The sequence below is a fragment of the Rhodopseudomonas sp. genome, assembly GCF_013377015.1.
Lineage (GTDB): Bacteria > Pseudomonadota > Alphaproteobacteria > Rhizobiales > Xanthobacteraceae > JARJEH01.
Genome location: NZ_JACABA010000003.1, coordinates 1 through 56,015, shown reverse-complemented (window position 1 = coordinate 56,015; position 56,015 = coordinate 1). Strand labels below are relative to the sequence as shown.

Annotated in this window: 54 protein-coding genes and 2 tRNA genes (1 of these 56 running past the window's edge); 38 read left to right on the top strand and 18 right to left on the bottom strand. The window is 65.1% G+C overall.

Annotation, left to right across the window (positions count from 1 at the left end):
- Positions 1-232, top strand: the final stretch of a protein-coding gene (locus HXX15_RS15395; protein WP_296517063.1) for a Do family serine endopeptidase. 1,265 nt of this gene lie to the left of the window's left edge; only the last 232 of its 1,497 coding nucleotides appear in the window; its start codon lies off the left edge, out of view; its stop codon occupies positions 230-232.
- Between the two features lie 5 nt (positions 233-237).
- Positions 238-897 (top strand): class I SAM-dependent methyltransferase, encoded by a 660-nt coding sequence (locus HXX15_RS15390; protein ID WP_296517061.1) that lies wholly within the window; start codon positions 238-240, stop codon positions 895-897.
- Here the strand turns inward: HXX15_RS15390 and HXX15_RS15385 are convergent.
- Together HXX15_RS15385 and HXX15_RS15380 are read right to left on the bottom strand one after the other, a co-directional pair.
- Positions 887-1,354, bottom strand: coding sequence for a GNAT family N-acetyltransferase (locus HXX15_RS15385; RefSeq protein WP_296517058.1), 468 nt, complete (start codon positions 1,352-1,354; stop codon positions 887-889). The genes HXX15_RS15390 and HXX15_RS15385 overlap by 11 nt on opposite strands.
- Before the next feature lie 78 nt (positions 1,355-1,432).
- Entirely contained in the window at positions 1,433-2,593 is a 1,161-nt protein-coding gene (locus HXX15_RS15380; protein ID WP_296517057.1) for a bis-aminopropyl spermidine synthase family protein, read from the bottom strand.
- 110 nt (positions 2,594-2,703) lie between these two features.
- Here HXX15_RS15380 and HXX15_RS15375 point away from each other — a divergent pair, with 110 nt between their 5' ends.
- Complete coding sequence (locus HXX15_RS15375; RefSeq protein WP_296517056.1) at positions 2,704-3,054, top strand: S-adenosylmethionine decarboxylase; 351 nt, start codon at positions 2,704-2,706, stop codon at positions 3,052-3,054.
- Between the two features lie 268 nt (positions 3,055-3,322).
- Here the strand turns inward: HXX15_RS15375 and HXX15_RS15370 are convergent.
- Positions 3,323-3,396 (bottom strand) — tRNA-Gln (locus HXX15_RS15370).
- Between the two features lie 468 nt (positions 3,397-3,864).
- Here HXX15_RS15370 and HXX15_RS15365 point away from each other — a divergent pair.
- The 6 genes from HXX15_RS15365 to HXX15_RS15340 all read left to right on the top strand — a co-directional run bounded on the left by HXX15_RS15365 (position 3,865) and on the right by HXX15_RS15340 (position 9,846).
- Entirely contained in the window at positions 3,865-4,104 is a 240-nt protein-coding gene (locus HXX15_RS15365; RefSeq protein ID WP_296517054.1) for a hypothetical protein, read from the top strand.
- A 239-nt stretch (positions 4,105-4,343) separates the two neighbouring features.
- Positions 4,344-6,869, top strand: a complete 2,526-nt coding sequence (locus tag HXX15_RS15360) for a TonB-dependent receptor (protein WP_296517053.1) — start codon at positions 4,344-4,346, stop codon at positions 6,867-6,869.
- A gap of 14 nt (positions 6,870-6,883) precedes the next feature.
- Complete coding sequence (locus HXX15_RS15355) at positions 6,884-7,573, top strand: Fe2+-dependent dioxygenase (RefSeq protein WP_296517052.1); 690 nt, start codon at positions 6,884-6,886, stop codon at positions 7,571-7,573.
- A complete protein-coding gene (gene exbB, locus HXX15_RS15350; protein ID WP_296517051.1) occupies positions 7,570-8,454 on the top strand; it encodes a tonB-system energizer ExbB in 885 nt (294 codons plus the stop codon). Before HXX15_RS15355 ends, exbB begins: the two co-directional genes overlap by 4 nt.
- Before the next feature lie 3 nt (positions 8,455-8,457).
- Positions 8,458-8,916: a TonB system transport protein ExbD gene (gene exbD, locus HXX15_RS15345; protein WP_296517050.1), complete on the top strand. Its 459-nt coding sequence runs from the start codon at positions 8,458-8,460 to the stop codon at positions 8,914-8,916.
- 135 nt (positions 8,917-9,051) lie between these two features.
- Complete coding sequence (locus HXX15_RS15340; protein WP_296517594.1) at positions 9,052-9,846, top strand: energy transducer TonB; 795 nt, start codon at positions 9,052-9,054, stop codon at positions 9,844-9,846.
- Between the two features lie 13 nt (positions 9,847-9,859).
- On the opposite strand, the gene HXX15_RS15335 is transcribed toward HXX15_RS15340, so the two are convergent.
- From HXX15_RS15335 to HXX15_RS15320, 4 genes are all read right to left on the bottom strand, one after another.
- Entirely contained in the window at positions 9,860-10,606 is a 747-nt protein-coding gene (locus HXX15_RS15335; RefSeq protein WP_296517048.1) for an SDR family NAD(P)-dependent oxidoreductase, read from the bottom strand.
- A 163-nt stretch (positions 10,607-10,769) separates the two neighbouring features.
- Complete coding sequence (locus HXX15_RS15330) at positions 10,770-11,504, bottom strand: SDR family oxidoreductase (protein ID WP_296517046.1); 735 nt, start codon at positions 11,502-11,504, stop codon at positions 10,770-10,772.
- Positions 11,505-11,648: 144 nt separating this feature from the next.
- Positions 11,649-13,472, bottom strand: a complete 1,824-nt coding sequence (locus HXX15_RS15325) for an IlvD/Edd family dehydratase (protein ID WP_296517045.1) — start codon at positions 13,470-13,472, stop codon at positions 11,649-11,651.
- A 197-nt stretch (positions 13,473-13,669) separates the two neighbouring features.
- Positions 13,670-14,701, bottom strand: coding sequence for a LacI family DNA-binding transcriptional regulator (locus tag HXX15_RS15320; RefSeq protein WP_296517044.1), 1,032 nt, complete (start codon positions 14,699-14,701; stop codon positions 13,670-13,672).
- A gap of 184 nt (positions 14,702-14,885) precedes the next feature.
- Here HXX15_RS15320 and ugpC point away from each other — a divergent pair, with 184 nt between their 5' ends.
- From ugpC to HXX15_RS15270, 10 genes are all read left to right on the top strand, one after another.
- On the top strand, positions 14,886-15,950 hold the full coding sequence (gene ugpC, locus HXX15_RS15315) for a sn-glycerol-3-phosphate ABC transporter ATP-binding protein UgpC (protein ID WP_296517043.1): 1,065 nt from the start codon (positions 14,886-14,888) through the stop codon (positions 15,948-15,950).
- A 60-nt stretch (positions 15,951-16,010) separates the two neighbouring features.
- The gene (locus HXX15_RS15310) at positions 16,011-17,336 is read left to right on the top strand and encodes an ABC transporter substrate-binding protein (RefSeq protein ID WP_296517042.1); all 1,326 of its coding nucleotides are present in this window, start codon (positions 16,011-16,013) and stop codon (positions 17,334-17,336) included.
- Between the two features lie 244 nt (positions 17,337-17,580).
- The gene (locus HXX15_RS15305) at positions 17,581-18,537 is read left to right on the top strand and encodes a sugar ABC transporter permease (RefSeq protein ID WP_296517041.1); all 957 of its coding nucleotides are present in this window, start codon (positions 17,581-17,583) and stop codon (positions 18,535-18,537) included.
- A complete protein-coding gene (locus HXX15_RS15300) occupies positions 18,530-19,441 on the top strand; it encodes a carbohydrate ABC transporter permease (protein WP_296517038.1) in 912 nt (303 codons plus the stop codon). Before HXX15_RS15305 ends, HXX15_RS15300 begins: the two co-directional genes overlap by 8 nt.
- A gap of 148 nt (positions 19,442-19,589) precedes the next feature.
- On the top strand, positions 19,590-20,576 hold the full coding sequence (denD, locus tag HXX15_RS15295; protein ID WP_296517037.1) for a D-erythronate dehydrogenase: 987 nt from the start codon (positions 19,590-19,592) through the stop codon (positions 20,574-20,576).
- 142 nt (positions 20,577-20,718) lie between these two features.
- Positions 20,719-21,888, top strand: a complete 1,170-nt coding sequence (locus HXX15_RS15290) for an acetyl-CoA acetyltransferase (RefSeq protein ID WP_296517035.1) — start codon at positions 20,719-20,721, stop codon at positions 21,886-21,888.
- Between the two features lie 27 nt (positions 21,889-21,915).
- Entirely contained in the window at positions 21,916-23,442 is a 1,527-nt protein-coding gene (locus HXX15_RS15285) for an AMP-binding protein (protein WP_296517033.1), read from the top strand.
- A gap of 241 nt (positions 23,443-23,683) precedes the next feature.
- Positions 23,684-24,820 carry a thiolase family protein gene (locus tag HXX15_RS15280; RefSeq protein ID WP_296517032.1) on the top strand — a complete coding sequence of 379 codons (1,137 nt, stop codon included), beginning with the start codon at positions 23,684-23,686 and terminating at the stop codon, positions 24,818-24,820.
- Positions 24,817-25,185 carry an OB-fold domain-containing protein gene (locus HXX15_RS15275; RefSeq protein ID WP_296517031.1) on the top strand — a complete coding sequence of 123 codons (369 nt, stop codon included), beginning with the start codon at positions 24,817-24,819 and terminating at the stop codon, positions 25,183-25,185. Before HXX15_RS15280 ends, HXX15_RS15275 begins: the two co-directional genes overlap by 4 nt.
- Positions 25,182-27,287: an acetate--CoA ligase family protein gene (locus HXX15_RS15270; protein ID WP_296517029.1), complete on the top strand. Its 2,106-nt coding sequence runs from the start codon at positions 25,182-25,184 to the stop codon at positions 27,285-27,287. Before HXX15_RS15275 ends, HXX15_RS15270 begins: the two co-directional genes overlap by 4 nt.
- Before the next feature lie 108 nt (positions 27,288-27,395).
- On the opposite strand, the gene HXX15_RS15265 is transcribed toward HXX15_RS15270, so the two are convergent.
- Positions 27,396-27,617, bottom strand: a complete 222-nt coding sequence (locus HXX15_RS15265; RefSeq protein ID WP_296517027.1) for an acetyl-CoA carboxylase biotin carboxyl carrier protein subunit — start codon at positions 27,615-27,617, stop codon at positions 27,396-27,398.
- Positions 27,618-27,869: 252 nt separating this feature from the next.
- On the opposite strand from HXX15_RS15265, the gene HXX15_RS15260 reads away from it, so the two are divergent.
- Both HXX15_RS15260 and HXX15_RS15255 read left to right on the top strand, forming a co-directional pair.
- Entirely contained in the window at positions 27,870-28,862 is a 993-nt protein-coding gene (locus HXX15_RS15260; protein ID WP_296517026.1) for a helix-turn-helix domain-containing protein, read from the top strand.
- Positions 28,771-30,327, top strand: a complete 1,557-nt coding sequence (locus tag HXX15_RS15255) for a carboxyl transferase domain-containing protein (RefSeq protein WP_296517024.1) — start codon at positions 28,771-28,773, stop codon at positions 30,325-30,327. Before HXX15_RS15260 ends, HXX15_RS15255 begins: the two co-directional genes overlap by 92 nt.
- Before the next feature lie 73 nt (positions 30,328-30,400).
- Here HXX15_RS15255 and HXX15_RS15250 read toward each other — a convergent pair whose 3' ends face one another.
- Together HXX15_RS15250 and HXX15_RS15245 are read right to left on the bottom strand one after the other, a co-directional pair.
- Positions 30,401-31,684 carry an MFS transporter gene (locus HXX15_RS15250; protein ID WP_296517022.1) on the bottom strand — a complete coding sequence of 428 codons (1,284 nt, stop codon included), beginning with the start codon at positions 31,682-31,684 and terminating at the stop codon, positions 30,401-30,403.
- A 137-nt stretch (positions 31,685-31,821) separates the two neighbouring features.
- A complete protein-coding gene (locus HXX15_RS15245) occupies positions 31,822-32,592 on the bottom strand; it encodes an enoyl-CoA hydratase (RefSeq protein WP_296517020.1) in 771 nt (256 codons plus the stop codon).
- 212 nt (positions 32,593-32,804) lie between these two features.
- Here HXX15_RS15245 and HXX15_RS15240 point away from each other — a divergent pair, with 212 nt between their 5' ends.
- The 8 genes from HXX15_RS15240 (at position 32,805) to HXX15_RS15205 (ending at position 40,813) form a co-directional block, all read left to right on the top strand.
- Positions 32,805-33,452 (top strand): TetR/AcrR family transcriptional regulator, encoded by a 648-nt coding sequence (locus HXX15_RS15240; RefSeq protein WP_296517017.1) that lies wholly within the window; start codon positions 32,805-32,807, stop codon positions 33,450-33,452.
- A gap of 153 nt (positions 33,453-33,605) precedes the next feature.
- Positions 33,606-35,102: a CoA-acylating methylmalonate-semialdehyde dehydrogenase gene (locus tag HXX15_RS15235; protein ID WP_296517015.1), complete on the top strand. Its 1,497-nt coding sequence runs from the start codon at positions 33,606-33,608 to the stop codon at positions 35,100-35,102.
- Positions 35,103-35,135: 33 nt separating this feature from the next.
- Positions 35,136-35,363 carry a hypothetical protein gene (locus HXX15_RS15230; protein ID WP_296517013.1) on the top strand — a complete coding sequence of 76 codons (228 nt, stop codon included), beginning with the start codon at positions 35,136-35,138 and terminating at the stop codon, positions 35,361-35,363.
- The gene (locus HXX15_RS15225; protein WP_296517010.1) at positions 35,360-35,788 is read left to right on the top strand and encodes a type II toxin-antitoxin system VapC family toxin; all 429 of its coding nucleotides are present in this window, start codon (positions 35,360-35,362) and stop codon (positions 35,786-35,788) included. The genes HXX15_RS15230 and HXX15_RS15225 overlap by 4 nt, the downstream gene beginning before the upstream one ends.
- Complete coding sequence (locus HXX15_RS15220) at positions 35,785-36,933, top strand: isobutyryl-CoA dehydrogenase (protein WP_296517008.1); 1,149 nt, start codon at positions 35,785-35,787, stop codon at positions 36,931-36,933. The genes HXX15_RS15225 and HXX15_RS15220 overlap by 4 nt, the downstream gene beginning before the upstream one ends.
- Positions 36,930-38,003 (top strand): enoyl-CoA hydratase/isomerase family protein, encoded by a 1,074-nt coding sequence (locus HXX15_RS15215; protein ID WP_296517007.1) that lies wholly within the window; start codon positions 36,930-36,932, stop codon positions 38,001-38,003. Before HXX15_RS15220 ends, HXX15_RS15215 begins: the two co-directional genes overlap by 4 nt.
- A 32-nt stretch (positions 38,004-38,035) precedes the next feature.
- The gene (mmsB, locus tag HXX15_RS15210) at positions 38,036-38,929 is read left to right on the top strand and encodes a 3-hydroxyisobutyrate dehydrogenase (protein WP_296517006.1); all 894 of its coding nucleotides are present in this window, start codon (positions 38,036-38,038) and stop codon (positions 38,927-38,929) included.
- Between the two features lie 150 nt (positions 38,930-39,079).
- Positions 39,080-40,813, top strand: coding sequence for an AMP-binding protein (locus HXX15_RS15205; RefSeq protein ID WP_296517004.1), 1,734 nt, complete (start codon positions 39,080-39,082; stop codon positions 40,811-40,813).
- 237 nt (positions 40,814-41,050) lie between these two features.
- On the opposite strand, the gene HXX15_RS15200 is transcribed toward HXX15_RS15205, so the two are convergent.
- The 3 genes from HXX15_RS15200 to HXX15_RS15190 form a co-directional block, all read right to left on the bottom strand.
- Complete coding sequence (locus tag HXX15_RS15200) at positions 41,051-41,941, bottom strand: crotonase/enoyl-CoA hydratase family protein (protein ID WP_296517003.1); 891 nt, start codon at positions 41,939-41,941, stop codon at positions 41,051-41,053.
- Between the two features lie 156 nt (positions 41,942-42,097).
- Positions 42,098-43,513, bottom strand: a complete 1,416-nt coding sequence (locus tag HXX15_RS15195; RefSeq protein ID WP_296517001.1) for an amidase — start codon at positions 43,511-43,513, stop codon at positions 42,098-42,100.
- Complete coding sequence (locus tag HXX15_RS15190; protein WP_296516999.1) at positions 43,506-44,678, bottom strand: M20 aminoacylase family protein; 1,173 nt, start codon at positions 44,676-44,678, stop codon at positions 43,506-43,508. Before HXX15_RS15190 ends, HXX15_RS15195 begins: the two co-directional genes overlap by 8 nt.
- A 242-nt stretch (positions 44,679-44,920) precedes the next feature.
- Between HXX15_RS15190 and HXX15_RS15185 the strand changes: the two genes are divergently transcribed.
- Positions 44,921-45,007, top strand: a tRNA-Leu gene (locus HXX15_RS15185).
- Between the two features lie 197 nt (positions 45,008-45,204).
- Here the strand turns inward: HXX15_RS15185 and HXX15_RS15180 are convergent.
- Positions 45,205-45,648: a BLUF domain-containing protein gene (locus tag HXX15_RS15180; protein WP_296516998.1), complete on the bottom strand. Its 444-nt coding sequence runs from the start codon at positions 45,646-45,648 to the stop codon at positions 45,205-45,207.
- A gap of 663 nt (positions 45,649-46,311) precedes the next feature.
- Here HXX15_RS15180 and HXX15_RS15175 point away from each other — a divergent pair.
- Positions 46,312-48,069 carry an EAL domain-containing protein gene (locus HXX15_RS15175; protein ID WP_296516997.1) on the top strand — a complete coding sequence of 586 codons (1,758 nt, stop codon included), beginning with the start codon at positions 46,312-46,314 and terminating at the stop codon, positions 48,067-48,069.
- A gap of 160 nt (positions 48,070-48,229) precedes the next feature.
- Positions 48,230-48,658 (top strand): twin-arginine translocation pathway signal, encoded by a 429-nt coding sequence (locus HXX15_RS15170; protein WP_296516996.1) that lies wholly within the window; start codon positions 48,230-48,232, stop codon positions 48,656-48,658.
- A 31-nt stretch (positions 48,659-48,689) separates the two neighbouring features.
- Here HXX15_RS15170 and HXX15_RS15165 read toward each other — a convergent pair whose 3' ends face one another.
- Entirely contained in the window at positions 48,690-49,904 is a 1,215-nt protein-coding gene (locus tag HXX15_RS15165; RefSeq protein ID WP_296516995.1) for an FAD-dependent monooxygenase, read from the bottom strand.
- 7 nt (positions 49,905-49,911) lie between these two features.
- On the bottom strand, positions 49,912-50,157 hold the full coding sequence (locus HXX15_RS15160) for a zinc-finger domain-containing protein (RefSeq protein WP_296516994.1): 246 nt from the start codon (positions 50,155-50,157) through the stop codon (positions 49,912-49,914).
- A gap of 214 nt (positions 50,158-50,371) precedes the next feature.
- Between HXX15_RS15160 and HXX15_RS15155 the strand changes: the two genes are divergently transcribed.
- From HXX15_RS15155 to HXX15_RS15140, 4 genes are all read left to right on the top strand, one after another.
- A complete protein-coding gene (locus tag HXX15_RS15155; protein WP_296516992.1) occupies positions 50,372-51,538 on the top strand; it encodes a hypothetical protein in 1,167 nt (388 codons plus the stop codon).
- A 48-nt stretch (positions 51,539-51,586) separates the two neighbouring features.
- Positions 51,587-52,342 carry an alpha/beta fold hydrolase gene (locus HXX15_RS15150; protein WP_296516990.1) on the top strand — a complete coding sequence of 252 codons (756 nt, stop codon included), beginning with the start codon at positions 51,587-51,589 and terminating at the stop codon, positions 52,340-52,342.
- A 233-nt stretch (positions 52,343-52,575) separates the two neighbouring features.
- A complete protein-coding gene (gene cysE, locus HXX15_RS15145; RefSeq protein ID WP_296516989.1) occupies positions 52,576-53,403 on the top strand; it encodes a serine O-acetyltransferase in 828 nt (275 codons plus the stop codon).
- A gap of 157 nt (positions 53,404-53,560) precedes the next feature.
- Positions 53,561-53,779, top strand: a complete 219-nt coding sequence (locus HXX15_RS15140) for a DUF3126 family protein (protein ID WP_296516987.1) — start codon at positions 53,561-53,563, stop codon at positions 53,777-53,779.
- 109 nt (positions 53,780-53,888) lie between these two features.
- Here the strand turns inward: HXX15_RS15140 and HXX15_RS15135 are convergent, their stop codons facing one another.
- Both HXX15_RS15135 and HXX15_RS15130 read right to left on the bottom strand, forming a co-directional pair.
- Entirely contained in the window at positions 53,889-54,596 is a 708-nt protein-coding gene (locus HXX15_RS15135; RefSeq protein WP_296516986.1) for a hypothetical protein, read from the bottom strand.
- Between the two features lie 28 nt (positions 54,597-54,624).
- Positions 54,625-54,807 carry a hypothetical protein gene (locus tag HXX15_RS15130; protein WP_296516985.1) on the bottom strand — a complete coding sequence of 61 codons (183 nt, stop codon included), beginning with the start codon at positions 54,805-54,807 and terminating at the stop codon, positions 54,625-54,627.
- A gap of 2 nt (positions 54,808-54,809) precedes the next feature.
- On the opposite strand from HXX15_RS15130, the gene HXX15_RS15125 reads away from it, so the two are divergent.
- Positions 54,810-55,139, top strand: coding sequence for a hypothetical protein (locus HXX15_RS15125; RefSeq protein WP_296516983.1), 330 nt, complete (start codon positions 54,810-54,812; stop codon positions 55,137-55,139).
- 58 nt (positions 55,140-55,197) lie between these two features.
- Positions 55,198-55,728, top strand: coding sequence for a gamma carbonic anhydrase family protein (locus tag HXX15_RS15120; protein ID WP_296516982.1), 531 nt, complete (start codon positions 55,198-55,200; stop codon positions 55,726-55,728).
- The last annotated feature ends 287 nt before the right edge of the window (positions 55,729-56,015 follow it).

Genomic DNA, 56,015 nt, shown 5'->3' with positions numbered 1-56,015 from the left:
GGACAGCGTCAAGGGCGTGATCGTCACCGGCGTCGACGACGGCTCCGACGCCGCCGAGAAGCGGCTCAGCGCCGGCGACGTGATCGTCGAGGTGGCGCAGGAGGCGGTCGGCAGCGCCGCTGACGTCAAGAAGCGCGTCGATCAGATGAAGAAGGACGGCAAGAAATCCGTGCTGTTGCTGGTCTCCAACGGCGACGGCGAATTGCGCTTCGTGGCGCTCAGCGTGCAATAGGCGGCATGGACAAGGCCGAGCGAACCGAACTGGCCGTCGATTTCGTCGGCGGTCGGGTCGGCTATCGGCTTCGGTCCAATGACGCGCGCAGTCACGCGCTGCTGAAGGCGACCGGCGTCTCCGGCGGTCGCGCGCTGCGCGTGGTCGACGCCACCGCGGGGCTCGGCCGCGATTCCTTCCTGCTGGCGTCGATGGGCGCCACGGTGACGATGATCGAACGCTCGCCCGCTGTGTACGCGCTGCTCGCCGAAGGTCTGCAGACCGCACGCGCCACCAGCGCCGAACTCGCAGCCATCGTTTCCCGCATGACGCTGATTCACGGCGACGCACGAGCGCTGCTGCCCGGCATCGCCGCCGACGTGGTGTTGGTCGATCCGATGCATCCGGAGCGGAAGAAGACCGCGCTGGTGAAGCAGGAAATGCGGCTGCTGCGGCAATTGGTCGGCGCCGATCCGGACGTCGCCGAGCTGATGCAGGCCGCGCTGGCGTCACACTGCAAGCGCGTGGTGCTGAAATGGCCGCTGCGCGCCGACCCAATGCCTGGATTGCGCAAGCCGTCTTGGCAGTTCGCCGGCAAGACGGTGCGCTACGACGTGTTCGCAATTGCGCCCGCGGGCGGCGAACCCGTCGAGCCTGCCGCGAACGATGCGGCGATCAGTCCTTGAGATTCTTCTCCAGATAGATCTGCGTCGGCACGAAGCCGACCCGCGCCAGCACGCCCTTCATCGGCTCGTTGGTGGCGCGGGTGCGGAACACGACGTGGTCGAGCTTCTGCGCCCGGCACCAGTCGAACACCGCGTTCATCAGCCGGTTGGAGAGCCCCGATCCGCGCTGCGACGGATCGATATAGATGCTGTGATAGTCGCCATAGGCCTGCTTGGTGATGAAGTTGCGGCGGATGCTGACATAGGACCAGCCGACGATTTCGCCGTCTAAGTCGGCGACGAAGGTGGCGGCGTTGTCGTCGCCGATCAGCTTCTCCAGCTTCTTCATGTAGAAGCCGAGGTCGGTGATCGGATCGTCGGGAAACGACACCTTGGCGATCTCGCTTTCCATGAATGCGATTCGTTCGAGGTCGGCGCGCTGCAGCGGGCGCAGCCGGGCTTGGGGCTTCTCACTCATCGATCGACTCCAAAATATGACCTGTCGGGTTCATCAGTTTCGATGACCGCGGGCAATGCGGCCTTGGATGTAAGCGGCTCACGGCCTGGTGGCCTGGCGGCGGAACACCCGCCCGCCGCAGGCCCCGCAGCCCTGCGCCTTCAGCGCTTCGACGGTGTCCGGCGCGCCATTGCGACCGAGCACGATCTCGGCGCCGCATTCGGCGCAAACATAGGCGCGCAGGCGCGGATTGACCTCGGCCGTATAGAGCGGACCGTCCCAGGCCGGCAAGTCGGCGCCGGCCGGGTTGACGGCGATCAGTTCGATCAGCTGCCCGACATTGCCGAGCACGGTGGCGCCGGCATAGTGATTGAAGCCCGGACGCACCGTATGCACCGCGAGTCCGAGCTGCAGGAACACCTGCTGCAATTGCAGCATCTGCTGCGCCGGCCATTGCGCGAACGAAAAGAAGCAATGCCCGCTGGCGCCGGAGGCCAGCGCCTCGCAGCCGCGAGTGAGAAACAGCCGCGCACCATCCAGCGTATAGGGCGGGTCGGTCTCGATCACGTCGAAGCTGCGTCGCAGCGCCTCTGGTAGCGGCTGGCGCAGATCGTGACGGATGGTTTGCAGCGCGATCTGTTCCCGTTCGGCGACGTGCCGCAGAAACGCCAGCCGGCGCTCGTCGGCGTCGATCACCACGACGCCGCGGGTGAGATCCTTGCTGCCTTGCGCCTGGCCGAGCAGGCCGATGGCGATCGACACCGAATCGTCGTCGCCGAGCAGCAGCACCCGGCGGCCTTCCAGCGCGCCGTTCTGCAACATCAGCAGCGCGCGCAGCATCGCGGTTTCCGGCGTGCATGGCGCCTGATCGAGGGTGACGTCGACCGCCGGCGCCTGCGCGACGATCGCCGCCAGACGTTCGACCAGCGCGTGGAATTTTTCCGGAATCACGATGCCGTGGCCGGCGCAGCTCGGGCAAATGAGGTCGATCTTGCTGCCGAGGCCGAGTTCCCGCTCGACGAAGTCGCGGCCTTCGGGGCTCAGCGCCAGGCCCTGCTTGCGCTCCAGTAGCCCGGCCTTTTCGAGTTCGCGCCGGATTGCGCTCGCCACTGGCATCGGCAGGCGCGCCTCGCGCGCGGCGTCCTGCAGCCGCAGCGAGCCGGCGCGATAGACGGCGCGCAGGATCGCTGCTACGCCCTCCGGGCCTTCGCGAAGCCGCGTCGCCTCGGCGACTGCCTGCAGGATCGAGGGCTCAGTCATCGGCGTGCGTTCTCCCGGCGGTTCGGGACGGCACCAGTTGGCCGGTGGCAGCATCCGTGCCAAACAGCCTGAAATCCGAATTTCGCGCCACCATTGAGGGATCTGTGCCGATGTTGATGACCCATGCCCTCGCGGAAATGTACGATTGCCTGCCGGTCATCGAGGACGAAGCGGCCTTAGTAGCGGCGGCGCGCGCGGCGGTCCAGTCGGTGGGGGCAACGATCATCGGCGAATACGAGGTGCGCTATGTTCCGCATGGCCTGACCATCGCGCTGTTTCTCGCCGAGTCGCACATCGTGCTGACCACCTGGCCGGAATACCGGCTGTTGCTGCTCGACGTGCTGTTGTGCAACCCGCAGATGGATTTCCACCGTGTCGTCGCCGAGATCAGGCAACGGGTCTGCCCGGACGGCGAGATCGCCGTGCATGAGGTCGGCCGCAAGATCGCCGCTCAGCTCTGAGCCTCCGACCTTGCACCCGGCCGCAGCCTCCAGCGATCGGTGTTGCATGTCGGCCGGGAGAAAAACGAGCAGGTGCAGATGGTTGCACCGGCAAATTGCGCTTTGATCGGAGACCCGCAGTTGCGGTTGCGTGGGGACGTGCAGCGCGTCGGGCTCGATCTCTTAGCCGGCATGTCTGAGCAGATTTAAGTCCTGCCCAGCGAGCGCCTCGGGGGCGTTCGGTCCGTCGCGAGGGTGAGACGGCTGCAAGAATCACAAAGGAAAGCGCTGGCTGGGGAACTAGGATTCGAACCTAGACAAACAGAGTCAGAGTCTGTTGTGCTACCGTTACACCATTCCCCACCAAATACCCCAACCCGAACAAATGGTTAGGTCGGTGTTCGCGCGCGACGCCGGGCACCCGCCGGGTGCGCGTTGCAGGCGTGCGGACTTCTAACGGTCCGGACCGGTCCTCGCAAGGGCTTCCTGCCTGGGCCGCGCGGAGGTCGACGCTGCCATGAGCCGACTTCCATCGCGATCATCGATGCCGCCGCAACGGTGCTGTCGTTCTCGATCATGTCGTCGCAGGATGATGCCGACCCGCGCGATCAGGCTGAAATCGGCTGCAAACAGCAGCAGCGTCGCCAGTGAGCCGACGCCGGCCGAGGGCAAAGTCGAGAGAGCGGCGCCGCGCATCGCGACGAGCCATCCGCGGCGGGGCGGTCAACGCAGTTGAGAAGTGTTCCAATTGTCACCGTCGCCAACGTCGTCCATAGCACGCAGCCGCCGGCCGCATCCTCGCGGTCGCGGCCACCACCGACCGGAGTGCGCATGGACGAGTTGAACGGACGGATGATCGCCTGCCAGATCCTGATCGCCGGGCTTATCGCGCGCGTCGCCAACACCTCGCCGGATCCGCTGCGATTCCTCAGCGAGTTTCGCGACGAGATCCGCGCCGTGGTGGGCGGCGTGAACATCGCCGGCATGGACGACACCAACCGTATCCGGCAGACCGCGATGCTAACCGTCGACGAACTGTTTGCGCTGATGAAGCCGCCGAGCGTTGATTGAGGAAATGCGGCGGTTGCATCGACGCGGTTAGGCAACGCGGCGGGTGTCAGTTTAGAACCGCTGCAAACTGCGTTTAGAACGATTGCAAACTAACAGATTAGAACGGTTTTGATCTTGAGCTATTCCAGCACGCGCGCGCTTCGATTCAGCCAAATCGCGTTGACCTGAAATTTCACGCTCGTTACCAAAACCACATGCGGTTGATTAGCGACAGCGTGTGGAATGGGGCGGGTGACATGATGAGTGGGGCAAAGGCACCGAGGTCGTTGCGTTTGGAAGCGGCGTTCAGTTCCTGCAACGACAGGTTCGACGGCTACTCCGGTCGCAAAGTCTCGGCGGTCGCCGGCATGATCGCGGTGGCGTCGTTCTCCAGTGCCGAGGCGCAGCAATCAGCGCTGCCGCCGGTGACGGTCGATGCGCCGGTGGCGCGGCCGCGTCCCGCCGCCGCAAAACCGTCGCCCGATGCGCTTCGTGCGCGCACCGCGCTCCGCCGCGCCGCGCGGCGCACCCAGCCGGCGCAGGTCGCAGCGGTGCCGTTTCCGAATGCCGGCGGGCTGTCGCCGGATCGCGATCCTTATGCCGATCCGAGCGCGCCCTACAAGGGCGACCGGCTGCAGGCCTCGAGCAAGTTTCCGGAACGCCTCGCCAATACCCCGCGCAGCGTCACCGTGCTGACCAAGGACGTGCTGGCGGACAAGAACGCCACCACGCTGAAGGACGCGGCGCGCACCACGGCCGGCGTCACGCTGGGTACCGGCGAGGGCGGCAACGCCTTCGGCGATCGCTTCTTTATCCGCGGCTTCGATGCCCGCAACGACATCTTCATCGACGGCGTACGCGACCCGGGCGTCAGCATTCGCGAAAACTTCTTCACCGAGCAGGTCGAGATTCTGCGCGGCCCGGCGTCGTCGTTCGCCGGCCGCGGCACCGCCGGCGGCGCCATCAACATCGTCACCAAGCAGGCAAATACCGAGCGCAGCTTCTACAATGCGGATACCACGTTCGCCACCGACCGCACCAAGCGCGTCACACTCGACGTCAACCAGGTGATCAGCCCTACGTTGGCGATCCGTGCCGGCGGGCTGTTTCAGGACGCCGCGGTCGCCGGCCGCAACTACGTCACCGACAACCGCGACGGCGCCTTTGCGGCGATCAACTGGAAGCCGATCGACGCCGTCAAGATGACCGCGAACTACATCCACACCAACCTCGAAGGACTGCCGGATTTCGGCGTGCCGTACTATCGACCGAGCACGGCCTCGACCGCCGGTGGGCCGTTCACCGAATACGGCGCCAACCGCAACAATTATTACGGCTTCGTCAATCGCGACTACCAGAAGGCGAAGCAGGATATCGGCACGCTGAACACCGAAATTTTCGGCACCGCGGACCTCACCGTCACCAACAAGTTCCGCGTGCAGCGTTCGGTGCTCGACTACATCGGCACGCTGCCCGAAGGCCCGGTGATCGCCAATCCGAATCCGCTGCTATGGACCGTGAGCGCCAATCCGCAGAGCCGCTATCAGGTCACCGACGTGATCGCCAACCAGACCGAGGTGGCCTACAAGTTCAATCTCGCCGGCTGGCGCAACACCGCGCTCGGCGGCGTCGAACTGTCCAAGGAAAGCGTCAGCTTCGACCGCTATGCCGGTCTGAGCTCCGAAGCGTTGCCCGGCGGCTTCTCCGGCTCCGGATCGCTCACCGGCGTCAACATCTTCGGACCGCAATTTACCTTGCTGCCGTTCGGCGGATCGCCGGCGCTGACCGGACTGCCGACCAAGCTCAACGTCGGCACCAACAGCTATTACGTGCTCGACACCGCCAACTACAACGATCTCGTCATCCTCAACGGCGGCGTCCGCTATGACGACTACAACATCAACGTCAACGGCTACGGCACCGTGAACGGTGTCTCCAATGTGTTCGGCGCGCAATCGCAGCAATACGGCATGACCAACTACAATGGCGGCATCGTGGTGAAGCCGCTGCCGATCGCCAGCCTCTACGCCGCCTACGCGACCTCGTCGAATCCGGTCGGCGCCGAATTCGACGGCACCAGCGTTCAATATGGTGGCCTGGCCCCGGTCCTGAATGGCAATGCACCGCAATTGTTTGGGCCGGAACAGAACCGCGCTGCCGAAGTCGGTACCAAGTGGGAGTTGTTCGACCGCCATCTGCTGGTGACCGGCGCGCTGTTCCAGACCGAGAAGGACAACGCCCGGGAGTCGCGCAACACCACGGTGCCCGGCGTGGTCGGCAGCGTGCCGGTGATCACCGCCGGCGCCGCCTACCGCATTCAGGGCATCGATCTCGGTGTCGGCGGCAAGATCACCGACAAATGGAGCATGTTCGGCGGGCTGGTGCTGATGCGCTCGGAGGTCACCAAGTCGCTGGTGCCGCCGGCTAACACCACCCTGTACGGCAGCAATGTCGGGCTGCAGCTCGCCAACATCGCGCACCAGTCCTTCAACATCCTGACCAAATACCAGATCACCGAGGTGTGGGAGATCGGCGGGCAGGCGACCTATCGCTCGAAGATCTATGGCGGCACCTTGCTTGCCGCCAACCAGGGCACCTCGTTGCCGGACTACTGGCGATTCGATGCCTTCATCGAGGCCAAGGTCGGCAAGAACTGGCAGGCCAAGCTGGCGGTCAACAACCTCACCAACAAGCTATACTACGACGCGCTGTACCAGAGCGCGACGCCGTTCGTGCTGGTGGCGCCGGGGCGCTCGGCGTCGATGATCCTCTCGGCCAGATTCTAGGAAGCCGCAACGTCATGCTGATTTGTGTGCCCGAAGTGCTGAGCAAGAGCGACGTCGCGGAGTTCCGCGGCGTCATGGATGCCACCGACTGGGAGGATGGAAGGTCGACCGCGGGTGCGCAGTCGGCGCTGGTCAAGAAGAACGAGCAACTGCCGCCGAACGGTGAGGTGGCTCGCGCGCTCGGCCGCCGCATCGTCTCGGCGCTGACCTCCAATCCGAAGTTCGTGTCGGCGGCGGTGCCGCTGCAGATCTTCCCGCCGCTGTTCAACCGCTACGCGGCCGCGAACGGCCACTATTTCGGCATTCACGTCGACAACGCGGTGCGCGGCGACCATCTCACCGGACTGCGGATCCGCACCGATCTGTCGGTGACGCTGTTTCTGTCCGAGCCCGACGAATATGACGGCGGCGAGCTGGTGATCGAGGACAATTTCGGCTCGCACGAGGTCAAGCTCGGCGCCGGCGACTGCGTGCTGTATCCGTCGTCCAGCCTGCATATGGTGACGCCGGTAACGCGGGGCGCGCGGGTGGCGTCGTTCTTCTGGCTGCAGAGCATGATTAGGGATGCCCATGCGCGTAGCATGATCTATGATCTCGACACCGCCATCCAGGCGCTGGTCGAACGGCTGGGCCGCGACGACCCTGAAACGGTCAAATTGACGGGGATCTATCACAACCTCATTCGCTATTGGGCCGAAGTATGACCATGACTGCAACACGCACCATTCGTTCCGTCGTTTTCGCGCTGGCGCTAGTGTTGTCCGCCAAGCCCGTGCTGGCGCAGCAAAATCCAGTTGCGGTGCAGCAGGTGATCGCGCAGCCGCAACAGGCCGCAGGCGAGGGCGCCGCGACAGCGACCGCGGGCAGCCCGGCGCTGAAAGCGATCACGCCGGCGCTACGCGAATTGTCGCCATGGTCGATGTTCCTGTCCGCCGATATCGTCGTGAAGGCGGTGATGGTGGGACTGGCGCTGGCCTCGCTGCTGACCTGGACCATCTTCCTGGCCAAGAAGGTCGAACTGGCCCGCGACCGCGGCCGGTTGCGGGCGGCGCTGGCGCGGATCGCGGAAGCGCGGTCGCTGGCGGAAGCGCAGATTGCGCTCGGTCCCAACGACAGCGCGCTGTCGGCGCTGCTTGGGGCTGCGATGCGCGAGGCGCGGATGTCGGCGGGGATTTCCAGCGACGCCGGCATCAAGGAGCGCGCCGCCTCGAGCTTCGCCGAAATCGTCCGCGCCGAGGCGCGGCAGATGCGGCACGGCATGGGCGCGCTCGCCACTATCGGCGCGACCTCGCCGTTCATTGGCCTGTTCGGCACGGTGTGGGGCATCATGAACAGCTTCATCGGCATTTCGAAATCGCAGACCACCAATCTGGCGGTGGTGGCGCCCGGAATCGCCGAGGCGCTGCTGGCGACCGCCTGCGGCCTGGTCGCCGCGATCCCTGCGGTGATCATCTACAATCACTTCGCGCGGGTGACCAAGAGTTACCTCGAACTGGTCAGCCGCTCCTCGGGGGCGGCCGCGCGGCTGTTGTCGCGCGATCTCGACCGAACCCATGGTAGCGCGCATGCGCGCGCGGCGGAGTAAGCGATGGGCAGCTCATTAGCGGAATCGGATGTCGACGACGACGACGAGTTCGGCGAAACCCATGAGATCAACGTCACGCCGTTCATTGACGTGATCCTGGTGCTGCTGATCATCTTCATGGTGGCGGCGCCGCTCTCGACCGTCGACCTGCCGATCGATCTGCCGTCGTCGACCGCCACGCCGCAGAAAAAGCCGGAAAAGCCGACCTATGTCAGCATTAAGCCGGATCTGGCGGTGGCGATCGGCGAGACCCCGGTGAAGCGCGTCGATCTAGTGCGGACGCTGGACGCCGCGGCCGGCGCCAGCAAGGATCGCTTCATCTTCCTGCGCGCCGATCGCGCGGTGCCCTATGGCGAAATGATGGACGTACTGGAGTTGCTGCGCGCCGGCGGCTATTCCAAGATCAAGCTGGTGGCGCTGGAAGGTGTGGCGGACGGCGCGGCGCCGGCGGGGAAGCCGTAGACTCGTCATTCCGGGGCGCGAGCACTTGCGAGCGAACCCGGAATCTTACCACGGGGCCCGAACTGCAAGAATCCGGGTTCGCACGCAGCCAAGGCTGCTCGCGCCCCCGGAACGACGGAGGTGAAGTTGGTAGTAATGCTCGACCTCGACTCCTCACGCGCTCCGTCGCGACGGCTCTGGCTCATGGCGGCGCTCGGCGCCGTCGCGATGCATGCCGCCGGCGCAGCGCTGGCAGTGGCGCATCTGCAGAACGACGATCTCGACGAGTCGCTCGGCGCGCCGGCGATCGAGATCGGTCTAGAGATGATGTCGCCGCGGCTGGAGCCGAGCGACCTGCCACCCGGCCCGGACACCGAGGCCTCGACCGCGTCGCCGGCGGTGGCCGAGCAGAAGGCGGAGGTCAAGGAGACCGATCTGCCGAAGGACGTGCCGACCGAGAGCGAGACACCGGATCGGGTGGTGACCACCGACGACTCCAACAAGCCCAAGGAAGAACAGCAGGAGAAGGCGGCGGTGCAGCGCTCGGCCTCGACCGAGTCGGTCGCCGCGGAGGCCACTGCGATGCCGAGCTCCGAGGCGGCCAAGCAGGGCGAGCGCTCGGTGGCGCCGGCGCAGGGCAGCGGGGACAGCGCGCGGCGGATCCGCGCGACCTGGCAGAAGCAACTGGTGGCCCATCTCGACAAGCACAAGCGCTACCCGGCGGGCGGCGCGCAGAAGAGCACCGAGATCGTGGTGAGCTTCACGCTCGACCGGCTCGGCCATGTGGTGTCGGTCAATCTCGTCAAGGGCTCCGGCGACGCGGCGTTCGACCAGGCCGCGCTCGATATGGTGCGGCGCTCCGACCCGGTGCCGCCACCGCCGCCGGTGCTCGCCGATGAAGGCCTGAGCTTCAGCTTGCCGGTGATCTTTCGGGTAAAGGGCAGGGGCTGACGCGGCGTTGCGCTCAATACGTCGCGCGACCGCCGGAAATGTCGAACACCGCGCCGGTCGAGAAGGCGCAGTCCTCCGACGCCAGCCACGCCACCATCGCGGCCAGTTCCTCGACCAGCACGAAGCGACCCTTCGGGATCTTCGACAGCATGAAATCGATGTGCTGTTGCGTCATCTGGTCGAAGATCGCGGTGCGCGCCGCGGCGGGGGTCACCGCGTTGACGGCGATGTCGTAGGCGGCGAGTTCCTTGCCGAGCGATTTGGTCAGCGCGATCACCCCGGCCTTCGAGGCAGAGTAGTGCGCCGCGTTGGGGTTGCCTTCCTTGCCGGCGATCGAGGCGATATTGATGATGCGACCATATTTGTGCGCGATCATCGAAGGCACGATCGCCTTGCAGCAGATGAACGGCCCGTCAAGATTGATCCGCAGCACCTTGCGCCACTCGTCGAGATCGGTGTCCCACACCGTCTTGTTGATGCCGGCGATGCCGGCATTGTTGACCAGGATGTCGATCTTGCCGAACGCGACCAGCGTGGCGTCGCGCGTCTTCTCAACCGCGGCGAGGTCGGAGACGTCGACCGCGAAGGCGGTGACGGCCGGGCCGATTTCCTTGGCGGTCTTCTCGGCGTAGGCCAGGTCGTGATCCCAGATAGCGACTTTCGCACCCGACGCGACGAAACGCTCGGTGATCGCCTTGCCAAACCCCTGGGCGCCGCCGGTGACCACCGCGATGCGGTCGTTCAGATCGATGTTGTTCATTTGTGTGTCCCTTTGCCAAATCCTCTGCGCCTCATGGTGAGGAGCCCGCCCGTTGGCGGGCGTCTCGAACCATGAGGACGATCGGTCTCATCCTTCGAGACGCGCGCTAGAGCGCGCTCCTCAGGATGAGGGAAGGTGGTTGTATGTGGGTAGATGCGAAGAGTCACAGCGTCCAGCCGCCGTCGATGATGTGAGCGACGCCGGTGGTGAACGAGCTTTCGTCGCTGGCGAGATAGACGGCGAGCGCGGCGATCTCGTCCGCGGTGCCGAGCCGTCCCATCGGCTGGCGAGACACGAACATCTCGCGACCCTGCGGTCCCGCGGCGGCGGCGCGATCCAGCATCGACGGCGTTTCGATGGTGCCGGGGCAGATGCAGTTGCAGCGGATGCCGCGGGTTATGAAATCGGCGGCGACCGCGCGGGTCAATGCTGCGACCGCGGCCTTCGTGGCGCCGTAGACGTAGCGGTTCGGCGCCGCCTTGAACACGCCTGCGGCGGAGGCGATGTTGACGATCGAGCCGTGGCCGGCCGCCAGCATGCCGGGCAAGAAGGCGCGGATGGTGCGGTGCATCGACTTGACGTTGAGGTCGAAGGAGAAATCCCAGTCGGCGTCGGAGCAGTCCAGCACGGTGCCGTGATGCACGAAGCCGGCGGCGTTGAACAGAATGTCGACGGTGCCGACCTGCTTAGCCATCGCGTCGACCGCGGCGGTGTCGCGGGCGTCCAGCTTCGCCACTTCGGCGACGCCGTCCGCTTTCAGCGCCGCAAGGTCCTTGTTGTTGATGTCGGTCGCGATCACATGCGCGCCCTCGCGGGCGAACGCGATCGCGGTGGCGCGGCCGATCCCCGCCGCCGCCGCGGTGACGAAGGCGCGCTTGCCTTTCAGCCGGTCAGTCATTCAGTCCTCCCCATGGTTTCTGAATGTCATTGCCGAGCTTGACCCGGCAATCCATCTGATTCGAAGAATGATGGATGCGCGGGTCTAGCCCGCGCATGACGTTGGTGATGGGCGTGCGGTAGCGGACCTCACGGTCGCGACCGCTTAGTGATTGTGCCGTGCCGTGCCCACGGTGCCGGCGATGTCGTGGTAGCGGGTCGCCAGTTCCAGGCAGGCGCCGGTGGCCTGCTGGCCGACGGTGGAGCGATACAGCTCCTGCCACGGCGTCTGGTTCGCCGGATATTTGAAGCCGCCGGCGGCTTTCAGTTCGGCTCGACGCCGCGTCAGCTCGTCATCCGAAATCAGGATATTGGCGCTGCCCTTGTTGAGATCGATGCGGACCTTGTCGCCGGTCTTCAGGATCGCTAGCCCGCCGTCGGCGGCGGCTTCCGGCGTTGCGTTCAGGATCGACGGCGAGCCCGAGGTGCCGGATTGCCGTCCGTCGCCGATGCAGGGCAAAGACAGGATGCCGCGTTTGATCAGCGCCGCCGGCGGCTGCATGTTCACCACCTCGGCGCCGCCCGGATAGCCGATCGGCCCGGTGCCGCGCACGAACAGGATGCAGTGCTCGTCGATGTTCAGCGCTTCATCGTCGATCCGGTCGTGATAATCCTCCGGCCCCTCGAACACGATGGCGCGGCCCTCGAAGGCGTTGAGATCGCCCGCCGTCGCCAGATAGCGATCGTGGAATTCCTTGGAAATTACGCTGGTCTTCATGATCGCCGAATCGAACAGATTCCCGCGCAGCACCAGGAAGCCGGCGTCCGGTACCAGCGGCTTGTCGTAGCTCCGGATCACGTCGTTGTCGGGCCTTTGCGCATCGGCGCAGTTCTGGCCCATGGTGCGGCCGTTCACCGTCATTGCGCCTTCGTGGATCTTGCCGTGCGACATCAATTCGCGCACCACCGCGGGCACGCCGCCGGCGCGGTGATACTCCTCGCCGAGATAGAAGCCGGCGGGCTGCATGTTGACCAGGAGCGGAATTCTGTGGCCGACGCTCTGCCAGTCGTCGATCGTGAGTTCCACGCCGATATGGCGCGCCAGCGCGTTGAGATGGATCGGCGCGTTGGTCGACCCGCCGATCGCCGAATTGACCACGATGGCGTTTTCGAACGCCTCGCGGGTCAGAATGTCGGACGGCTTCAGATCCTCCCACACCATCTCGACCGCGCGCAGGCCGGTCTCGTAAGCGATCTGGCCGCGCTCGCGATAGGGCGCCGGGATCGCGGCGCAGCCGGGGAGCGACATGCCGAGCGCCTCGGCCAGCGAATTCATCGTCGAGGCGGTGCCCATGGTGTTGCAATGGCCGACCGACGGCGCCGAGGAAGCCACGATGGTCATGAACTCCTCATAGTCGATCTCGCCGGCGGCGAGCCGCTCGCGCGATTTCCACACCACGGTGCCGGAGCCGGAACGCTCGCCATTGTGCCAGCCGTTCAGCATCGGCCCCCCGGACAGCACGATCGCCGGGATGTTGACGGTCGCCGCCGCCATCAGGCAGGCCGGCGTGGTCTTGTCGCAGCCGGTGGTCAGCACCACGCCGTCGAGCGGATAGCTGAACAAGAGTTCGACCAGGCCGAGATAAGCGAGGTTGCGGTCGAGCGCCGCGGTCGGCCGCTTGCCGGTTTCCTGGATCGGGTGCACCGGAAATTCCATCGCGATGCCGCCGGCCTCGCGGATGCCCTCGCGGACGCGATGCGCCAGTTCCAGATGATGCCGGTTGCACGGCGACAGGTCGTTGCCGGTCTGGGCGATGCCGATGATCGGCTTGCCGGATTGCAGCTCGTGCCGGGTCAGCCCGTAATTCAGATAGCGCTCCAGATACAGCGCGGTCATCGCCGGGTTATGCGGATCGTTGAACCACTCGCTGGAACGGAGCTTGCGCTGTTTGCCGTTGTTGCCGGCACCATTCGTGGTGTTGTTTTTCATTGTTTCCTCCCGCACTGCACACTCGTTAGGTGCTTCACCGCGATGGCAGTCGCCAGCAGGCACAGAATTGCTGCCGTCGCCGACCCGGTTACCTGATCAAGTTAGCACCAGATAGCATCGATTCTAGTTCCATCCGAAAGATAGCGCTACCATTTTCTGCGGCAACGGCGTTGTGAGCGACCGCGGGGCAGCGGGGGTCACGCGCTGCGTGCCGTCGAGCTTTGCCGGATCATCAATTCAAAACCGAGATCGACCACCGGTTCCGCCGGGCGATGCCCCTCGAGCGCGGTCGTCACCATGGTGATGGCGTTGCGGCCCATTTCGTAACGATTGGTCCGCACGCTGCTCAGGGGCGGAACCGCCGAGGCCATGAACTCCATGTCGTTGAAACCGACGATCGCCATGGCGTCGGGCACCGTGATCTGCCGACGCTGGCATTCGAACAACACGCCCAGAGCGAGGTCGTCGTTGACGCAAAACACCGCGTCGAGGTCCGGCACCTGCGACAATAGGTCGGCGAACAGCGCGCCGCCCAGCGTCATCGAGGTCGGCGTCGGCGTCGTCACGATCAGGCGCGGGTCGAACAGCGAGGCCGCCTTCATGGCGTCGCGATAGCCGTCGAGCCGCCGCTGCACCCGCGGGTCCATCCGCGCGCCGAGAATGCCGATGCGCTGGAAGCCCTGTGCGATCAGGTGGGAAATGGCTGCAAATGCAGCTTCATAATGCGAAAATCCGACCATCATGTCGACCGGGTCGGGGCCGATTTCCATGATCTGCACGGTCGGACACTTCATCGACTCCATGATCCGGCGGGATTCCGGCGTCTGATTGATTCCGGTCACGATCAATCCGGCTGGCTTCTGCGCCTGAAACAGTCGCAACAGCTTTTCCTCCTGCAGGATGCTGTAGCGGGTGTTGGCGAACTGGATGCTATAGCGGCTGCCCTCGGAGCCGTCGTAGATGCCGCGCAGCACGTCGGAGAACACGTTGTTGGTCAGTGACGGGATCAACACGCCGATCACTTCGGTGCGGTGCGAAGCCAGCGCGCGCGCCGCGAGATTCGGGACGTAATCGAGCTCCTTGACCGCGCTTTCCACCCGTTGCCGCTTGCTGGCGGACAGCGCTTCGGGATTTCGGAAGAATCGGGATGCGGTGATCGGGCTGACGCCCGCGAGCTTGGCGACTTCGGTCAGCCGGATTCTGCCAGACTTGGTTGGTTTGCGCGCCATCTTGCGCTCATACCAGAACCGGTCCGGCAATTAAACAAATATTGACAGCGCTACCAACGGATTGCTAAATCAGCCGAAGTGCGGAGAATGCCGTCACAACCGACTTCCACACAGAGAAGTCGAGCATAGAGCTGCGACGGTTTGCGCCGGACGACGCCGAAGAAGAATAACAGGGAGCGAATTCATGGCGTCGGTGCAGATTCACGACGTGCGCAAGTCATTTGGCGGATTTGAAGTGCTGCACGGCGTCTCGGTCCCGATCGAGGACGGCGCCTTTGTCGTGCTGGTTGGTCCCTCGGGCTGCGGCAAATCGACCTTGCTGCGGATGCTGGCGGGGCTGGAGAAGATCACCTCGGGCACAATCTCGATCGGCGACCGCGTCGTCAACGACGTGCAGCCGAAAGAGCGCGACATCGCCATGGTGTTCCAGAACTACGCGCTGTATCCGCATATGACGGTGGCGCAGAACATGGGCTTCTCGCTGAAGCTGCGCGGCGCCGATGCCGCCGAGATCACCGCGAAGGTCAACCGCGCCGCCGACATTCTCGACCTGCGCAAGCTGCTCGACCGCTTTCCGCGGCAATTGTCCGGTGGCCAGCGCCAGCGCGTCGCGATGGGTCGCGCCATCGTCCGCGATCCGCAGGTGTTCCTGTTCGACGAGCCGCTGTCCAATCTCGACGCCAAGCTGCGGGTGGCGATGCGCACCGAAATCAAGGAACTGCATCAGCGGCTGAAGACCACCACGGTCTATGTCACCCACGACCAGATCGAGGCCATGACCATGGCCGACAAGATCGTGGTGATGCAGGACGGCATTGTCGAGCAGATGGGCGCGCCGCTCGACCTCTACGATCGTCCGGACAACAAGTTCGTCGCCGGTTTCATCGGCTCGCCGGCGATGAATTTTCTTGAGGGCAACATCAAGGTCAATGGCGGCCAACCGTGGGTCGAAACCGCCAATGGCAGCAAGTTGCCGATCACCGCGGTGCCGGCCGGGTCCGACGGCCGGCCGGTCACCTACGGCATTCGTCCGGAGCATCTCGAATTCGCCGACACCGGCATCGAGGCCGAGGTGGTGGTGATCGAACCGACCGGCTCGGAAACCCAGCTGGTGGCGCGGGTCGGCACCCAGGAAATCATCGCGATCTTCCGCGATCGCCGCAGCGTCAAGCCGGGCGACATCATTCATCTGCAGCCGCGGCCGAGCGCGGCACATCTGTTCGACAGGGACACCGGCAAGCGCCTGTGACCCTCGCGACATAATCGATTGGTCGATCAACGAGCCAATACAAAAGGGAGAAGACCGAACATGAGTGATTTCACACCCGATCGGCGCACTCTGCTCAAGGGCAGCGCGCTGACGCTGGCCGCAGCCGCGACGATGTCCGCCGAGCAACTGCTCGGCTATGCCAAGGCTTGGGCGGCCGACGCGCCGTGGAAGCCGGAGAAGGGCGCCAAAATCAATCTGATGCGCTGGAAGCGCTTCGTCGAGGCCGAAGACGTCGCCTTCATGAAGATCGTCGACGCATTCCAGAAGGCGACCGGTTGCACCATCACGGTCTCCAACGAATCCTATGACGACATCCAGCCCAAAGCGTCGGTCGCCGCCAATACCGGGCAGGGTCTCGACATGGTGTGGGGGCTGTACTCGCTGCCGCATCTGCTCGGCAACAAGGTCACCGACATGGCCGATGTTGCGAATTATCTCGGCGGCAAGTATGGCGGTTGGACCAAGTCGGCCGAGGATTACTGTAAGGTCGGCAACAAATGGGTCGGCGTTCCGATCGCAACCTCCGGCGCGCTGTTCAACTACCGGATCGCCGCTTGCGAGAAGGCCGGGTTCAAGGAATTCCCCAAGGACACCGCGGGGATGCTGGAAATGTTCAAGGGCCTGCAGAAGAATGGCACCCCCGGCGGCATGGCGCTCGGTCACGCGTCAGGCGACGCGAATACCTGGATGTACTGGGCGTTGTGGACGTTCGGCGGCAATATGGTCGATGAGAAAGACAAGGTGGTGATCAATTCGCCGGAGACCGCGGCCTCGCTGGAATACATCAAGCAGCTCTACGCCACCTTCATCCCCGGCACGGTGTCGTGGAACGATTCCTCGAACAACAAGGCGTTCCTGGCCGGCCAGCTCTACTGCACCATCAACGGGATTTCGATCTACGTCGCGGCGAAGAAGGAAAACCCGGCGATCGCCGAGGACATGAACCACGCCTATCTGCCGATCGGCCCCTATGGCAAGCCTACCGAAATGCATCTGGCCTACCCGATGCTGATCTTCAACTTCACCAAATATCCGCAGGCCTGCAAGGCGTTCACGGCCTTCATGCTGGAAGCGCCGCAGTTCGATCCCTGGATCGAGGCCGCGCAAGGCTATCTTTCGCACTTCCTCAACGCCTACGACAAGAACCCGATCTGGACCGCGGACCCGAAGACCACGCCGTATCGCGACGTCGCCAAGCGGGCGCGGACCCCGGCCGGTCTCGGCAAGCTCGGCGAGAACGCCGCGGCGGCGATCGCCGACTTCATCCTGGTCGACATGTTCGCGAACTACTGCACCGGCCGCGAGGACCTGAAGGGATCGATCGCCGGGGCGGAACGTCAGCTGAAGCGGATCTATCGCAGTTGATCGAACAAGACGCCGGCGCGGCGATCCGCGCCGGCGACAAGTCCTCCTTGTAATGGGGAGGGCACTGAACCCGACACGTCATGCCCGGGCTCGTCCCGGGCATCCACAGCGACAGACTCAGTGCCGCTATTCGTGGATGGTCGGGACAAGCCCGGCCATGACGCGGCAAGTCGAAACTGATCGATGACTGGAACGCGCGCGTGATGTTGAACAAGCTGCAGCCGACTAACGGAGCACCCACACGATGAGCACGATCCCGTCATCGTTGCCGGGGCGCAGGCCGATGCAGGTCGCGACGGCGTGGGAGCGGCTGCGCACCAACCACAGCTGGCTGGCGGCCTGGTTCATGCTGCCCGCCGCGGCGTTCCTGATCCTGTTCCTGGCTTACCCTCTGTTTCTCGGGGTTTGGATGAGCTTCACCGACGAGCGAATCGGCCGCGGCGGCGTTTTTGTTGGGTTGGAGAACTACGAATGGCTCTGGGGCGATTCGGTCTTCTGGCTGTCGGTGTTCAACACGTTGCTCTACACCGTGGTGGCGAGCGCGATCAAATTCGTGGTCGGCCTCTATCTGGCGCTGCTGCTCAACCGCCACATGCCATTCAAGGCGATGATCCGCGCCGCGGTGCTGGTGCCGTTCATCGTCCCGACCGTGCTCTCCGCCATTGCGTTCTGGTGGATCTACGACGCGCAGTTCTCGATCATCTCTTGGTCGCTGACCAAGATGGGGCTGATCCACGAGAACATCAATTTCCTCGGTGATCCCAATATGGCGCGCGGCAGCGTGATCTTCGCCAATATCTGGCGCGGCGTGCCGTTCGTTGCGATCACGCTGCTGGCCGGGCTACAGACGGTGTCGCCGTCGCTGTACGAGGCGGCGACGCTGGACGGCGCGACTTCGTGGCAGCGCTTCCGCTACATCACCTATCCGCTGCTGACGCCGATCATCGCCGTGGTGATGACGTTCTCCGTGCTGTTCACCTTCACCGATTTCCAGCTGATCTGGGCGCTGACCCGCGGCGGCCCGGTCAATTCCACGCATCTGATGGCGACGCTGAGCTATCAGCGCGGCATCCTCTCCGGGCGGCTCGGCGAAGGCGCGGCGATCGCCACCGCCATGATCCCGTTCCTGTGCGCGGCGATCGCGATTTCCTGGTTCGGCATGCAGCGCCGCAAGTGGCAGCAAGGCTCAGACAATGACTGACACACTCGCGACCAAGATCGTCGCGGCGACCGCGGCGAAGGACGACGACAGCGACGGCATGAGCTATCTGGAGTCGCTGCCAAGCCGGCTGGTGACGCTGTATCTGCCGCTGTTCGTCATCATCGTGGTGCTACTGTTTCCGTTCTACTGGATGGCGCTGACCGCGATCAAGCCGGACGAGCAGCTGATTGACATGGTCAACTACAACCCGTTCTGGGTTGTGAAGCCGACGCTGAAGCACATTTCCCGACTGCTGTTCGAGACCAACTATCCGCGCTGGCTGTGGAACACGATGTATGTCGCCGCCGCCGCCACCACGCTGTCGATCATCGCCTCGGTGCTGGCCGCCTATGCGATCGTGCGGCTGCGTTTTCGCGGCAACGAGGTCGTGGGCGCCGTGATCTTCATGGCCTATCTGGTGCCGCCGTCGATCCTGTTCATTCCGCTGGCCTCGGTGATTCAGGCCTACGGGCTGTTCGACTCACCGCTGGCGCTGATCCTGGTCTACCCGACGCTGCTGATCCCGTTCTCGACCTGGCTGCTGATGGGCTACTTCAAGACCATTCCGTTCGAGCTGGAGGAATGCGCGCTGATCGACGGTGCCTCGCGCTGGCAGATCCTGACCAAGATCGTGGTGCCGCTGGCGGTGCCGGGGCTGATCTCGGCCTTCATCTTCTCGTTCACGCTTTGCTGGAACGAGTTCATCTACGCGCTGACCTTCCTGCAATCGACCCAGAACAAGACCGTGCCGGTGGCGATCGTCAACGAATTCGTCGACGGCGACATCTACAAATGGGGCTCGCTGATGGCCGGCGCGCTGGTCGGCTCGCTGCCGCTGGTGATCCTCTATGCGTTCTTCGTCGAACACTACGTCTCGGCGATGACCGGCGCGGTGAAGGAATAGGGCCGCCGCGCTGCTTGCCTCATCCTGAGGAGCGGGCTCTTGCGCGCGTCTCGAAGGATGGGCGACAAACTCCCTCATGGTTCGAGACGGCGCCTCGCGCCTCCTCACCATGAGGGGCATCAATTCAACTGAATGACGGAGCGACACGTTGCACATTCTCGTTCTCGGCGCCGCCGGCATGGTGGGGCGCAAACTGGTGGAGCGGCTGCTACGCGACGGCCAGCTCGGCAACCGCGAAATCACCCGGATGACGCTGCAGGATGTGGTGACGCCGGCGAAGCCGTTGGATGCCTCGATCGCCATCAGCCTCGTCACCAGTGACTTCGCCGATCCGGCCAGCGCCGCGCCGCTGCTCACGCATCGGCCGGACGTGATCTTCCATCTCGCGGCGATCGTCTCCGGCGAGGCCGAGGCCGAGTTCGACAAAGGCTACCGTATCAATCTCGACGGCACCCGGCATCTGATCGACGCGATCCGCGCGGTCGGTGGCGGCTACAAGCCGCGGCTGGTGTTCACCTCGTCGATCGCGGTGTTCGGCGCGCCGTTCCCGGAAAAAATCGGCGACGAATTCTTTCACACCCCGCTGACCAGCTACGGCACCCAGAAGTCGATCTGCGAATTGCTGATCGCCGACTACACCCGCAAGGGATTTATGGACGGCGTCGGCATTCGCCTGCCGACGATCTGCGTCCGCCCGGGGAAGCCCAACAAGGCGGCGTCGGGATTTTTCTCCAACATCATGCGCGAGCCGCTCGCGGGCGTTGAGGCGGTGCTGCCGGTCGGCGACGACGTGCGGCACTGGCACGCTTCGCCGCGCTCGGCGGTCGGCTTCCTGCTGCATGCCGCGACGATGGACACCGCGGCGATGGGCGCGCGCCGAAATCTGAGCATGCCCGGGCTGTCGGTCACGGTCGGCGAGCAGATCGCCGCGCTGGAGCGCGTCGCCGGCAAATCCGTCACCGCGCGAATCCGGCGCGAGCCGGACCCGGTGATCATGGGGATCGTGTCGGGCTGGCCGCGCGATTTTGTCACCGACCGAGCGCTGCAGCTCGGCTTCACCACCGCGGAGAAGACCTTCGACGACATCATCCGGATCCATATCGAGGATGAACTCGACGGCAAATTCGTCGCCTGAGCGCGCCAGACCGCCGCGGTCGCAACGCTGACCCGCCGAAAAATGCACGGAATCCGTCCCCAACCGGGGGTGCATTTCGGCTGGGGGTCGTCCTATATAGCGACATCAGATTTGGTCGCACACGCTTTCAGGGAGAATCGCCATGACCGCCAGCATCGTTGGATGGGCGCACACGCCGTTCGGCAAGTTCGATGCCGAGACCGTCGAGAGCCTGATCGTCAAGGTCGCCAATGAGGCGATCGCCGACGCCGGTATCGCCGCCGGCGATGTCGACGAAATCATGCTCGGGCATTTCAACGCCGGGTTCTCGCCGCAGGATTTCACCGCGGCGCTGGTGCTGCAGGCCGATCCGGCGCTGCGCTTCAAGCCGGCGACCCGGGTCGAGAATGCCTGCGCCACCGGCTCGGCCGCGGTGCATCAGGGCATCCGCGCCATCGAAGCAGGCGCTGCGAAGATCGTGCTGGTGGTCGGCGTCGAGCAGATGACCCGGACCCCGGGGCCGGAGATCGGCAAAAATCTGCTGCGCGCGTCGTATCTGGTCGAGGACGGCGAGACGCCGGCGGGCTTCGCCGGCGTGTTCGGCGGCATTGCGCAGAAATATTTTCAGAAATATGGCGACCAGTCCGATGCGCTGGCGATGATCGCCGCCAAGAACCACCACAACGGCGTATCCAACCCCTACGCCCAGATGCGCAAGGATGTCGGCTTCGAGTTCTGTCGCTCCGAGAGCGACAAGAATCCCTTTGTCGCCGGCCCCTTGAAGCGAACCGATTGCTCGCTGGTGTCCGACGGCGCCGCCGCTCTGGTGCTGACGGATTCTGAGACCGCGAAGGCGATGGGCAAGGCGGTCAACATTCGCGCCCGCGCCCATGCGCAGGATTTCCTGCCGATGTCGAAGCGTGACATCCTGCAGTTCGAAGGCTGCACCGTGGCCTGGCAGCGCGCGCTGCAGGCGGCGGGGGTGACACTGGACGATCTGTCCTTCGTCGAGACCCATGACTGCTTCACCATCGCCGAGTTGATCGAATACGAGGCGATGGGGCTGACCCCGAAGGGGCAGGGCGCCCGCGCCATCAAGGAAGGCTGGACTCAAAAGAGCGGCAAGCTGCCGATCAATCCCTCCGGTGGCCTCAAGGCCAAGGGTCATCCGATCGGCGCCACCGGCGTGTCGATGCATGTGCTGACCGCGATGCAATTGCTCGGTCAGGCGCCCGAAGGCATGCAGATCAAGGATGCCAAGCTCGCCGGCATCTTCAACATGGGCGGCGCCGCGGTGGCGAACTACGTCTCCGTGCTCGAGCCCGCGAAGTAAGCGCGGCGCGAGCAGGGAATTGCGGCGATGAACGTGGCGGACTGGCTGGCCGCGTCCGCGCGGCTGCAACCGGCGGCGCCGGCGCTGCTCAGCGGCACGAATGTCGAGGCCGATTATGCAACCTTCGCGCGGCGCGCGGCCTCGATCGGGGCGGCGCTGGCCCGCGACTATCGCGTAGCGCCGGGCGACCGCGTCGCGCTGTTCATGACCAATTGCACGCAATATCTGGAATGCCTGTACGGCATCTGGTGGGCGGGCGCGGTGGCGATTCCGATCAACGCCAAATTGCACGGCCGCGAGGCGGCGTGGATCTGCAGCAACGCCGATGCCAAGCTCGGCCTGATCTGCGACGACACCGCCGAAGCCCTGGCGGAGGCGGCGTTCGATCTGCCGCCGTTGATGCGTACGCTGTCGGTCGACAGCGAGGAATATCGCCGGCTGCGCGGCGGTGCCGGCGCGCAGTTGCCGGAGCCGCGCGAGGACGATGACCTGGCCTGGCTGTTCTACACCTCAGGCACCACCGGGCGGCCGAAGGGCGTGATGCTGAGTCACGGCAACCTGGTGGCGATGTCATTGTGCTACCTCGCCGACGTCGACGCGGTGTCATCCGACGACGCCGCGCTCTATGCCGCGCCGCTGTCGCATGGCGCCGGGCTGTATAACTTCATTCACGTCCGCTTCGGCGCGCGCCATGTGGTGCCGGAGAGCGGCGGCTTCGATTCCGACGAGGTGCTGACGCTCGGCAAACAGCTCGGCAATGTCGCGATGTTCGCAGCACCCACCATGGTGCGACGGCTTGTCGATGCCGCCAAGAAGCGTGGCGAACGCGGCGAGGGCATCCGCACGATCGTCTATGGCGGCGGGCCGATGTATCTGGCCGACATCAAGGATGCGCTCGCCACCATGGGGCAGCGCTTCGTGCAGATTTACGGCCAGGGTGAATCGCCGATGACCATCACCTCGCTGCGGCGGGAATGGCACGGGCGGAGCGATCACCCGCGTTATCTGGAGCGTCTCGCCTCGGTCGGTACCGCGCAGAGCGTGGTCTCGGTGCGCATCACTGACGCGGACGGCAAGCCGTTGCCAACCGGCGAGACCGGCGAGATCGAGGCCAAGGGGCCTACGGTGATGCTGGGCTATTGGAACAATCCGACCGCCAATGCCGAGACGCTGAAGGACGGCTGGCTGCGAACCGGCGATGTCGGACGACTCGACGAGGACGGATTCCTGACGCTGTCGGATCGCTCCAAGGACGTGATCATTTCCGGCGGCACCAATATCTATCCGCGCGAGGTCGAGGAGGCGCTGCTGACCCATCCCGACGTGCGCGAGGTCTCGGCGATCGGCGTAGCTGATCCGGAGTGGGGCGAGACCGTGGTGGCTTGCGTCGTACTCGAGGAAGGCGCTGCGGCCAGCGACGCCGTGCTCGACGCGCATTGTCTCAGTGCGATCGCGCGGTTCAAACGCCCGAAGCGCTATGTTTTTCTCGATCAGTTGCCGAAGAACAATTACGGCAAGGTGCTGAAGACCCGGCTGCGCGAGATGGTGAAGTAGGGCGGACCGACGGCCGGCGGGTTGCCGGCGCGCATGGCCCCATACGCCGCGGGCCCTTGATCTAGCCGCCGCGCTCACGTTACACCGGCCCCGACGGTGCCGACCAGAGCGCCGCGCCAGATCGCTCGGGAGCGAAGCCGACCATGGGAGTGTTGCAGAGCGTGAACGTCTTCGCCAGGCCGTCGATGTTGAGGGGCGCGGGCCGCCGCGCTCGAACGCCGGCCCGGCGCGCGGCGTCATCATGAGCTTCATCACTGGCGTCGGTCTCACCGCATTCGGCAAGCACGAAGGCTCGTCCACGCTGAGCCTGATGAGCGCGGCCGCCGAACTTGCGATCGCCGATGCCGGACTCAAGCGTCAAGATATCGACGGCGTGCTGTGCGGCTATTCTACCACAATGCCGCACATCATGCTGGCGACATTATTCGCCGAGCATTTCGGGATTCAGCCGAGCTACTGCCATGCAGTGCAAGTCGGCGGCGCCACCGGAATGGCGATGGTGATGCTGGCGCATCAACTGGTCGATGCCAGCGTGGCGCGCCACGTGTTGGTGGTCGGCGGCGAAAATCGCCTCAGCGGGCAGAGCCGCGATGCCTCGATCCAGGCGCTGGCGCAGGTCGGCCATCCAATTTACGAAGTCCCGCTGGGACCGACCATCCCGGCCTATTACGGCCTGGTGGCGTCGCGCTACATGCATGAATACGGCGTCAGCCAGGAAGACCTCGCCGAATTCGCGGTGCTGATGCGCGCGCATGCGGCCACCCATTCGGGCGCGCAGTTCCGCGAACCGATCAGCGTCGCCGACGTGATGGCGTCAAAGCCGGTGGCGCTGCCGCTGAAGCTGCTCGATTGCTGCCCGGTGTCGGACGGCGGCGCGGCCTTCGTGGTGAGCTTTGAGCCGACCGGCGAGGCACGTGTGAAAGTTCGGGGCTGCGGTCAGGCCCACACCCATCAGCACATCACCGCGATGCCGCCGCTGTCCGGGCTCGGCGCCGAGATCGCGGTGGCGCGCGCCAAGGCCGCGTCCGGTTTGGCAATCCCTGACGTCCGCTACGCCGCGGTCTATGACAGCTTCACCATTACGCTCTTGATGCTGCTGGAAGACCTCGGCCTTGCCGGACGCGGCGAGGCGGCGGCGCGTGCGCGTGCCGGCCATTTCGGCCGCGCCGGCGCGATGCCGTTGAACACCCATGGCGGCTTGTTGAGCTACGGCCATTGCGGCGTCGGCGGCGCAATGGCGCATCTGGTCGAGACCCAGTTGCAGATGACCGGCCGCGCCGGCAATCGTCAGGTCCGCGATGCCTCGGTGGCATTGCTGCACGGCGACGGCGGTGTGCTGTCGTCGCATGTCAGCATGTTCCTGGAGCGGGTGCGATGAGCGACGCCAACACCACCCTCGACTGGACCGGCGGCGCCGAGGCGATCGTCTATCAGCAATGCGCGGCCTGCGGCGCCAGGCAATATTTCCACCGCAGTTTTTGCGCCGCCTGCGGCGCGACCGATCTGGCCGAGCACCGCGCCGGTGGCGAGGGCACGGTCTATGCCGCGACGCTGGTATTCCGCGCCGCGACGCCGGAGGCACGCGAACACGTTCCGTTTGCGATCCTTCTGGTCGATGCCGCCGAAGGTTTTCGCATGATGGCGCATGGCGCCAACGATCTGACTATCGGTGACAAGGTGACCGCGCGGTTTGTGCGCTTCACCGGCCGCCTCGTTCCCTACTTCGAAAGGACAAAACCATGAGCCGTCTGAAGGCCGCACTCGATCCGAAATCCGTCGCCATCATCGGCGCCTCGGAAAATCCCAACAAGGTCGGCGGCCGCCCGGTGCACTACCTTGACAAGTTCGGCTTCAAGGGCAAGATCTTTCCGATCAATCCGTCGCGCGCCGAAGTGCAGGGCCACAAGTGCTATCCGAGCCTGCAGGACCTGCCAGAAGCGCCGGAGATGGTGATCGTGGCAGTCGCCGGCGACAACGCCATCGGCGCGGTGGCGGATTGCGCCGCGGCCGGGGTCAAGATCGCGGTGGTGATGGCGTCGGGCTTCGGCGAGGTCGATGCGACCCTCGGCAAGGCCAAGGAACGCCACATGGTCGAGGTGGCGCACAAGGCCGGAATGCGGATCGTCGGACCGAATTCGCAAGGCCTGGCCAATTTCGGCACCGGCGCGATTGCGTCGTTCTCCACCATGTTCATGGAATTCGACAAGGCCGAGGGCCAAGGACCAGGCCACGTCGCGATGCTGAGCCAGTCCGGCGCGCTGTCGACCGTGCCGGTCGGCTTCCTGCGCCAGCGCGGCATCGGCGTCCGCCACAGCCACGCCACCGGCAACGACGCCGACATCACGGTCGGCGAGCTGGCCTGCGCGGTCGCCGAGGATTCCGAAGTCAAGCTGATGCTGCTGTATCTCGAGAGCATCCCGGACAAGACATATCTGGAAGAACTCGCCGCCATCGCGCAGGATCGCGACCTGCCGATCGTGGCGCTGAAGTCGGGCCGCACCGAGGCCGGCAAGCAGGCGGCGCAGTCGCACACCGGCGCTCTCGCCAACGAGGACCGCGTGGTCGATGCGTTCTTCGAGCATCACGGCATCTGGCGCGCGCAGGACATGCGCGGCCTGGTCGAGGCCACCGAGCTGTATCTGAAGGGCTGGAAGCCGAAAGGCCGCCGGCTGGTGGCGATCAGCAATTCCGGTGCGGTCTGCGTGATGACTGCGGATGCCGCCACCACCGTCGGTATGCCGATGGCAAAGCTGGCGCCGGAGACCGACAAGAAGCTGAAGGGCATTCTGCCGAGCTTCGCCACCACGACCAATCCGATCGATCTCACCGCGGCGCTGTTGTCGAACAGCCGGCTGTTCGGCGACATCCTGCCGGTGATCGCCGAGGATCCCGCGGCGGACGCGTTCCTGATCGGCGTGCCGGTTGCTGGCCCCGGCTATGACGTCGAAGCCTTTGCGCGCGATGCGGCGGCGTTCGCCAAGCAGACCGGCAAGCCGCTGGTGGTGGCGGCGACGCAGCCCAGCGTCGCCAGGCAATTCGCCGCCGAGGGCGCCTCGGTGTTTCCCACCGAAGTCGAGGCGGTGACGGCGCTGCACCAGTTTTTGGCGCATCGCGAGTTGATGGCGCGCACGCTGGAGCGGCGCGCGACCCGCGGCACGACCGACGCGCTGCTGGCGCTGCCGGCCGCGACCAAGATGCTGAACGAGGCCGATAGTCTTGCCTTGCTGGCGGCGCGTGGCATCGCGGTGGTGCCGCATCGGCTGTGCCGGTCGCGCGCCGAGGCGATCGCCGCGTTCGAGAGCATCGGCGGTCCGGCTGTGGTGAAGGGGTGCTCGGCCGACATCGCGCACAAATCCGAACTCGGCCTGGTCAAGCTTGGCATCACCACGCGCGAGCAGGCCGGCGAGATCTATGCGCAGATGGAAGACATCATTCGCAAACAGAACGCGGCGTTCGACGGCGTGATCGTCGCTGCGATGGCCGGCGGGCGCCGCGAATTGATGATCGGCGCGCACCGCGATCCGGTGTTCGGGCCGACCGTGGTCGTCGGCGACGGCGGCAAATATGTCGAGATTTTTCGCGATACCACGCTGCTGCTGCCGCCGTTCACCGCGGGAGACGTCCGCGAGTCGCTCGAGAGGCTGCGGATCGCGCCGCTGTTCGCTGGCGTCCGCGGCGAGGAACCGATGGATCTCGACGCGCTGTGCGACGCCGTGGTCAAGATCGGCGAATTGATGCGCGATCCCAAGGCCGGCGTGATGAGCATCGATCTCAACCCGGTGATGCTGAACTCGGCCGGCAAGGGCTGCGTCGTGGTCGACGCGGTGGTGTTCAAGAGCGCCTGAGCGGCGTGCTTGCAGCCGGCCGCGCGCCGCGGCGCGGTCGGATCATATACAAATGCGACTTGTCAGGATGACCGCGCGCCGACTGACCAATGCGCGCCGTTCGCCGACTCAGGTCTCGATGATCGCCAGCAACTGGCCTTCGGCGACGACGTCGTCGAGGCTGACGTGAATCGATTTCAAGGTTCCGTCGGCCGGCGACGCGACCGGGATTTCCATCTTCATGGCTTCGACAAAGGCGATGTCATCGCCTTCACCGATGCCGTCGCCGACTCCGACGAGAAGCGCGCAGACGCGGCCGGCTACTTCGGTGATGATTCTGATTTCGGGCATTGTGGTCTCCGGCGTGCGCTTCCGTTCGCTCGTACCGGAGCGGCGGTATTCCAAAAAAATCTTGCGCTGAGTGGTCGAATGAGAGCGAACGCTCCCGGCGAGTTGGTGTTGTGAGCGCAGATTGCCTGATGTAGCGTGGTCTTCAAGTGGAATTATATTCCGCACTGCGAAACTAGGCGGGTGTGCTGAATTGGGCCGGTGGGCGACCCGATCGACGGCGCAACGGCCTCTCGAAAACACGTAGGTCAAATCATGGGACGACGCTCGGAACGGCTTAGTAAGCAGGGAATGATCGCCAGCGATCTCGCCGGCGAAGGCGATGTGATCCAGGTGGTGTCGCGCGCGTTCGACGTGCTGCGCTGCTTCGAGGGCCACGAGGCGCGGCTCGGCAACCTCGAAATCTCGAACCGCTGCGGACTGCCGCGCTCGACGGTGTCGCGGCTCACCCATACGCTGACCCGGATGGGGCAGTTGGTGTATCTGCCGTGCGATCAGAAATATCGAATCGGCCCCAGCGCGGTGGCGATGAGCACCTCGATCGTGCAAGGGCTGCAATTGCGCAACCTGATCCGGGCGCGGTTGCAGGAAGTTGCCGAGCAGGTTCCGGGCACCGTCGGTTTCCTGATTCCGGACCGCTTCCATCTGGTCTATCTGGAATACGCCCGCGCGCCGCATGCGCTCGGATTGCACGGCGTCACCGGCAGCCGGATCGCGATGGCGCGCACGTCCGCCGGCAACGCTTACAGCGCTGCGCTCGACGAGGACGTCGCCAGCGGGCTGCTGGCCGAATTGGAGCGGGAGAATCCGAGCGACGCCGCCATCCTGCGCGAGCGCATCGAACGTAACCGCGCGATGCTGCGCGAGCGCGGTTATGTCGCCGCCTGTGGCTTGTGGAGCCCGCATATCAGCGGCATCGCCACGCCGATCTGGTCACCGCAATATCAGACCTTTGTGGTAGTGAACATCGGTTTGCTGTCGGCGATGTACGGCGAACAGCGACTGCACGACGAGGTCGCGCCGCTGCTGCTGAAGCTCGCCGGCGTCGTCGGGGGGCTGGTGCAGAACGCAGAGTCCGGCCTGTCTGGCGGAGCGATCGCGCACGACGTTCGCCCCACGCCGACCCATAAGAAACTCAACAACACGGAGGATACGCATGACTTGGAAGCCGGAACTCGACGATCTCGCCCGGCGCGAATCCTTCGCGCGGCAGATGGGCGGCGTCGACAAGGTCAAGCGCCAGCATGACCAGGGCCGGCTTACCGTCCGCGAACGGATCGACGGGCTGGTTGATTCGGGCAGCTTTCACGAAATCGGCGCGGTCTCCGGCATCGCGGAATACAACGAAGGCGGCGAACTCACCAATCTAACTCCGGCGAATTGCGTATTCGGTCGCGGCAAGGTCGATGGCCGCACCGTGGTCGTGGTCGGCGACGATTTCACCGTGCGCGGCGGTTCCGCCGACGCCTCGATTTCCGCCAAGCCGTTGATGGCCGAGGAGATGGCGCATGATTTTCGGCTGCCGATCATCCGGGTGATCGAGGGCTCCGGCGGCGGCGGCTCGGTCAAGACGATCGAGACCAAGGGCGCGTCGAATCTGCCGGGCGGCATCGGCAGCACCCGCTGGTACTGGTTCACGACCGCCAACATGGCCAAGGTGCCGGTGGTCGGGCTGGGTCTCGGCTCGGTCGCCGGGCTCGGCGCGGCGCGCCTTGCCGCCAGCCATTATTCGGTGATGACGAAATCGTCGGCGATGTTCGTGGCCGGCCCGCCGGTGGTGGCGCGGCTCGGACAGAATCTCGGCAAGCAGGAACTCGGCGGCGCCGAGATCCAGACCCGCGCCGGCGGCGTCGATCACGCGGTCGATACCGAGGAAGAGGCATTCGCCTGCGCCCGGCGGTTTCTGTCGTATCTGCCGTCCTCGGTGCACGAACTGCCGCCGACGCTGCCATGCGACGACGATCCGGAACGCGCGGACGAGAAGCTGATCAAGGCGGTGCCGCGCAATCGCCGCCAAGTCTACAAGATGCGCCCGATCGTCGAGGCGGTTGTCGACAAGGATTCGTTCTTCGAGATGGGCGCCAATTTCGGCCGCTCGGTGATCACCGGCTTTGCCCGGCTCGAAGGCAGGGCAGTGGCACTGATGGCCAGCGATCCTTATCACTATGGCGGCTCCTGGACCGCCGAGGCGTGCCAGAAGGTGGTGCGGTTCGTCGACCTCGCCGAGACATTCCATCTGCCCGTGGTCTACCTGATGGACTGCCCAGGCTTCATGATCGGGCTCGACGCCGAGAAGGCCGCAACTATCCGCCACGGCGTCCGCGCCATGGCGGCGGTCAATCAGTCCACGGTGCCGTGGTGCACCATCATCGTGCGCAATTGCTTCGGCGTCGCCGGCGTGGTGCATCAGCCCGCCAACAAGTTCTCGATGCGCTATGCGTGGCCGTCGGCCTATTGGGGTTCGCTGCCGCTGGAAGGCGGCATCGAGGCGGCCTATCGCGCGGACATCGCCGAGGCGGAAGATCCCGACGCCAAGCTGAAGGAGATCGAGGACCGGCTCAACAAGCTGCGCTCGCCGTTCCGCTCCGCCGAGCGGTTCTGGGTCGAGGAGATCATCGACCCGCGCAAGACCCGCTCGCTGCTGTGCGAATTCGCCCGGCTGGCCGAACCGCTGCGCACTCCGGGCTTCGCCACGATGGCAATCCGGCCATAGTCGCAGCTTCATCCTTCGAGACGCGCACCGAGATGTGCGCGCCTCAGGATCAGTACGCAGGGCTCGGCGGCGGCTACGCCACCGCCGGCTTCGAATGGCGGGCGATGGTCATGATGATCAGCGCCGCGACGATGCACAGCGCGCCGGCGATGAAGAACGCCGGCAAGTAGCTTGCCAGCATGGTGCGCGACAGCCCGGCGCCGAACGCCGCGGTGGCGGCGCCGAGCTGATGGCCGGCGAAGATCCAGCCGAACACCAGATTGGCGCGCTCGGGACCGAATTTCTGCGCCGTCAACCGCACCGTCGGCGGGATTGTCGCGACCCAGTCGAGGCCGTAGAACAACGCGAACAGCGACAGCCCATAGAACGAGAAGTCGGTGAACGGCAGTGCCAGCAGCGACAGCCCGCGCAGGCCGTAATACCAGAACAGCAGCCAGCGGTTATCGTAGCGGTCCGACAGCCAGCCGGACAGCAGGGTGCCGAAGAAGTCGAAGATCCCCATCGCGGCGAGCAACCCGGCGGCCTCGACCTGCGGGATGTTGAAGTCGGCACACAACGGAATCAGGTGCACCTGAATCAGCCCGTTGGTCGAGGCGCCGCAGATGAAGAAGGTGAAGAACAGCACCCAGAACACCCTGGTCTTGGCGGCGTCGCGCAGGGCGCCGAGCGCCGCGGCCATGATCGGCGCGGTGTTCGGCGGCGGCGGCGCGATCGGCTGCGTCCCGGCGTCGCCGAACGGCCGCAGCCCGAGATCGCTGGGCCGGTCGCGCATCACCAGCAGCACGCCGAATGCCGCCACCGCCAGCATCACGCAGACGAACGCGAGCGCCATCCGCCAGCCCATCCGTTCGGTCAGGCTGGCCAGCAGCGGCAGGAAGACCAGTTGCCCGGTGGCGACGCTGGCGGTCATGATCCCGATCACCAGGCCGCGCCGCTGCGCGAACCAGCGCGTCGCAATCGTTGCGCCGAGCACCAGTGCGGTCATGCCGGTGCCGATCCCCACCACGACGCCCCACAGCAGCATCAGGTGCCAGACCTTGGTCATCGCCAGCGAGGCCAGCAGGCTGGTGGTGACGATTAGCAGCGCCGACAATGCGACATTGCGCAGCCCGTAGCGGTTCATCAGCGCCGCGGCGAACGGCGCCATCAGCCCGAACAGCACGAAGCGAACCGACAGCGCCGAGGATATCTCCGCGGTGCTCCAGCCGAATTCCTTCTGCAGGGGCACAATGAAGACGCCCGGCGCGCCGACCGCGCCGGCCGAGACCAGCGCGGTGAGGAAGGTGACCCCCACCATCACCCAGCCATAGTGGATGTTGCGGCGGGCGAGGGCGGCCGACAGCCAGTCTGAAATCATGAGGGACCTGCTGGGTTTCGGCAGGCGTCATGCATGCCGACGTCGTTTTGAATGATCATCATCATATGATGTGGGGTGGAATTTGCAATCGCGCCGCAGCACAAAAGGCCGTGGCGGTCTGCTGCAGCGGACGCCGCTCACCGTTTGCGGTTGACGAATTCGCCCATCAGTCGCTGCGGCTCACCGGTGAGGTAGGATTGGCCGAACACCTTGATGCTGAGATCGACTGATTCCTTCAGCGGTAGTTCCTCCCAGGCCTTCAGCAGCTCCTTCTGCGCCCGCAGCGCCTGCGGCGCGCATTCCAGTAGCGCCGCGACCTGGCTTTCCACCGCCGCGTCGAGGCCGCCCGGCGGCGCCACCACGTCGATCAGGCCCCAGGAGAGCGCGGTCGGCGCGTCGATATTGGCCGCGGTCATCAGCAGCCAGCGGGCGCGGCCCCAGCCGATCAGCCGCGGCAGCAGGGCGGCGTGGATCACCGAGGGAATGCCGACCCGCACCTCGGGCATGCCGAATGTGGCGTCGTGTGCCGCGACCCGGAAATCGCAGGCGGCGGCGAATTCCAGACCGCCGCCGAGGCACCAGCCGGGCATCCGCGCGATCACGGGCGCCGGAAACGCCCGCACCGCCTCGCACAAATCGCGCAGCCCGGTGATGAAGGTCTCCGCCGAAGCTTGGTCCAGCGTCGCCATTTCCTTGATGTCGGCGCCGCCGATCATGCTCTTGTTGCCGGCTCCGGCGATCACCAGCACGCGGATTTCGGGTTCCGTCACCAGCTGCCCGAGACCCTCGCGGACGCCGTTGATTACCGCGGAACTCAGGATATTGAGCGAGCCGGCGTTGCAGATCGTCATCCGGACCACGCCGCGCAGGTCGCGGTCGACACCGCAATAGGTGTTGAGCATCTGCATGGATTGCCTCCCATGTTCTTGTCGACGCGGGGCACGGTTGCGCCCTTGATGCTCCAGTTCCGGTTCCAGCCCGGTCTTGTCAAGAGCGGGGACGCGGCGCCCGCACTATGTTGGCGCCGCGTCTCAATAAGGTGCGAAATAGTGCGCTATTTCCGCCAAATTGGGCTATAGAGTTAGATATTATATGACTACGAACATTTTATGGACAGCGGATGCGATACTCCAAGGAACACAAGCTCGAAACCCACGCCCGGATTGTGAAGAAGGCCTCGGTGCGGCTGCGCGAAAAGGGTGCCCATGGCATCGGCGTCGCTGACCTGATGAAGGACGCCGGCCTGACCCATGGCGGGTTCTACGCCCATTTCGATTCCCGCGAGGCGCTGGTGATCGAGGCGTTTGCCTTTGCGATGGACCGTTCCACCGAGCGCTGGCGCAAGCTCGTCAGCGAGTTGCCGCCCCAGCAGCGGCTCGCCGCGATCGTCAATTCCTACCTGACGCCGACCCATCGCGACGACCCCGGCCGCGGCTGCGCGGTCCCGGCGCTGGGCGCGGAAATCGCCCGCGAGAGCCCGAAAACCCGCCGGGCGTTTGCGGCCAAGCTTGAGCAGATGCTCGAGATGATGGCCTCGCAGATCATCGATGCGCCGCCCAAGGCGGCGCGCAAACAGGCGGTGGCGACGCTGGCCACCATGATGGGGACGCTGGTGCTGGCACGCATCGCCGGCAGCGGCGAACTGTCCGACGATATTCTCGAAGCCGGCCGCGAAGCCGTGCTGAGCCGCGCCGCGGCGGTCAACTCGTCGGCAAAACCGCGCGCCCGCAAGGCTGCCGTCAGGCCGGCGACCAAGCCGCAAGCTTGAGCCGCAGCTGCGATTGGATCGCGGGACGGCGGCTGCGACCATGGTCGCATGCGTGCCCCGGCATTTTCGCCACGGCGTTGCTCGCCGAGGCCCTTCCCAAACTCGCAAAAAGTCTGTTCAAGATGTCCTGAAAACAGCCTTCAGGAGGATCGCATGCGTTCAATCGGGCACTTTATCGGCGGCCGTGAGGTCAAGGGAGCATCCGGGCGCACGGCGGACGTATTCGAGCCGATGACCGGCGAGGTCCAGGCCAAGGTGGACCTGGCGAGCAAGGCCGAGCTCCGCGCCGCGGTCGAGAACGCCAAGGCCGCCCAGGTCGAATGGGGCGCCACCAATCCGCAGCGCCGCGCCCGCATCATGATGAAATTCCTCGAACTGGCGCAGCGCGACTACGACAAGCTCGCCGATCTGCTGGCGCGCGAACACGGCAAGACCGTCCCTGACGCCAAGGGCGACATTCAGCGCGGCCTCGAAGTTGTCGAGTTCGCCTGCGGCATCCCGCATCTGATGAAGGGCGAATATACGGAAGGCGCCGGCCCCGGCATCGACATCTATTCGATGCGGCAACCGCTCGGCGTCGTCGCCGGCATCACCCCGTTCAATTTTCCCGCGATGATCCCGATGTGGAAATTCGCCCCCGCGATCGCCTGCGGCAACGCCTTCATCCTGAAGCCGTCGGAGCGCGATCCCGGCGTGCCGATGGCGCTGGCCGCGCTGATGATCGAGGCCGGGCTGCCGCCGGGCATTCTCAACGTCGTCAACGGAGACAAGGAAGCGGTCGACGCCATCCTCGACGATCCCGACATCAAGGCCGTCGGCTTCGTCGGCTCCTCGCCGATCGCGCAATACATCTATGAGCGCGCGGCCGCGACCGGCAAGCGGGCACAGTGCTTCGGCGGCGCCAAGAACCACGCCATCATCATGCCCGACGCCGACATCGACCAGACCGTCGACGCGCTGATCGGCGCCGGCTACGGCTCGGCCGGCGAGCGCTGCATGGCGATCTCGGTCGCGGTGCCGGTCGGCAAGGCCACCGCCGACAAGTTGATGGCAAAGCTGATCCCGCGCGTCGAGGCGCTGAAGATCGGCCCGTCGACCGACCCGTCCGCCGATTTCGGCCCGCTGGTGACCAAGGCGGCGCTGGAGCGGGTCAAGGATTACGTCGAGATCGGCGTCAAGGAAGGCGCCACGCTGGCGGTCGACGGCCGCGGCTTCAAGATGCAGGGCTACGAGAACGGCTTCTACATGGGCGGCTGCCTGTTCGACAACGTCACCAAGGACATGCGGATCTACAAAGAAGAGATCTTCGGCCCGGTGCTGAGCGTGGTCCGCGCCCACGACTACGCCGAGGCGCTGGCGCTGCCGTCCGACCACGACTATGGCAACGGCGTCGCAATCTTCACCCGCGACGGCGACGCCGCCCGCGACTTCGCGGCGAAAGTAAACGTCGGCATGGTCGGCATCAACGTCCCGATCCCGGTGCCGATCGCCTACTACACCTTCGGCGGCTGGAAGAAATCCGGCTTCGGCGACCTCAACCAGCACGGCCCGGATTCGATCCGCTTCTACACCAAGACCAAGACCGTCACCGCGCGCTGGCCGTCGGGCGTCAAGGAGGGCGCGGAATTCTCGATTCCGACGATGAAGTGAGGTAGATTCTAAAAGTGTATCCTGGAGAGCGCCATGGCAGAGACGAAAAATCTGAGCCGCGTCGAGGAAATGGATGCGTCGTTCGAGCGCCGCGCGCGCGCGAACGGCCGGACGTTCGAGCAGGAGGTCGAGTTCCTGCTTGAACGAAAGCAACCTCTCACGCCCGAAGAGCGTGTAGCCACCATTCGATATTTGCACTCCCGCTGCAATGGCATTCAGCCATCCCTGACACTCGATGAAATCAGAGAAGGTCTGATGTGAGGACGTTGGTAATCGATGCCAGCGTAGCGCTCAAATGGCTCGTGCCCGAAGAAATGTCCGACGTGGCGAGAGATCTGTCCGGTGTGCCGGATCGCCTGGTTGCGCCACGACTCATCATTACCGAGATTGCCAACGCGCTTGCCCGCAAGACGATCCAAGGGTTGCTGAGCAGCCGGGAGGCTACGTATCACTTCAGTACGCTGCCGGCGCTATTGCCGGAACTGATCGACGTTGATGAGTTGATTGCGCCGGCGCTCGAAAATGCCTGCAAGCTGCGGCATCCGATCTATGATCTCATCTATCTCGAGACCGCGCGACGTCTTGACGCACAATTGGTGACCGCGGACCGCCGATTCACCGCCAAACTCGTGGGTACCGATCTCGCGCGCCACGTGTTGTTTCTGTCCGATTGGCATCCCTCATGACCCACTTCACCCTCACCGAAGACCAGATCGCGATCCGCGACATGGCGCGCGATTTCGCCGCCGACAACATCGCGCCGCACGCGCTGCAATGGGACGAGGAGAAATTCTTCCCGGTCGAGGTGATGCGGCAGGCCGCCGCGCTCGGGATCGGCGGCATCTACATCCGCGACGACGTCGGCGGGTCGGCGATGACCCGGTTCGATGCCGCATTGATCTTCGAGGCGCTGGCGCAGGGCTGCCCGACCTCGTCGGCCTTCATCTCGATCCACAACATGGCGAGCTGGATGATCGACGCCTATGGCAACGATACGCAGCGCCGCAAATGGCTGCCGCGGCTGTGCAGCATGGAGCTGCTGGCGAGCTATTGCCTGACCGAGCCGGGCTCCGGCTCCGACGCCGCGGCGCTACGCACCCGCGCGGTGCGGGACGGCGATCATTACGTCCTCAATGGCCAGAAACAGTTCATCTCCGGCGCCGGCCAGGCTGGCCTCTATGTGGTGATGGTGCGCACCGGCCAGGACGGCCCGGGCGGCGTTTCCACGCTGGTGGTGGAGGGCGACACGCCCGGCCTGGCGTTCGGCGCCAACGAGCGCAAGATGGGGTGGAACGCGCAGCCGACCTGCGCGGTGATTTTCGAAAATGCGCGAGTGCCGGTTGCCAATCGGCTCGGCGACGAGGGCATCGGCTTCAAGATCGCGATGGCCGGGCTCGACGGCGGCCGCATCAACATCGCGGCCTGTTCGCTCGGAGGCGCGCAATCGGCGCTCGACAAGTCGCTGAGTTACATGAAAGAGCGCAAGGCGTTCGGCAAACGGCTCGACGAATTCCAGGCGCTGCAATTTCGCCTTGCCGACATGGCGACCGAGCTGGAAGCGGCGCGGACCTTTGTCTGGCGCGCGGCGGCGGCGCTCGATCGCAAGGATCACGACGCCACCATGCTGTGCGCGATGGCGAAGCGGTTCGGCACCGATGTCGGCTTCGAGGTCGCCAACCAGGCGCTGCAGCTGCACGGCGGCTATGGTTATCTTGCCGAATACGGCATCGAGAAGATCGTCCGCGATCTGCGCGTGCATCAAATTCTGGAAGGGACCAACGAAATCATGCGGCTGATCGTGGCGCGCAAGCTGATCGAGGGCGCGCGATGAATGCGCCGGTGACCGAGCCCGACCTGATCGCGCGGCGCGAAGGCGCCGCCGGAGTCATTCGCCTGAACCGGCCGAAGACGCTGAATGCGATGACGCTGGAGATGGCGCGTGGCATCGACGCCGCGCTTGATGCGTTCGAGGCCGATCCGGCGGTGGCGCTGATCCTGATCGAAGGCGCCGGCGAGCGCGGGCTGTGCGCCGGCGGCGATATTCGCGGGCTCTATGACAGCGCGCGCGCCGGCGGCGATCTAGGTAAGGTGTTTTGGCGCGAAGAATACATCATGAATGCGCGGATCGCGAAATATCCGAAGCCCTATGTGGCGTTCATGGATGGTCTGGTGATGGGCGGCGGCGTCGGAATCGCCGCGCATGGCAGCCACCGCATCGTCACCGATCGAACCAAGATCGGCATGCCGGAAGTCGGCATCGGCTTCTTCCCCGATGTCGGCGGCACCTGGTTGCTGTCGCGCTCCCCCGGCGAGATAGGCACTTACTTCGGTCTCACCGGCGAGACCATGAATGGCGCCGACGCCATCCACGCGAAATTCGCCGACGCCTATGTGCCGTCGCAGGCGTGGCCGGCGCTACGCACGGCGCTGACCGCGGCGCCGGTCGGTGCCAGCGCCGAGCAGGTGAGCAGCATCATCGCACGCTTCGCCGCAACGCTCGAATTCGGCCCGGCGCAGCGCCACAGCGCGGAGATCGACGCGCTGTTCGGCCCCGACAGCATCGAGGAGATCGTGATCGCGCTGGCGCATCAAACGTCGGAATTTGCGCAGGCCACGTTGCAGACGCTGCTCGGCAAATCCCCGACCAGCCTCAAGGTGGCGTTGAAGCTGCTGCGGATGGCGCGCGAAGCCGCGTCGCTCGAGGCATGCCTGATCAACGAATATCGCGCGGCGCTGCAGGTGTTCGTTAGTGCTGATTTCGTCGAGGGCATCCGCGCCGCGGTGATTGACAAGGACCGCAATCCGCAATGGCAGCCGGCGCGGATCGAGAACGTGACTCCGGAGATCGTGGCGCGATACTTCATCCATCGGGGCGGCGACGAGTTGAAATTCCCGGATTAGAATTCCGGGACATCAGGGCGAGGGGGCAGGATATGACGAGTATTGCATTCATCGGTCTCGGCAACATGGGCGGCCCGATGGCCGCCAATCTGGTCAAGGCCGGCCGCAAGGTCACGGGCTTCGATCTGGCCGCGGCCTCCTGCGACGCCGCGAAGGCCGACGGCGTGGCGATCGCGGCCTCGGCGATCGACGCGGTGAAGGGTGCCAGCGTGATCGTCACCATGCTGCCGGCCGGCAAGCATGTGCGCGCGGTCTGGGGCGAAATCCTGCCGCATCTGGCCAAGGGATCACTGATCATCGACTGCTCGACCATCGACGTCGAAAGCGCGGTGGAGGCTCATGCGCAGGCCGCCAGGCACAGCATCGCCTCGATCGACGCGCCGGTGTCCGGCGGCACCGGCGGCGCCAAGGGCGCGACGCTGACCTTCATGGCCGGCGGCTCCGCGGCGGCCTTCGCGGCGGCGAAGCCGGTGCTTGAACTGATGGGCAAGAAGATCGTGCATTGCGGCGGCGCCGGCGCGGGGCAGGCGGCCAAGATCTGCAACAACATGATCCTCGGCATCTCGATGATCGCGGTCAGCGAAGCGTTCACCCTCGCGGAAAAGCTTGGCCTGTCGCATCAGGCGCTGTTCGACGTCGCCTCGACCTCGTCGGGACAATGCTGGTCGCTGACCAGCTACTGCCCGGTGCCAGGCCCGGTGCCCGCTTCGCCCGCCAACAACGGCTACAAGCCCGGCTTCGCCGCGGCGCTGATGCTGAAGGATCTGCGGCTGTCGCAGGAGGCAGCGAAAGCCGCCGGCGCCGCGACCCCGCTCGGCGCCCACGCCGCGGACATCTATACGGCGTTCGAAGCGGCCGGCAACGGCGGCGCGGACTTCTCCGGGATCATCAACTATCTGCGCGAACAGGCGGGGAAGTGGTCGTAGCGAGATGGACTTGTCGCCGTCATTGCGAGCGAAGCGAAGCAATCCAGAGCGTCAACCACAGAGTTTCTGGATTGCTTGGTCGCTTCGCTCCTCGCAATGACGACGCGAGATCTCGGGACAGTTTCGAAGTCGATCATTGGGGCTGATAGCATGACCACATTTCAACAAGCCCGCGCATTCCTGCTGGAACACCGCACCGACTACGACACCGCGGTCGCGAACTTCCGCTGGCCCGATCCGGTGCCGTTCAACTGGGCGCTGGACTGGTTCGACGCCGGGCTCGCCACCGATCCTTTGAGCCGCGATCGCACCGCGCTGTGGATCGTCGACGCCGCCAGCAACAAGGAAACCAAGCTCTCCTTTACGACGCTGTCGCGACGCTCTAATCAGGTGGCGAATTTCCTGCGCGCCAAGGGGCTGAAGCGCGGCGATCATTTGCTGCTGCTGCTCGGCAATGTGGTGTCGCTATGGGAGACCATGCTGGCGGCGATGAAGCTCGGCGTGGTGGTGATTCCGGCCACCACGCTGCTGACCACCGAGGAATTGCGCGACCGGCTCGATCGCGGCCGCGCCAGGCTGGTGGTGGCGTCGCAGGATCAGGTGGCGAAATTCGCCGGCCTCGGCGGCGACAATCTCACCCGCGTCGTGGTCGGGGCGACGGCCGCGCATGACGGCTGGCTGCCGTTCGAACAGACCGCGGCGTTTCCCGATACGTTCCAGCCGGACGGTCCGACCCAGGCCGACGATCCGATGCTGCTGTATTTCACCTCCGGCACCACGGCGAAGCCGAAGCTGGTGCGGCACAGCCAGCGCAGCTATCCGGTCGGCGGGCTGTCGACGATGTTCTGGCTCGGGCTGCAGCCCGGCGACGTGCATCTGAATATCTCCTCGCCGGGCTGGGCGAAACACGCCTGGAGCTGCTTCTTTGCGCCGTGGAACGCCGGCGCCGCGGTGTTCGTGGTCAACCAGCCGCGGTTCGATGCCAAGGGCCTGCTGGCGACGATCGGGCGCTGCGGCGTCACCACGCTGTGCGCGCCGCCGACGGTGTGGCGGCTGTTCATCCAGGAGAAGCTCGCCGACTTCAAGGTCAGCTTGCGCGAGGTCTGCGGCGCCGGCGAGCCGCTCAATCCGGAAGTAATCGACCAGGTCAAGGCGGCGTGGGGGCTGACCATCCGCGACGGCTACGGCCAGACTGAGACCACCGCGATGGTCGGCAATTCGCCGGGGCAGAAGGTGAAGATCGGCTCGATGGGCCGGCCGCTGCCGGGCTACGCCGTCAAGATCACCGATGCGGACGGCCAGCCGTCGAAGGAGGGCGAGGTCACGCTGGTGCTGGGCGCCTCGCGGCCCGCCGGGCTGATGCAGGGCTACCAGGGCGAGGGCGGCAAGCTGAGCGGCGCCGACGGCGAACTCTATCGCAGCGGCGACGTGGTGTTCGCCGACGACGAGGGCTATCTCACCTTCGTCGGCCGCTCCGACGACGTGTTCAAATCATCCGACTATCGCATCAGCCCGTTCGAGCTGGAGAGCATCCTGCTCGAGCACGAGATGGTGGCGGAAGCCGCGGTGGTGCCGAGCCCTGATCCGATCAGGCTCGCGATCCCGAAAGCCTATGTGATGCTGACGGCGGGCAATGAGCGCTCGCGCGACACCGCGCTGTCGATCTTCCAGCATCTGCAGCAGCGGCTGGCGCCGTTCAAGCGGATCCGGCGGCTCGAGCTGGTCACCGAATTGCCGAAGACGATCTCCGGCAAGATCCGCCGCGTTCAACTGCGCCGGCTCGAACATGACGACGACCGTGCCGACAATCTGCGCGGCGCCGAATTCCGCGAAGAGGACTTTCCGGAATTGCAGGCGGCGCGCGGGGTAGCGGCGAAGAGCTGAGCGGTGTTCGATAGGATGAGCACGAGCTCTTCGCTTGGATGATTCAAGTTCGTCATTCCGGGGCGCGTGCAGCGATAGCTGTGAGCGAGCCCGGAATCCATAGCCCCCGGGCTGGAATGAGATCGATGGCCTCATCCACACGCGGCACTGCGGAGGATGGATTCCGGGCCTGCGCTTCGGCCGGCTACGCCGACCGAATTGCATCCCCGGAATGACGAACGCGAAGTAGTTTCAGCGTTACTGATAGTCCCGTTCGTCCCACCACGGGAAATACGACGGCATGTCGGCCGAGACCTTGTTCTTGAACTCCGCCGGGCGCTTTTCCAGGAACGACACCACGCCTTCCTTGACGTCCTCGGAGCGGCCGCGCGCATAGATGCCGCGGCTGTCGACCTTGTGCGCCTCCATCGGATCGTCGGCGCCGAGCATTCGCCACATCATCTGCCGGATCAGCGCGATCGACACCGGCGCGGTCTTCTCGACAAAGCTCTTCGCCAGCGCGCGGGCGGTCGGCAGCAATTGGTCCGGCGGCACCACCTGGCTGACCAGCCGGCCGGCCAGCGCTTCCTGCGCCGGGAACACCTTGCCGCTGTAGCACCATTCCAGCGCCTGCGAGATGCCGACGATGCGCGGCAGAAACCAGCTCGACGCCGCTTCCGGCACGATGCCGCGCTGCGAGAACACGAAGCCGAACCGGGCATTCTCCGAGGCGATCCGGATATCCATCGCCAGCAGCATGGTGGCGCCGATCCCGACCGCCGGGCCGTTGACAGCGGCGATCACCGGCTTCAGGCATTTGAAGATCCGCAGCGTCACCTGGCCGCCGCCGTCGCGCACTTGCGGATCGCTGTAGTCGACCTCACCGGACGGCAGCCGTTTCACCGGGCCGCGCCGCGCATCACGATCGAAGGTGTCGGCGCCCGCCGACAGATCGGCGCCGGCGCAAAAGCCGCGGCCCGCGCCGGTGACGATGATGGCGCGGACATTGTCGTCGGCGTCGGCTTTGTCGAACGCATCGATCAGCTCGGCCTGCATGGTGCCGTTGAAGGCGTTGAGCTTGTCGGGCCGGTTCAGGGTGATGGTGAGAATCTGGTCGGCGACCTCGTATTTGATGGTCTCATACGCCATGTTGGTTTGCTCCCGACTGTTGTTCGTTGCATTTTTTGAAGCATGTTCGGCGACGCAGTTCAACGTCATTGCGAGGAGCTCTTGTGACGAAGCAATCTAGTTCTTGCCTGCAGTCCTGGATTGCTTCGCTTCGCTCGCAATGACGCGAAACGCGCCTTACTTCGGCGGCGACGGCCATGGCCGCTGCGGGCCGCGGATACCTTCGAACGCTTTCGCCATCCGCAGCACGCCGAGATCGTCGAAGCGGCGGCCGACGATCTGCAGGCCGATCGGAAATCCGCTGGCATCATAGCCGGCATTGATCGAGGCGGCGGGATGCTCCGACATGTTCCACGGCACGGTATAGCCGATGTGCTCGAACGGCTTGTCGGGATCGTTGAGCGGCGAGGCCAGCTCGGCGGCGAATTTCACCACCGGCGACACCGGCGACAGCACGTAGGCCAGGCTCGAGAACAGTTTCGCCGCGGCGGCGCGGATCGTCATGGTGGCGTTGAAGCCGCGGATCACGTCGACGCCGGACAATGTGGCGCCGGTCTCTGCCCAGCGCTCGATATAGGGCAGCATCCTGGCGCGCTGCTCCGGGGTGAATTTGGCGACGTCGTCCCACATCCGCGCCCGCCAGAAATGATCGAGGCCGTCAAGCGTCTCGCGCGTCATCACGCCAGCGACTTCGGTGACGAGCGCGCCGGCGGCCTCGAACGCCTTCGCAGCCCTCACCACGACGTCGCGCACCGGCTGCTCCAGCGCCTGGCCGACGCCGGCGTCCAGCATCAGCCCGATCCGCAAGCCGCGCGGTTCGATCGCAAGCGCGCTCCAGTCGAAATCGTTCGGCGGCAGGCTCATGCCGTCGCGGGCGTCGGGCAGCGACAGCACGCTCATCATCAGCGCGGCGTCGGCGACGGTGCGGGTCATCGGGCCGGCGCAGCGGCCGACATAGGGCGGGTCGATCGGAATCCGCCCCAGGCTTGGTTTCAGCGCAAAGATGCCGCACCAGCACGCCGGCAGTCGCACCGAGCCGCCGATGTCGGTGCCGAGATGCAACGGACCGTAGCCGGCCGCGCCTGCCGCGCCGGCGCCGGCACTGGAGCCGCCGGTGTTCTTGGAGAGGTCCCACGGATTGCGGGTGAGGGGATGAAACGACGACAGCCCGGACGACAGCATGCCGTAGTCCGGCATCGTGGTCTTCGAGAAAATCACCGCGCCGGCTTCGCGCAGCCGCGCCGACGGCGGCGCATCGAGCGCGGCCGGCACCAGCTTTGTCGTGGCGGCACCGAGCGGGATCGGCACACCTTTTGTCGCGACGTTCTCCTTGATCGTGGTCGGCACGCCGTCGAGCGGGCCGATCGGCGCGCCATTGCGCCAGCGTTCGGTCGAGGCCTTGGCCACCGCGCGGGCGCCGTCCGGATCGAATGCGTACAGCGCCTTGATGGACGGCTCCCAGCGCGAGATATTGGCGAGCACGTCGTCGAGCGCCTCTACCGGCGAAAACGCCTTGGCGCGGAAGCCCTCGATCAGTTCGACGGCGGTGAGGTCGTGCAGCGCGGTGGCCGCCTTGGCGACGCCGTCAGACATTAGACGTCAGCGGCAGCCGGGTTTCGATGATGCGGGCGAACATGCTGGCGCCGACCGGCAGCATGTTGTCGTCAAGCACGTATCCCGGATTATGCACCGGCACCGAGCCGTGATGGCCGAGCCAGAAATACGCCCCGGGCACCGCGTGCAGCATGTCGGCGAAATCCTCGGAGCCCATCTTCGGCTGCGCCCGGGTGATGACATTGTCGGCGCCGACCACGGTTCGCGCCACCTCGGCGACGACGTCGCTCTGTTCCTGCTCATTGACCAGCACGCTGAAGCCATCGCGGATATCGACCTTGATCTCGACATCGAACGCCAGCGCGATGCCGGCGGCCAGCTTGTGCATCCGCTCGCGCATCAGCTTGCGGACGCCTTCGTCGAAGCAACGCACCGTGCCGCACAGTTTGGCTTCGCCCGGAATCACGTTGTAGGCCGAGCCGGAATGGATCTGGGTAATCGACAGCACAGCCGCCTGCAGCGGATCGACGTTGCGGCTGACGATGCTCTGCATCGCCTGGCCCAGCGTCATCGCGATCACCACCGGGTCCTTGGAGCGCTCCGGCATCGCCCCGTGGGCGCCGTAGCCGCTGATGGTGATGTCGAAGAAATCCGCCGCCGCCATCGCGGGGCCGGGCAGCACCGCGACCTCGCCATGGGCGAGGTCGGGCGCGTTGTGCAGGCCGTAAATCTCGTCGCAGGGAAACTTCTGGAACAGCCCGTCGGCGATCATGGCGCGGGCGCCTCCGAGGCCTTCCTCGGCGGGCTGGAAGATGAAATGCACGGTGCCGTCGAAGTCGCGGGTCTCGGCGAGATAGCGCGCGGTGCCCAGCAGCATCGTGGTGTGACCGTCATGGCCGCAGCCGTGGAACCGGCCCGGGATGGTCGAGCGCCAGCGCAGATTGGTGTTTTCCTCCATCGGCAGCGCGTCCATGTCGGCGCGCAGCCCGATCCGGCCCGTGCCGTTGCCTTTGCCCCTCAGCACGCCGACCACGCCGGTGCCGCCGAGGCCGCGATGCACCTCGATGCCCCATTGCGCCAGCTTGTCGGCGACGATGCCGGAAGTGCGGACTTCCTCGAAGCCGATCTCCGGATGGGCATGCAGATCGCGGCGGATCGCGGTCAGTTCCTCGGCATAGCCGTCGATGCGCTCGATATTGGGCATGGGGCCTCTCATTGGCAGCTGGGGCGGGCGCTGCGGGGGACGGTTGGAGCTGGCGGCGCAATCGGCGGGCGAGGTGACCGCCGCCGGACACAACGGTATCGAACTGAATTTCGCTGGCGTTGTCAAAGCGCGCCGGCGCAGGGCCGCTTTGCTTTGCGCCGTGCCCTCGACTATGAATGCCGCATCTTGGCGCCCATCAAGGCATTGCCGGCCGGTGGCCAGGGCACGGCCGGGCGGCCGATGCGGACGTGGCGGAACTGGTAGACGCAAGGGACTTAAAATCCCTCGATGGCAACGTCGTGCGGGTTCGATTCCCGCCGTCCGCACCAGTATAGATTGACCAATAGAATCATGGACCTGCACGCACCGATCGGAGTGCGTCGGCAATGCCGTCAAGTGGCGCAGTCAAACGGTCGAACATTTCGAGTTGCGACCGATCGGTGGCGGAAGCCGCGCCCCTCCGCGCCAATACGTCCCTCGCGCTGAAGTCGGGTCGGGGCTGGCGTGTCACCAAGACGCCAGAACACTAAGCGGCGCGCGTTTCTTGCTCGATGACGATCCTGCGCATCCTCTTGAAGAGGCACTCGCCTCGCATCCGCCTGGACTCGAAATCGGTTGCCTCGCCTAGGTGACCGAAGAGGTTCCTTCCCTCGTGCGAGCGGCCGATGAATGCCATGGACCACAACGGGAATGTCCGAACCGGCGTTGGTTCGTGGGCAAGAACCTCGACGTGATCATGCCGACTGTCATGCCGGATCTTGTCGAACATCGTATCAATGTCCTGCCGAGCGCCTTCCAGAACCTGGGCGAAAATACCAGAATTGAAAATGAGTGCGCCGGTGATGCCGAGATGTGGGTTGTTACGCCAGGACGATGAAAGGATAGCATGCACCTGCTGCTCCACGTCGTCCGCTGAACCAGAAATGCGATTTCGACTGACATAAGCTAGGCGATGGAGATCTATTGCCATGGTAACTTTGACCTATATTTCCGTTATGCGGTTTAATGCGCTCTACACCGCCAATGCGTCGTTGTTTTTCCGTCGCTTGGCGCCGAAATGTGCTTTGTCGGTTTCTGGCGAGTAAAGTCCACGGCTCGTACAAATACGTGAAATTCGCGTGGAACGGCCTTGCAGCGCGAAACCGTCGGCCGTTGAGTTCATCGCGGATGCCATTGCCGGCGCCACCACCACCGGCAAAGCTAGGCGCACAGGATACCCAGACCCCGGTCGGCGCGGAGCGTCGATTTCTCCAGGGTGACCGGCAGCCTGCTGAGATGCATGACCTTGGTGACGACCGATCTCCGTCGCTTGGCCTGGCTGCAGGAATCCGCGCTGACGGAATGTCGAAAACCGCCGCTTGGTCGGTGCTGCTCTTGAGCGCTGATGGCCGTCGCTGGACTAACGCGGATTTCATCACATCCGTGCGACTGTTCGCCCTTAGGGTCCAATATATTAGATGGTATTTTGGTAGAGAGGACGGCTGTTCCAGGGGAAGGCGGCATCCGGATTAATTTCGGGGAAACGCCGGGTCGGGAATTCGCGAATGCGGTTTCCCGATCTCTTCATTCGCTTCGACTATGATGACATCAACTCACCGAACATTTCGAGCAGCCGGTCGCTGATTGTAAACTGATGACGCAAGGCAAGGGAAAAGGGCTGAACAGCATTGCGATCCGCTTCGGCCTGATGGCGGCGGGTTTCTCGGCGCTGTGCGTGGGCGCCCAGCTCTATTTTCTCGCCCAACCAGAATCCGCGAGGGGCGCCGCGCTCGCGGCCTCCTGCGTGCTGTCGATCCTGTTGCCGGCCGCGGTCACCTATCTGGCGGCCAGAAAACTGGCCACGCAGATCGGCGCGCTGCGCGCGGGCACCGAGGCGATCGCCGCCGGCAATTTCGACAGTCCGCTCGAAGTCGACTGCGCCTGCGAAGTCGGCGGGCTGGCGGACAGTTTCCGCAAAATGGTGGGGCGGTTCAATTCCAATATCGTGCGCATGAACGCCCTGGCCCACAGCGACATGGTGACGGGACTGCCCAACCGCGCCGTGGTCGCCCATATGCTCAGCCAACTCACCGCGCAGGATGCCGCCGGCGAGGGCGCGGTGATGTTCATCGATCTCGACGGATTCAAGAAGATCAACGACGTGCTCGGTCACGAAGCCGGCGACGAATTGCTCAGGCTGGTGGGCGATCGCATCATCCATGACGGGCTCGACCGGCAGCCGGAACAACTCGCGGCCTACACGACGACGTTCGGCGAACTGCGGGCGGAGCCCCCGCAAGGCCCGGTGCTGGCGCGTTTTGCCGGCGACGAATTCGTCTTGCTGTTCCCCGGCCTCACCGGCGCCGACGCCGTCGAACGACACGCCGAGGCCATCCTCAGTGCGATCCGGCGACCCTTCCTGATCTGGGACAATGAAGTCGAGATCAGCGCCAGCATCGGCATCGCCCGGACCCCGATCGACAGCGATGACCCGGCGGAATTGCTGAACTTCGCCGATCTGGCGATGTACGCCGCCAAGCAGGGCGGCAAGAACCGTGCGGCCTTCTTCGAACCCGCGCTGCGCGACGATATCGTCGAGCGCAGCACGATCGAGGCCGATCTTCGCTATGCGCTCGACTATGGCGGCCTCAGCCTTCACTATCAGCCGCAGCTCGATAGCCAGACTCTTGAATGCGTCGGGGTGGAGGCGCTGGCGCGATGGGACCATCCCACGCGCGGACCGGTGTCGCCCGCGATCTTCATTCCGATAGCCGAGCAGGCCGGATTGATGCCGCAGCTTGGCGCGCACATCTTCCGGATGGCGGCGCGACAATGCCGGGAATGGCTGGACGCCGGGATCCGCCGACGCGTGGCGATCAACGTCTCGCCGATTCAGTTCGAAAACCCGAACCTGATACGGGAATCCCTTGCCATCTTGGCGGAGTTCGACCTCGATCCGGGATTGATCGAGATCGAGATCACCGAGTCGATGGCAATGTCGGATTTCGCCGCCTCGCAATCGCGCGTCAGGCAGTTTCAGGATGCCGGCGTTCAGATTTCGATCGACGATTTCGGCACCGGGTTTTCCAACCTGTCGCAGCTCGCCAAAATGCCGTTCGACTCGCTGAAGATCGATCGATCGTTGATTGCCGATATCGGCAGTTTGCCCAAGAGCGAGGCGATCATCAGGGCGATCGTCAGCATGGCCCACGCGCTCGGATACAGCGCGATCGCGGAGGGTATCGAAACGCCGATGCAACATCAATTCCTGCAGCGGCTCCATTGCGATGCGGTTCAGGGCTATCTGTTCGCCCGGCCGTTGACGGCGACGCAGCTCGATCGCTGGGAGCAGGGCCGTTCGCAAAACGTCGTCCGCAACTGGCAGGACAATCTGTCGGTCCAGCTTCGCTGACCCGGCATTGCGTCGATCGGACGGTACGCAAGCGTCATCGGCTGTGCCGTCAAGCGGTCGCTGTGCCTGCCGCCCCTTGTCCTTGCCCGCGTTTTGGCCTCAATGCGGTCATTCAAGCGTGGTTTTACCCAAACTCAACACCATTCGGCTAGTAAGCACCATGATCGACCGCCTCCGCCATCATTCGGGCACGCCGCGTCTCGCCGCTGCGGCCGTGCTTTTGGTCGGCACGCTTGGCCTCGGCGGCTGCGCGGGCCTCGCTGACAGCGCCGCTTCGGCTGCTTTCGTCGATCCGGCCAAATACAATCTGTACGACTGCAAGCGGATCGATGCCGACCGCAAGACGCTGGCGCTGCGCACCGCGGAATTGAACGGCCTGATCAGAAAGGCTGAGACCGGTGTCGCGGGTTCGGTGGTTGCGGAAGTAGCCTATCGCAACGACTACATCACGGTTCGTGCCCAGGCCCGGCTTGCCGAGGAAGCCTGGCACGACAACAAATGCACCGACGCCGGCGTGGCGGCGGGCGGCGCGACGCCGAGGCCTGGAGCGACCAATGTGCCGCCGCGATCCGGCGGTGCCGTCTATTGATCGGTGCGACCGCCCCCACGCGGCGTGAAAATCACGCTCGCCAGTCGTAGATCCAGTCCTGGCGTGCCAGCAGCTGCGCGCCGCCGATGCTCCTCATCACCAGGTCGCGCGCGAACGCCGCCGGACCTCCGAGGTGATAGATCGTGCCGTTTTGCCGCGCGGTCCGCTGCACCCTTCCGACCCGCGATTGCCGCAACCGGCCGTAGCGTTGCAGCGTTGCCGGCACCGACAGCGCGTCGCCGGTGCCGCGCTCGCCGTGGCTCTCCTCGAGGCATTTCGCCAGCACCGCGGCGTCCTCGATCGCCATGCCGGCGCCCTGCGCCGCGAACGGCAACATGCCGTGCGATGCGTCGCCGAGCAGCGCGGTGGCGCCTTTGCTCCACACCCCGCCGTCCGGCATCGTGAACAACGCCCAGCGCTTCCAGCTGTCGACGGCGCCGATCATCATCCGCGCCGGCGACGGCCAGCGCGCCGCCGCGAAACGGTTCTTGATCTCGGTGGCCTCGCCGAGGGCGCTCCAGCCCGGCCGATTCCAGCTGTCGGCCACGATCGCCACGATGTTGATCTGCCGCCCGGCCGAGATCGGGTAGGCGACCAGATGGGCGTTCGATCCCATCCAGAGTTGCACGCCGCGGGCTGTGATGCCGCGCGGCAATTGCTTGGCGTCGATGGTGCCGCGCCACGCGATCAGGCCGCTGAATTGCGGATGCGATTCGGGAAACAGCTGGCTGCGCACGCTTGACCAGATGCCGTCGGCGCCGATCAGCGCCAGCGCCGGTTCCTGCTGCCGCGTGGCGTTGCTGCGCTGCCCGACGGTGACCCCCTTGGCATGGCTGGCGACATCCTCGAACTGGCAGCCGAGCCGCAGCTCGATCGCGGGCGTATCGTTGACTTGGGCTTGTAGCGCCGATTGCAGGTCGGCGCGGTGGATCACCCAATAGGGTGCGCCGCAGCGAAACGTCGCGGCCTCGCCGAGTGGCAAACGCACCACCTCGGCGCCGCTGCGCGCGCTCATCACGGTGACGGCGTCGGGAACGATCGCGCGCGGCGCGAGCCGGGGTCGCAGTCCGAGATCGATGAGTACGCGGCTGGCATTCGGCGACAGCTGCAGGCCGGCGCCGGCTTCCTCGAGACGCTCGGCCTTTTCCAGGATGATGACGCGAAAACCCTTCGCCGCCAGCGCCAGCGAGGCCGTCAATCCTCCGATGCCGGCACCAGCAACGACGATGGTGCGGGAGGTTGCCACGGATTGATTAGGCGACTTTGTCCCTCAGCACGCATTCCGGCGGCCGGGCATCGCCGGGTGAAAGATCGGCGGCAAATCGATACAGGGTCGAGCAATACGGACAGATGATCTCGTTGTCGTTGCCGAGATCGAGAAACACGTGCGGGTGATCGAATGGCGGGTTGGCTCCCACACACATGAATTCCTTTGAGCCGATTTCGATGATCGCAACGCCGGCATCATTGTGAAAATGCGGAACCACGTGGTCGGACATAAATTTCACCTTTGGTCGCAACGGAGAGGGCCATCACGGTGCAGCGCACCATACCGGCAGCTGCTCATGATTCCTAGAGCGGCCGGCTACGCATTGCCCCTGGAAATTCGACACAATCTGGTGGCCTTGGAGAAGCCCTCCTTTCGTCGGGTCGGTTGTGTCCACGAGATGACGCACCACATTGAATAGCAACGCAGCAGAAGGATCGAGGACCATGCGGCGGCAGCTCAGCCTGGCCAAGGCAGGCACCGCGCTATGCGCAGTGGCTTTCGTGCTGGCTTTGCCGCATGCGCGCGAAGGCGGCGCGATGCTGGCTGCGCAGAACGATCCGGTCAAACTGTCCGATCTGCGGCTCAATTCCGTTTTGCGGGATGACGAAGGTGTGATCGCGCGGACCATCACTGCGGCGCTGGAGGCGAAAGATGCCGACCTCGCCAACAGCCTGGTTGAGCTTGCCGCCGCCAGGCGCATTGCGCTTCCCGACGAGCTGACCCGGCGCGTCGCCGCGGCGATCACCGAGGAGAACTCGGCCTCACACCGCGTCCAGCAATTCGCCACAGGCCTTGTCACCGGAACCGCCGACGACGTCGCCAGCCTGTCCGGCACCGTCGCCGGCGATCTGTTCGTGTTCGGCGATGTCCGCGACGTGGTGCGCGAGGGCACGCATCTGGCGATGGGCGAGGACACCGACCGGCTGGTGCTTGGGCTCGCCGCCGCGGGGCTGGCGGTGACCGCCGCCACCTACGCCACGGTTGGTGGCGCCGCCCCGGTGCGTGCCGGGCTCACCATGGTCAAGGATGCCCGCAAGCTCGGGCGGATCGGCGAGGGGCTGACGCTGTGGGCTGGCCGTTCGGCGCGCGAGGTGGTCGATGCGCCGGCGCTGCAGCGGGCGTTCGCGGGTGGATCGTTCAGCCAGCCGGCCGCAACCATCAGCGCCGTCAAGGCGGCGTTCCGGGCCGAGAAGGCCGGTGGATTGGTGCGGCTGGCCAAGGATGTCGGACGGATCGGCGAGAAGGCCGGCGCCCGCGGCGCGCTCGATACGCTGAAGATCGCCGAGGGTCCGAAGGATGTCGCCCGCGCCGCGCAGCTGGCGGAAGCCAAGGGCGGGCAGACCCGCGGGATTCTCAAATTGCTCGGCCGCGGCGCGCTGTTCCTCAGCCTCGGCGCGCTGAATTTCACCTGGTGGGTGTTCGGCGCGGTGCTGGCATTGCTCGGCTTCGTCGCCTCGATCAAATCCGGTACCGAGCGGATGACGCAGTCGTGGATCGATCGCGGCAAGACCAGACGGGCGCGAAAGCTGCTGGCGTCTGCCAAGGTTGTCGACAAGGCCGCCGCGAATGCACCGACTGCGCAGTTGCCCGCGCTCGGCGCGCCCTGCTAATCCGCAATCATCGTTGCGACCTTCCCGATCCGAACCATGGAATGACCGATGCCGAGCTTTGACCACGGCGGTGTAGACATCGCGTATCTCGACGAAGGCGAGGGCGACCCGATCATTCTGATCCACGGCTTTGCATCGAACAAGAACGTCAACTGGGTGTATCCGACCTGGGTCTCCGAATTGAAGAAGCACGGCCGCCGGGTGATCGCACTCGACAACCGCGGCCACGGTGAATCCGCCAAGCTGTATCAGCCCGAAGCCTACAGCATCGAGGCGATGGCCGGCGATGCGGTGGCGCTGATGGATCATCTCGGGATCGAGCGCGCCGACGTGATGGGCTATTCGATGGGCGCGCGGATCACCGCGCGGCTGGCGCTCGAGCAGCCGGCGCGGGTGCGTTCGGCGATCATCGCCGGCGTCGGCATCGCCCTGATCGAAGGCGGCGGCCCCGGCGAGAACGTCGCTGCGGCGCTGGAGGCGGCCTCGCTCGACGACGTCACCGACCCGGTCGGCCGCACCTTTCGCGCCTTTGCCGAACAGACCCGCTCCGACCGCCGGGCGCTGGCCGCCTGCATGCGCGGCTCGCGCGGGCTGATGGCGGCGGAGGATGCCGCGCAGATCGGGGTTCCGGTGCTGATCGCAGTCGGCACCAAGGATGAAGTTGCCGGTTCGGCGCGGGCGCTCGGCGACATCATCCCGGGCGCCGAGGTGCTGGACATTCCCAACCGCGATCACATGCGCGCGGTGGGCGATCGGGTCTACAAGGAAGGCGTGCTGGATTTCCTGGCGCGGCGGCCGCGATAGCCGGCGGGCGTTGCGGCCGGCAAGAAACTTGCTCCCCTGCAACTTGATAATGTCGAACGGCCGCCCACGTTGACGTGAGCTGGGTCGATGCCGGCACTGACCGATTTCGGGAATGTTCTTTGATTCAGTGCGTTAGCGCCGGAATCCGGCGCGCTAGCGGTGCCAACCGCGCCGGGACAGCCGTCGTCCCGTCGTGCTACAATGGCGGCGAACCTCGAATTCGCGAGAACAACATGACAGTGCATCAGGTCAATCCGCAGAACGCAAAGTTGGCGACGCTCGATCCGATCTGGGAGCGTGTCCGCAACGAAGCGGAAGATATCGTTCGCCGCGAACCGGAACTGGCGTCTTTCATCTATGCGAGCGTGCTGCATCATGACCGGCTGGAAGATGCGGTGGTGCATCGCGTCGCCGAGCGGCTCGATCATCAGGCGCTGTCGGGCGATTTGATCCGGCAGACCTTCGACGAGGCGTTGCGCGATCAGCCCGACATCGGCAACGCGTTTCGCGCCGACATGGTGGCGGTGTTCGACCGCGACCCGGCGACCGCGCGCTTCATCGATCCGCTGCTTTACTTCAAGGGCTTCCACGCGCTGCAGACCCATCGCCTGGCGCATTGGCTGTTTCACCAGGGCCGCAAGGATTTCGCGTTCTATTTGCAGAGCCGCTCCTCGGCGGTGTTCCAGACCGACATCAATCCGGCCGCTCGGATCGGCCGCGGCATCTTCCTCGACCATGCCACCGGCCTGGTGGTCGGCGAAACAGCGGTGATCGAGGACGATGTCTCGATTCTGCATGGCGTCACGCTCGGCGGCACCGGCAAGGAGCATGAGGACCGCCATCCGAAGATCCGGCATGGCGTGCTGATTGGCGCTGGCGCGAAGATCCTGGGCAATATCGAGGTCGGGCACTGCGCCCGTATCGCGGCCGGCTCCGTGGTGGTGAAGCCGGTGCCGCATAACGTCACCGTGGCCGGCGTGCCGGCCAAGGTGGTGGGCGAGGCGGGCTGCGCCGAGCCGTCGCGCACCATGAACCAGATGCTGAACGCGATCGGCCTCTGATCCCGCCGATTGACGCGCGCAATTTGACCGCAGGGGGTTGCGGTGCGCGCGTCTTGAAAGTACTCACGCTGCGGCTTTCGGTTCGGCGGACTCGCCCGCGAATTTCGGCGAGTGCGCCCGGCAGCTTCGGCGAAGCTTGATTGGATTGGAGACACCAGTGGACGTTCAGGAAGTCAGAAAACTCGACGCTTACCTCAAGAAGCTGTTCGGCAATCCGAAGATTCGCGTGGTGCCGCGGCCGAAGAAGGACGATTCTGCCGAGGTTTATATCGGCGAGGAATTCATCGGCGTGCTGTTCGTCGACGATGAGGACGAGGACCGTTCGTTCCAGTTCCAGATGGCGATCCTCGAGGACGATCTGGTCGACGAAGGCTGACGCGCGCGGGAGCGGGACGACTTGTCTTCGGGGTCGTGTTCCCGCTCCTTGTTAGTTGTTTGAGCGTGATGCTGTCCGAAAACCGGTCGCCAGTTTTCCGGAGCGCGCGCTAGCTTCGCGGGCCATGGAGTTGCTTGGCGAGCTGGTCGATCGCGCCGGCCACCTCGCGCCATTGCGCCAGCCATTGCCGCGGAAAGCGGAAGGTCAGATCGGCGCCGTCGATCCGGCGCTCGCTGAGGCACATTCCGGGTGTCGCGCCGTCGCGGGTGCAACGCGCCGAAAGCTCCGGCGCGCTGGCGCTGAACAGGTCCTCATTGGCGTAGGGCGAACCGTCGCGGAACGCCTGCTGGGTCAGGCCGTCGGACGCGGCCGATGCCTCCGGCATCAGGTAACGTGGGTAGATCGTGCGCAGCCGCAGCTCCGGCGCCAGCGCGTCGTGATGCGCCGCGATCGACAGGAAGATCCGATCGATCGGTTGGCCAGTTTGTTCGATCGTCTCGGCGTTGACGTGCTTCGGACGCTCCGGCGGGGCGAGCGAAGGATACTGGAAATTCAGATCGACCCGCTCCTGCGGCCCGGAATGTTTCTGCATCTTGACCCGGAACGCCATGGTCGGAACGTTGAACAGCGTCGCGCCGACGCTGACCGGGGTACGATCGGGCAGGCTGGTGACCTCCGACCGCCATGTTGGCCACAGCAGATAAATGATCGCCGCGATCGACAACGTCGTCACCACGCCGGCCAGCAGGATCGGCACGCGGTGGCTCCGCCGCGAAGAGCGGCGACGAAGATGGTGCGCTGGTGTCAGCAGGGTCATGGTGCGGCAGCTGCGAGGGTGGAGCGAATCAGCGCCGAATATGCCACGCGCCGCAATCATTCAGAACGGCTTTGGCCGCCGCCGATCCGGCCGAGCCGCGCGCCTGGCGCGGGTCCGGCTGCGCCGTTAACCGTTTATTAAGGATCAGGTGGCGGGCGCCGGCGCTTTTTGCGACACCTTCGGGACCTTGTGCCGTGTAGCGAAAGATCACCGATGTCGCCGGATGCGTTGAATAACCTGTTCTCGCTGTTGATCGGCTTTGCGTTGGCCGGAGCGCTCTCAAGCGGCTATCACGCGCTGCTGCGCCGCCCGGCGGGGTTCGCGCTGCTGCAACAGGGCGCGGCGCCGAAAACCATTGCGGCGGTTCCGTTCCTGATGTTCGCGGCGCCTTTCATCATCATGCGCAACACGCTGCGCGCCGAGCCGATCGAAGGCCGCCGCGCCCAGTTCGTGATGGCGGCGACGGTGCTTTCCGGGTTCTGGAGCCTGATGTCCGGCACTTTCGTACTGATGGCGCTGCAGGCCCTCGGCCTGTTCGCCTGAAAACCATTGCCCTGCCGGCCCGGCATTGCCATGAGTGTGCGGGTAACAGGAGACCGACATGGCGATCTACCAGCTGGACGGGCAGGGGCCTGATCTCCCCGCCGACGGAAACTATTTCATTGCCGAGACCGCGACGGTGATCGGCAAGGTCCGCATGCTGGCTTCGGCCAGCGTCTGGTTCGGCGCGGTGCTGCGCGGCGACAATGAGTGGATTGAAATCGGCGAAGGCTCCAATGTGCAGGACAGCAGCACCTGCCACACTGACCCGGGCTTTCCGCTGACGATCGGCAAGGGCTGCACCATCGGCCACAACGTCATCCTGCACGGCTGCACCATCGAAGACGGCGCGCTGATCGGGATGGGCTCGATCGTGATGAACGGCGCGCGAATCGGCCGCGGCAGCGTGGTCGGCGCCGGCTCGATCATCACCGAAGGCAAGCAGTTTCCGGAGTACTCGCTGATCCTCGGCGCCCCCGCGAAGGTGGTGCGCACGCTCGAGCCGGCGCAGGCCGCGGCGATGGGCGGTGCGGCGAAATTCTACGTCGCCAATGGGTCGCGCTACACCAAAGGTCTGAAGAAGATCGGCTGAGGCCGGCGCGGCCGGGCTGCTTCAGATTCGTCAAAGCGCCCTGATCGAACGCGATCGGCTTGCGCATGGCGCGATGTCGTCCTACGCGACGTCAAGTATCGGGCCGGAAACCATTCCCTTCGCGGCAACGCGTAGCACAAAGAAAAACCTCCGGCGGGGCATCGCCGGAGGTTCCTTGGAGGTTTACAGAAGAGAGGAAAGGCTCCTTTCGGGTAGTTTAGATTAGAAGTTCCGCTGGGCGCGGACGAGTCCGGTCCAGGTATTTTGATCCTTGAACTCGTAGCGGA

Bases quoted from the DNA above. Each gene is read 5' to 3' on its own strand.
- HXX15_RS15290 (WP_296517035.1), top strand. From the start codon at position 20,719: ATGACCGCCAGCATCGTTGGATGGGCGCACACGCCGTTCGGCAAGTTC.
- HXX15_RS15220 (WP_296517008.1), top strand. From the start codon at position 35,785: ATGACCCACTTCACCCTCACCGAAGACCAGATCGCGATCCGCGACATG.
- HXX15_RS15160 (WP_296516994.1), bottom strand. From the start codon at position 50,157: ATGTCCGACCACGTGGTTCCGCATTTTCACAATGATGCCGGCGTTGCG.
- HXX15_RS15325 (WP_296517045.1), bottom strand. From the start codon at position 13,472: ATGAAAAACAACACCACGAATGGTGCCGGCAACAACGGCAAACAGCGC.
- HXX15_RS15255 (WP_296517024.1), top strand. From the start codon at position 28,771: ATGACTTGGAAGCCGGAACTCGACGATCTCGCCCGGCGCGAATCCTTC.
- HXX15_RS15125 (WP_296516983.1), top strand. From the start codon at position 54,810: ATGTCGCCGGATGCGTTGAATAACCTGTTCTCGCTGTTGATCGGCTTT.
- HXX15_RS15135 (WP_296516986.1), bottom strand. From the start codon at position 54,596: ATGACCCTGCTGACACCAGCGCACCATCTTCGTCGCCGCTCTTCGCGG.
- HXX15_RS15175 (WP_296516997.1), top strand. From the start codon at position 46,312: ATGACGCAAGGCAAGGGAAAAGGGCTGAACAGCATTGCGATCCGCTTC.
- HXX15_RS15200 (WP_296517003.1), bottom strand. From the start codon at position 41,941: ATGGCGTATGAGACCATCAAATACGAGGTCGCCGACCAGATTCTCACC.
- HXX15_RS15270 (WP_296517029.1), top strand. From the start codon at position 25,182: ATGAGCCGTCTGAAGGCCGCACTCGATCCGAAATCCGTCGCCATCATC.
- HXX15_RS15215 (WP_296517007.1), top strand. From the start codon at position 36,930: ATGAATGCGCCGGTGACCGAGCCCGACCTGATCGCGCGGCGCGAAGGC.
- HXX15_RS15280 (WP_296517032.1), top strand. From the start codon at position 23,684: ATGAGCTTCATCACTGGCGTCGGTCTCACCGCATTCGGCAAGCACGAA.
- cysE (WP_296516989.1), top strand. From the start codon at position 52,576: ATGACAGTGCATCAGGTCAATCCGCAGAACGCAAAGTTGGCGACGCTC.
- HXX15_RS15260 (WP_296517026.1), top strand. From the start codon at position 27,870: ATGGGACGACGCTCGGAACGGCTTAGTAAGCAGGGAATGATCGCCAGC.
- HXX15_RS15190 (WP_296516999.1), bottom strand. From the start codon at position 44,678: ATGCCCAATATCGAGCGCATCGACGGCTATGCCGAGGAACTGACCGCG.
- HXX15_RS15380 (WP_296517057.1), bottom strand. From the start codon at position 2,593: ATGACTGAGCCCTCGATCCTGCAGGCAGTCGCCGAGGCGACGCGGCTT.
- HXX15_RS15385 (WP_296517058.1), bottom strand. From the start codon at position 1,354: ATGAGTGAGAAGCCCCAAGCCCGGCTGCGCCCGCTGCAGCGCGCCGAC.
- HXX15_RS15170 (WP_296516996.1), top strand. From the start codon at position 48,230: ATGATCGACCGCCTCCGCCATCATTCGGGCACGCCGCGTCTCGCCGCT.
- ugpC (WP_296517043.1), top strand. From the start codon at position 14,886: ATGGCGTCGGTGCAGATTCACGACGTGCGCAAGTCATTTGGCGGATTT.
- HXX15_RS15235 (WP_296517015.1), top strand. From the start codon at position 33,606: ATGCGTTCAATCGGGCACTTTATCGGCGGCCGTGAGGTCAAGGGAGCA.
- HXX15_RS15310 (WP_296517042.1), top strand. From the start codon at position 16,011: ATGAGTGATTTCACACCCGATCGGCGCACTCTGCTCAAGGGCAGCGCG.
- HXX15_RS15275 (WP_296517031.1), top strand. From the start codon at position 24,817: ATGAGCGACGCCAACACCACCCTCGACTGGACCGGCGGCGCCGAGGCG.
- exbD (WP_296517050.1), top strand. From the start codon at position 8,458: ATGGGCAGCTCATTAGCGGAATCGGATGTCGACGACGACGACGAGTTC.
- HXX15_RS15195 (WP_296517001.1), bottom strand. From the start codon at position 43,513: ATGTCTGACGGCGTCGCCAAGGCGGCCACCGCGCTGCACGACCTCACC.
- HXX15_RS15375 (WP_296517056.1), top strand. From the start codon at position 2,704: ATGTTGATGACCCATGCCCTCGCGGAAATGTACGATTGCCTGCCGGTC.
- HXX15_RS15300 (WP_296517038.1), top strand. From the start codon at position 18,530: ATGACTGACACACTCGCGACCAAGATCGTCGCGGCGACCGCGGCGAAG.
- HXX15_RS15360 (WP_296517053.1), top strand. From the start codon at position 4,344: ATGAGTGGGGCAAAGGCACCGAGGTCGTTGCGTTTGGAAGCGGCGTTC.
- mmsB (WP_296517006.1), top strand. From the start codon at position 38,036: ATGACGAGTATTGCATTCATCGGTCTCGGCAACATGGGCGGCCCGATG.
- HXX15_RS15285 (WP_296517033.1), top strand. From the start codon at position 21,916: ATGAACGTGGCGGACTGGCTGGCCGCGTCCGCGCGGCTGCAACCGGCG.
- HXX15_RS15335 (WP_296517048.1), bottom strand. From the start codon at position 10,606: ATGAACAACATCGATCTGAACGACCGCATCGCGGTGGTCACCGGCGGC.
- HXX15_RS15390 (WP_296517061.1), top strand. From the start codon at position 238: ATGGACAAGGCCGAGCGAACCGAACTGGCCGTCGATTTCGTCGGCGGT.
- HXX15_RS15320 (WP_296517044.1), bottom strand. From the start codon at position 14,701: ATGGCGCGCAAACCAACCAAGTCTGGCAGAATCCGGCTGACCGAAGTC.
- HXX15_RS15230 (WP_296517013.1), top strand. From the start codon at position 35,136: ATGGCAGAGACGAAAAATCTGAGCCGCGTCGAGGAAATGGATGCGTCG.
- HXX15_RS15305 (WP_296517041.1), top strand. From the start codon at position 17,581: ATGAGCACGATCCCGTCATCGTTGCCGGGGCGCAGGCCGATGCAGGTC.
- HXX15_RS15250 (WP_296517022.1), bottom strand. From the start codon at position 31,684: ATGATTTCAGACTGGCTGTCGGCCGCCCTCGCCCGCCGCAACATCCAC.
- HXX15_RS15265 (WP_296517027.1), bottom strand. From the start codon at position 27,617: ATGCCCGAAATCAGAATCATCACCGAAGTAGCCGGCCGCGTCTGCGCG.
- HXX15_RS15330 (WP_296517046.1), bottom strand. From the start codon at position 11,504: ATGACTGACCGGCTGAAAGGCAAGCGCGCCTTCGTCACCGCGGCGGCG.
- HXX15_RS15120 (WP_296516982.1), top strand. From the start codon at position 55,198: ATGGCGATCTACCAGCTGGACGGGCAGGGGCCTGATCTCCCCGCCGAC.
- HXX15_RS15150 (WP_296516990.1), top strand. From the start codon at position 51,587: ATGCCGAGCTTTGACCACGGCGGTGTAGACATCGCGTATCTCGACGAA.
- HXX15_RS15340 (WP_296517594.1), top strand. From the start codon at position 9,052: ATGCTCGACCTCGACTCCTCACGCGCTCCGTCGCGACGGCTCTGGCTC.
- HXX15_RS15180 (WP_296516998.1), bottom strand. From the start codon at position 45,648: ATGGCAATAGATCTCCATCGCCTAGCTTATGTCAGTCGAAATCGCATT.
- HXX15_RS15155 (WP_296516992.1), top strand. From the start codon at position 50,372: ATGCGGCGGCAGCTCAGCCTGGCCAAGGCAGGCACCGCGCTATGCGCA.
- HXX15_RS15240 (WP_296517017.1), top strand. From the start codon at position 32,805: ATGCGATACTCCAAGGAACACAAGCTCGAAACCCACGCCCGGATTGTG.
- exbB (WP_296517051.1), top strand. From the start codon at position 7,570: ATGACCATGACTGCAACACGCACCATTCGTTCCGTCGTTTTCGCGCTG.
- HXX15_RS15365 (WP_296517054.1), top strand. From the start codon at position 3,865: ATGGACGAGTTGAACGGACGGATGATCGCCTGCCAGATCCTGATCGCC.
- HXX15_RS15355 (WP_296517052.1), top strand. From the start codon at position 6,884: ATGCTGATTTGTGTGCCCGAAGTGCTGAGCAAGAGCGACGTCGCGGAG.
- HXX15_RS15205 (WP_296517004.1), top strand. From the start codon at position 39,080: ATGACCACATTTCAACAAGCCCGCGCATTCCTGCTGGAACACCGCACC.
- HXX15_RS15245 (WP_296517020.1), bottom strand. From the start codon at position 32,592: ATGCAGATGCTCAACACCTATTGCGGTGTCGACCGCGACCTGCGCGGC.